Consider the following 41,483-nt stretch of genomic DNA (forward strand, 5'->3'; position numbering starts at 1 on the left):
GACGTTGTGGAAATGCGCCACCAGGAACAACGAGTTGTGGGTCACGAAGTCGGCCGGTGGGATCGCGAGCAGAACGCCGGTCAGGCCACCGATGGTGAAGGTGAAAATGAAACCCATCGACCACAGCATGGGCACTTCAAAGCGCACCCTCCCGCCATACATCGTGAAAATCCAGTTGTAGATCTTCACGCCGGTCCCAACGGCAATGATGCTCGACGAGATGCCGAAGAAGGTATTCACCGCCGCGCCCGCACCCATGGTGAAGAAGTGGTGCAGCCAGACCAGCATCGAGACGATGCAGATGAATAAGGTGGCCGCGACCATGGATCGATAGCCGAACAACGGCTTGCCCGAGAAGGTCGAGAAGACCTCGGAGAAGATGCCGAAGGCGGGCAGGACCAGGATGTAGACTTCCGGATGTCCCCAGGCCCAGACCAGGTTCACGAACATCATCGGATTGCCGCCCGCTGTGTTGGTGAAATAGTGCCAGCCGACGTACCGATCGAGCGTCAGCATGGCGAGGGTGGCGGTCAGGATAGGAAAGGCGGCGACGATCAGCAGGCAGGACGCCAACGCCGTCCAGCAGAACACGGGCATTTGCAAGTAACCCATGCCGGGGCATCGCATCTTCAGCACCGTGGTGACGATGTTGATCCCCGTGATCAGTGTGCCTACCCCGGAGATCTGCACGGCCCAAAGGTAGTAATCGACCCCGACGCCGGGCGTGTAAGTCGTTTCGCTCAACGGCGGGTAGGGCAGCCAGCCGGTGCGGGCGAACTCGCCGACGAAGAGCGAAACGTTGACGAGCAGGGCGCCACTCGCCGTTAGCCAGAAGCCGACCGAATTGAAGGTCGGAAAGGCTACGTCCCGGACACCAAGCTGCAGCGGCACCAGAAAGTTCATGAACCCCAGCACCAGCGGCATGGCGCCGAACAATATCATGATCGTGCCATGGGCGGTGAAGATCTGGTTGTAGTGCTCCGGCGGCAGATAGCCCGGCGCGTTGATGGCCACGGCCTGCTGGGTGCGCATCATGATCGCGTCGGCGAAGCCCCGGATCAGCATTACCACTCCCAGCAGGCAGTACATGACGCCAATCCGCTTGTGGTCGACGCTGGTGATCCACTCGCGCCAGAGATAGGGCCACCAGCCTTTCACGGTGATCAGGATCAGCACGCCGAGGATGATGAGGAGGACGACCCCTGAGGTGATCAGCGGTATCGGTTGGGACCATGGAATCGCTGAAAGGCTGAGCTTCCCGAACATCGTCAATCCTTTCCGCCTGACGAGATTTCACGACCGGCATGCTCGGGAGATTCGGGTTGCGGCCCTGGTCCCGGAGGGATCTTCTGGGTGGCCACGGCATGGAAGAGCTGCGGGTCGATCGCCCCAAAGGTCGAGGGCGGCACGCGCTGGGCCTGCTGCATCAGGCCGGCATAGGCGGCCTGGTCGAGCATGGGACCGGTGCCCCGCACGCCGGCCGCCCAGGTTCCGAATTCCGCCGCCGGCAGGCTCTTCACCTGGAACTGCATGTCTGAGAAGCCATCGCCGGAGAACTGGGCCGAAATCCCCCAGAGCTCATACGGCCGGTCGGCCTGCAGGTGGAGCTGCGACACCATGCCGGGCATGGCGTAGATCATCGAGCCCAGGCGCGGCACGAAGAAGGCGTTGAAAACGCTGGCGGATGTGATCGAGAAATGGACGGGTGTCCCGACCGGCATTACCAGCTGGTTGATCGTGGCGATCCCCTGCTGCGGGTAGATGAACAGCCATTTCCAGTCGAGCGATACGACCTGCACCTCGAGAGGCTGGTTCCTGGAGGGCAACGGCCTGAACGGGTCGAGCTGGTAGGAGCCGATCCAGATCAGGCCGCCGATGAACATGATGGTCAGGGTTGGGATCGACCAGACGACGGCTTCGATCCGTCCCGAATAGGACCAATAGGGCAGGTATTCCGCCCTGCGATTCGATGCGCGGTAGTGCCACGCCATCCAGAAGGCCAGCAGGATCGTCGGAATGACGATGGCCAGCATGATCGCTGTCGCGTTGATCAAGATTGTGGCATTGCCCTCGCCGACAGGACCAAGTGGATCCAACACGCCGCCCGAGCAGGAGGCGAGTCCGAGACAAAGCAGGCCCAGGATCGAGCTACGGCAAGCGAGAGCGGGCACGCCTTTCGACATCTGCAAGCTACCCATTCAGGGGCGTCCCTCGTCGTCGGGGGGCTAACCACCAGCAGCGCGACAATGTTCCTTGAAGATCGCCGGGTCCTGCCGCCCTGGTCTCGGTTCGGCAATCTCCAATAGTACAATAGCACCAGGAGCTTCCGCCGTCGCCTGACGCAGCGGAATGTGATAGCTTGTCCACCCCGTTCGCCGCGGGCGAGCGTGTGATCAGCACGACAAGTGCTGAGGGAGGAAACCATGACATATTGGTCGAGGAAACGCGCTTGCGGCGCGCTCGCTTGCGTGTTTGCGATATTGGCTGGAAGTACTTGGGCTGCGTCAGCTCAGGGAAAAAAGGTCGAGAAGGCTCAAACGCTCTATGGCAATATGGGCCTGGTCACCCAGGATATGATGAACAGGGCCGCTAGCGACGGCAACAATTTCCTGAATACGAACGTCAACTACGCTCAGACCCGCTACTACCCCAATCGTCAGATCAACACGGATAACGTCAAGAGTCTGCGGCCTGCCTGGATGTTCCAGACCGACGTCGTCGAGACGCTGGAAACAACGCCGATTGTCGTCAACGGCGTCATGTATGTGACGACGGCCTTTGACCATGTCTACGCGCTCAATGCGCGCACCGGCGAGCAGATTTGGCATTACACGCATCCGATGGGCCCGATCACGACGTTCTGTTGCGGCCCCAACAATCGCGGCGTAGCTGCCTATGGCGACAAGGTCTACCTGGGGACTCTCGATGGTCAGCTCGTGGCGCTCAATGCCGGCAACGGGACGGTCGCATGGAAGAAGGATGTCGCCGACCCATCGCTCGGCTATAGCGAGACGATGGCGCCGACCGCTGTGGACGGCAAGATTCTCATCGGCACCAATGGCGGAGAATTCGGCATCCGCGGTTTCGTGAAGGCATTCGATGCCAACACCGGCGACGTCCTTTGGACATTCAATACGATCCCGGAAAACACCGTTGGTGTCTGGGCCACGCACGATGCGACCGGCCGCGATTTGCATCGCGACATCGCAGAGGAAAAAGCCGCGCTCGCGAAAATGGGTGATCCGTACAAGACGCTGGGAGGTGGAGTGTGGCAGAACCCGGCGGTCGATCTGGACACACGGCGCATCTACTTCGTGGTCGGCAATCCGTCCCCAGATCTGGATGGCTCGCTCCGGCCCGGGGACAACCTCTATACCGACTCGCTCGTCTCCGTGGACCTCGATACCGGCAAGCTTCGGTGCTACTTCCAATACATACCCCACGACGTGTGGGACCTGGACTCGGTCAGCCCGCCGATCATCGCTCAGGTCAAGACCGATGGCGGCCAGACGGCGAAGGGCATCCTGCACGGCGGCAAGACCGGGCACGTTTACGTGAATAACGCGGACGACTGCAGTCTCATCCGCTTTTCCGAGGCCATGGTCCCGCAGGAGAACATGTGGACGCTGCCGACGGCCCAAGGCGCTCGGATGCTTCCCGGCGCCAATGGCGGCGTGGAATGGTCGCCGATGGCGATCGATGCCGACCGCTCGCTGGCCTACGCAATCAACCTGCATCAGCCGATGACGTATCAGGTGGAAAGCACACCCTATCCAGAGGGCAAGTTATGGCTCGGTGGCGCCTTCAAGGTCATTCCCACCGAAGAGCAGTGGGGCAATGTGACGGCGGTCGACTACGACACCGGCAAGATTCGATGGCAGGTGAAGACCGAACAGCCGATGATCGGCGGGGTGCTGGCCACCGCTGGTGGCCTGGTGTTCACAGGTGAAGGCAACGGCCTGTTCAAGGCCTATGACGCAGAGACCGGTGCCGAGTTGTGGAGCTTCCGTGCCGGTGCCGGCGTCAATGCGCCGCCGGCCTCCTACACGATAGATGGCGACCAGTACATCGTCGTGGCCGCCGGCGGCAACACGCAACTGGACTACAAGCGCGGGAATGCCATCATCGCATTCAAACTTGCTCGATAGGAAGTTCGCTTCCCGACAGGCGAAGCGCCTTTGCGCTTCGCCTTACTTGCACCTACCACGGAGCAGCAATGCGGGCCGCCCTTCTCCTTCAATGCATGCCCTTATTTGCTGCGGTCATCGCCCTCTCTGTTGGCCGACCCGCAAATGCGCAACAAGCAACAGCTCCTCCGCCGGAGATCGCGGACAAGGTGCAGCTATGCGCGAGTTGCCACGGCGCGGATGGAAAACCGGTCGTCGAAAAGGTGCCGATCATCTTCGGCCAGCATCTGTTCTATCTTCTCACCCAGCTCAGGGATTACCGGGCGAGTCGCCGCGCCAACGAGACCATGGCTCCGATCGCCGCCGCGCTTTCCGATAACGAGATGAAGGCGCTGGCGACCTATTTCTCGGCTCAGCCCTGGCCGAACTATTCGGAAGCCGCCAGCCCGGAAGACACCGCGCGCTCTCACAGCCTAGCGGTGGAGGGCCAGTGTACCCAGTGCCACCTCGGAGGAATGCTGGGCGACAGCCGCAACCCGCGGCTCAACCGCCAGAAGGCTGACTATCTGGCCCAGACACTAAGCGATTTTCGGGGTGGGATCCGCAAGAATGCCCCGCCCATGGCGGCAATCGTCAAGGGTTGGTCCGACGCGGACGTAGCTGCGATGAGCCACTATCTTGCCGGGCTCTGACCGGCTGACACCGTCTGAAGCACATTAAGGACGGCAGCATCGGTCGCAAGATCGGCTGCCGTTTTGCCTTGCCCGTCCTTCAGGGTTGCATCAGCGCCATGTGCGATCAGCCATCCGACCATTTCGGCATGGCCGCGCCCGGCCGCGATCATCAACGCCGAACGTCCGCGGTCGTCCACGGCATGGATGCTTGCGCCCCTCGCCAGAAGCAGCTCTGCCGTTGCAAGACCGTCGCGAGCGGGAACGGTATCCGGGTAGCCGGCGGTCCACATCAAGGCGGTCAGGCTATGCGCATATCGCCTGTTTGGGTCTGCCCCGGCATCGAGCAGCATCCGCACGATCGGAGTCAGGCCCTTTGCGGCAGAATAGACGAGTGGACCTTTGCCGGTTCCGTCCGGCTCATTCGGATCGGAGTGATGACTGAGAAGCACACGCACAAGCTGCTGGTCGCCCTCGAACGCAGCGGTGGCCAGCAAAGTCGATCCGCGCGGCGCCAGGCCGGCAGTCGAAGCTCCCCGTTCCAACAGAAGCGCCACCACGTCATGGCGCCGGCGCGCAATTGAAAGCCCCAAGGCAGTCGAGCCGTCCAGGTTGGCATGGTTGATATCGGCACCCTTGTCGAGCAGCAATGCGACCAGCTCCTTGTGGCCACTGCGCGCAGCGTAGAGCAGCGCCGTGTTGGAGCGTCCATCGCGCGCGAACACCGAAGCGCCGCGGTCCAGAAGTTCCAGCACGATCGTGCCGCAGCCATCATCGGCAGCCTGAAACAGGAAATCATTGAGGCGCGCAGGATTGAGTTGGCTCTCGGCCTGGGCAATGCGTCCTCGTAGCCAGTCGCAGACCAGCGGATTTTCGCTGCCGTGCTCTACGGCGGAAGCAATCTGGTTGAAAGCGAGCACGCACGCAGTTGCAAGAACTACACGGTCGCGCACAGAGCGCTCCATATGAACTTGTTGTGCCCCATTGAGCATAGACGAAGTTGGGTCGCTTGTCCGTGCTCATTTCGAGTTGGAATGGCCGCCGCGTGGCGGGCACAAGCAATCATTTCTGGAGATTGACCCAGGTTCGCCTTAGCCCATCATATTTTTGTTGAACTTCACGTAATGCGCGCTAAACGGGCAAGTTGAAGCAATCAAGGCGTGCACTCTTACATTTCACGAACACATGACCGGTACCTGCCGGCAGGCCGGCGGAAGACGGGAAGCGCGCGGATATCTGCAACAATCCCATGAAGCACTGGCTGGGAATATGAATGGCTGAAAACTGGGCCTTTCTATTCGAGAACAATGTCCCGATACAGCACTTCCACGGCAGGGGCAGGGCGGAATTTCCAGACGGACCCTTCGCCGGCTTTATGGAAGCAATACGCGTTCGCCCGGGGATCGACCTTTACCGCATCGACGGAAGAACGACGCACGGCTTTTCGCTCGCCCCCGACGCGCCGGCGCCGACGGGCGCGCTGGCCATGGGCTTCATGCTATCGGGACATGGGCGGGTCGTGGCGGAGGGCGCCGAAGAGCAGGTCTGGCGCGACGGCCAGAGCTTCTTCGCGCTCGCGCCCGACTATCCGGTCGCCTACCATGTGAGACCGGAGAAACAGTGGCAGATCGTGTCCTTCGTGGTGGAGCGTGAAGCACTGGCCGATCTCGCGAAGGACAATGAACTGCCATCCATGGCCCTCGCTTCGCTTTCTGGTCGCAGCGAGCCATTCTCGCACCTGCGCCCTCTCGGCAGGCAGCGGGCGGCGCTGATCGCGCGGGAGCTGTTGCAGCCCATCTATGTCGGCGGGCTGGAGGCGCTGCATCGGGAGGCGAAGGCGCTCGAGCTGCTGACACACCAACTCGAAATGCTGGGTGGGCTGATGCCCCGCTCGGGGCAGTTGTCGTTGCGCCAGCAGATGAGGGTGCGCGAGGCACGCGAGAGGCTGACGGCGGACCTGCGCGATCCACCCGGTCTTCGCGAGCTCGCCGACGCGGTCGGCCTCACGCCCCGCAAGCTGAACCAAGGTTTTCGCGATTTGTACGGCGTAACCGTCTTCGAATATCTGCGCGATGCGCGGCTCGATGCCGCTCACGGCATGGTTCTTCAAGAGGGCATGGCTGTGCCGCTCAAGCAGCTTGCCTGGCGAGTGGGCTATTCGCAGGCGACCAATTTCATCACCGCCTACCGCCGCCGCTTCGGCATTTCGCCCGGCCACCACCGCAAACTATACGGCGCTGAAGACTAGGCTCTTTGATATTGGGCCGCCCGTAAAGCCTGTACCTGCCACCGGCCGGCGATTATGCGCGAAGGAAAAGGCTATGCGCGCCGGTCCATGGCGTTGATCGTGCGCCGGCGCCGACATTACCCCACGGCCAGTGACAGCCGTCGTCCAAGACGAAACAGGCAAATTGGGGGTTAGATCAGCATGAAACCGCTCGTCCTTTTGGCCGTCTGCGCCGGGCTGGCCGCGTGCAGCCAGACGGCCGCCCCGTCGCAGACCGCCGCCGCAAACCCGGCGCCGGCCGCGAAGGCTCCAGGAAAGGGCTCGCTGTCTCAGCCGAAGACCGCTGCCACCCAAGCGGCGGCCTGCGAAGACGCGGTCAAGAAGCAGGCGAATACCGCGATGCTCGGCAGCGCTCTGGGGATGGCGGGAGGCCTCGTCGGTTTCGGTGGCGGTCGTGGTGGCGCGGTCGCTGCCCAACTCGCCTCCACCGCTGGCAGCGTCGTCACGCAGGCGCAGTCGTCCAGTGCGCAGTCTGCCGTGGAACGCGACTGCTATGCGCAGAATGGGGATATCTGGTGAAGCGCGCTCTTTTGGCTTTCGCCGCCATCCTTCTCTTCTTGCCGCCGACTGCTGCGCTCGAGAATGCGGAGGTGGAAGCCGTGGTCACGATCCTGGAGGCGCTGTCGCCGGAAAGGGGTGAGCAGGTCTACTACGACGAAGACGCTGCCGGCGATTGGTTCGATTTCGACGCTGAAACCGACGCCAGGATCCCTGCTGCCGGCTTTTCCAGGGAAAGCTGGCAAAGGGCCTATGACGAGACATTGAAGGGCCTAATGGCCACAATCCCGGACGCCGAGTTCGACGCCATATTTGCCGGCTCGGAAAGCCGGATCAATGCCTCGCCCGCGCTGGATGAAACCCAGAAGCGGCAAATGATCGAGGATTGGCGGGAAGAGCTGGGCAAGGCTCGCGCGCTACGCGCTTCGGGCAGCCAATTCAGGGAGGTCGTGAGTCCATTCGCATCGCGTCTGCAGCGACTGTCTCCTCGGCAGTGATTTGGATGCGGGGGCAGCATTGACCAAGGCAATCGCAATGCTTCTTTGTGCGCTTGCGGCTGGGTGCGTACCGCCTATGGCCGGCGGCCAATCCGTCAACCCGACTGCCGCCGCTCTTCTGGACGAGACGCCGTGAAGGCGGCCATGGGCGATGTTCCGTCCAACCCCGAGGAGGCGCGCCTCTACCGCGAAAGCCTGGCCCGCTTTGAGGCGTGCAAGAAGCACATCATGCAGGCCATGCGCGCCCGCCAGCAGGCTGCCATGGCCAGCAGCGTCGCCGGCATGGTCGGAGGCTTCGCGGGGCCGGCCGGCGATATCGCGCGCCAGGCCGTTCAGGCGGGTATCAGCCAATCCATGAAGCAGAACGTGTCCTGTTGACCGCCTTTCTGTACCGGCCTCGTAACCAAAGATATCAGACGTTCAACGTGTGCGGCTTCGCGCCGCGAACTGATCCATCGACGACCCTCGTCCACTCTTGCGCAAGTCGCCATTTGGAACCCGATGATGCGGCATCAATACGCAAGTTGATGCGTCACCGAGTGAGGAATTGTCGGAAACGTTCCGAACGGCTTGCGCTGAACACTTCCTCGGGCGACCCCTCCTCTTCGACAACTCCCTTGTGAAGGAAGACGACCTTGCTTGATACGTCGCGTGCGAAGCCCATCTCATGCGTGACCACGAGCATGGTCCGCCCTTCTTCTGCAAGCCCGCGCATCACTTTCAGGACCTCACCGACAAGCTCGGGATCGAGAGCGGACGTCGGTTCGTCGAACAGCATGACGCGAGGGCGCTGGCCAAGCGCTCGCGCGATCGCCGCTCGTTGTTGCTGGCCGCCGGAAAGATGCACCGGATAGTGATTGACCTTATCCGCGATTCCGACCTTGGCCAGAAGCTCCTTCGCCTCTTCGATGCATTCGGCGCGCGGGCGGCCCTGGACGTGGATCGGCGCTTCGATGACGTTCTCCAGCACCGTCTTGTGCGACCACAGGTTAAAGCTCTGAAAGACCATGCCGATACGAGCGCGCAGGCGGTCGACCTGTGTGCGATCGGCTGGCCGCGGTCCGGCCTTCGTAGATTTCATCCTGATGGTCTCCCCGCCAATCGAGACTTCGCCGGCAGTCGGAACTTCCAACATGTTGATACAGCGCAACATCGTGGATTTGCCCGAGCCGGAGGACCCAAGGATCGAGACGACATCCCCATCGTGGGCATCGAGCGAAACGCCTTTAAGCACGTCGAAGGCGCCGTAGGCCTTCCGCAGGTCGCGGATGCGAACGGCCGGAGACGGGCTGTCAGCGTGCTGTCTCTGCTGCGATTGCACGCTCATACTGTGTCCTCCCTCTCGACGACGGCCGGTGCCGGAACAGACCTGAGATGAGGCGTCAGCCATGATTCCACCATGTGGATGACGCGGGTGATGCCGTAATTGATGATTAGGTAGATGCCCCCCGCGATGACGAAGACTTCGACCGCGCGGTAGGTTTCGGAAATCAGCTTGGCCGCAAGGCCGGTGACTTCCATCATGGTGACCACCGAGGCCAGCGCCGTCGCCTTTACCATCAGGATGATCTCGTTGCCGTAGGCAGGCAGGGCCTGACGGATGGCGAGGGGCAAGATGATGCGTCGAAACACCAGGAAACGGCTCATGCCGCAGGCACGGGCGGCCTCTATCTGTCCTTCCGGTACGGATCGCAGGCCGCCCCGGATTATTTCGCTCCCATAGGCGGCCGTGTTAAGCGCAAGCGCGATGATGGCGCACCAGTAAGGCTGGCGCAGGATTGGCCACAGCACACTGTAGCGAATTGCCGGAAACTGGCCGAGACCGTAATAGATCAGAAAGATCTGAACCAGCAGCGGCGTCGAGCGGAACACGAAGATGTAGGCCCGTGCGACCCACTCGAGCGGACGGATGCCCGAAAGGCGCAGCAACGCAAGAACCAGAGCGAGGATCATTCCCAGGGTGACGGAGATGAATGCCAGTTGCAGGGTCAATGGAACGCCGGGCAGCAGGCGCAGCAAGGCGCTGAGAAGGAAGGCGAAATCCATCACCCTCTCCTGAGACCGCGGGTGAAGTGTTTTTCGGCGTGTTGCAGCGCCCATCCTGAGGCTGAAGAGATGAGCAGAAAGAGGATCGCCGCCGCAAGGAAGAAGGTGAAGGGCTGCCTGGTCGAACCCGCGCCTATCTGCGCCTGGCGTAGGATTTCGACCAGCCCCGTTACCGAGATCAGCGACGACTCCTTGAGGACGAGCTGCCAGATGTTCGCGAGGCCGGGCAAGGCGAAACGCAGCGTGAGCGGCGCGATGATGCGGCGGAAGGCAAGCGCGGGCGACATGCCCGTGGCGTAGGCCGCGTCGATCTCGCCGCGCGCAACGACCTGGTACGCGCCGCGGAAGACCTCCGTGTGATAGGCACCGGAGACGATGGCGATCGCCAGGGCGCCGGCGAAGAAGGCAGGCAGGCTCAGGAAGCCGTTGGCCCCGAAGAACCGCCCGATAGGTGTGAGGATGGCGCTGGAGCCGAAATAAAAGAGATATATGACAAGGAGGTCGGGGATTCCGCGAAGCACTGTCGTATATCCATCGGCGACCGTGCGGACGACGCGCCCCCCGGAAATCTTCGCCCATGCGCCGAAAGCACCTATTATCGCGCCAGCGATGAAGCCTGTCACAGCCACAGCGATCGTCATGACGGTTGCCGCGGACATGGCCGCGCCCCAGCCGCCGGGGCCAAAGCTGAAGACCGTCATCAGCCCGAAGTCATTCATGGACGGCCACCCGCGGCATCCAAAGACCGGGACCTCTCGTCATCGCGGCGTACCTGTGTTGCCAAGACAATCGCCCGGCTTGACGCTCAGCAGCGAGCGCTGGCTGATGACGATCCCAGGTGCTCGGGCGCGCACCTGTCGGGGGGGCTGGCCGAAGGCGCCGAAGGGATGGATGACGGCCACGAGATCGCCGGCCTCGATGCTCTGGCCCAGTCCGACACGATGTTCGAGCAATCCGCCGACGTCCGCCTCGAACATGTTCTGCGACTTCACGTCAAGGTGCCGCGATACCGTTCGCGCCTCGTCCGCCGCGCCGCGCAGAACACCAAACTGCCTCAGCCCGCTCTTCAATGCGCGGACGAAGACATTGGCGTTCTTTTGCTCCAGCAGCGTCGTGCCGCCGCCTTCGAGTTCGATGGCTGCGGTGCCGGCCTCGGCCGCCGCCCCGACCAATGTCGTGGAGATGCCGTCCTGATAGGTGATGTAGGGCAGCTGAAATCCTTCCATCGTCCTTAGGACGTCATCGTAAGGTACTCGGCATTCGGGCGTATGGAAGGCGAAGGAAATGGCCTCCCCCTTATATGTCGGCCCGCCGGAATGGACATCGATCACCATGTCCGCGTGAGGCAGCACATCGTGGAAAAGGAATGCCGCCAGCCGTTCCGTCGGGCTTCCGCCACGGTCGCCGGGGAAAGTCCGGTTCATGTTTGCTCCGTCCGACGGCGAGCAGCGGACACCCTGGCTGGAGGCAGGAAAATTCGCCTCGGGTATGATGATGATGCGGCCTCGCACGGCATCGGCGTCGATGTCGTCGACAAGATGGTGGAGCGCAAGCTGCGCCTCATACTCATCCCCATGGATGCCGGCGACAAGGAGCACGCGTGGGCCATCGCCATTGTTGATGACGCAGAGCTTTACCGCAGCAAGCGGGCCGCCCGCCGTGTCAATGACGATGTCGTGGACATTCTTGCCGGTCTTGTCGAAATCGATTGTGCTGGTCATGGGTGGGCGATCTTTGACTTTGCTGACGGTTAGTGCGCGGGCGAAGGCAGTTTGCCGTCGAGGGTGAAGCGGGTGGGGCTGAATGCTGCTATTGGGATTGCGCACTTGCCGTCGGCTACGAGATCGGCAATGACCGAGCCGACGATCGGGCCAAGCTGGAAACCGTGTCCAGAAAAGCCGAAAGCGTGCCAGAGATTGGGCGCGACCCGACTGGGGCCGATGACGGGAATGACGTCCGGCATCAGCGCTTCCAGGCCCGCCCAGCTTCGCACGATGGTGGCACGGCGCAGGATGGGGAAGAATTCGTAGACCGTCTGAGCGCTCACCACCATGCGATCGGCAACCGTGTCGGCCGTTTCGGCATCCAAATCCGGGTCACCGAGAATGCCGCCGCCGATGACGACCGTGCCTGCTTCGGTCTGTTTGAAGGATAGTACCCGGTCGATGCCGATCACCACGGGATCGATGAAGTGAGGCATGCGTGACGTGACCATCAGCGTCGAGGCGAAATGAGTCTTGGGGAAATGCTCGCCGACCATCGCAGCCACCTGCCAGGCCCAAGCGCCGCCGCAATTGACGACGACGTCCGCCTTGAAGGCACCGTTGTCGGTCGCCACCGTCCAGCCGCCGTCACCTTTCTCAAGCCCGGTCACCCGCGTCCGCTCCATGACGCGAACCCCAAGCTGTTCGGCGCGCGAGCGGAAGGACTGCGTTGTGCGGAACGGATTCGCATGACCATCCCGACGCGAGATGATGCCGCCGCGGCAGATATCGGCGGCCGCTGGAACGAGACGCCGGAGTTCGGCAGCGTCGATCACTTCCTCGAACTCGTAGCCGAGCGAGCGCATTTCGGCCACTCGCGCGCGGCACCATTCCATTTCGGCTTCGCTTTCGGCGATACCTATCTGCCCGACACCGCCAATGAATTCGCAGTTCTTTGCCAGTTCCGGGCCAAGCAGATCATCAAGGCGCTCCCATTTGTCCATCGCCGCAATGGACAAAGGCACTTCGGCTGTATGGCGCATCAGTTGCCGCACGCCGCCCGCGTTAACGCCCGAGGCATGACGGCCGACGGTGTTCTTCTCCAGCACGATTGGGCGCATACCCCGGAGCGCTAGATTGATTGCCGTGCAGCATCCGTGGATGCCACCCCCGATCACGATTGCGTCCGTCGCGGTCATTCTGCCTTTCCAATCGCTCTCGTCATCTCGGTGCCATCCTGGATCGCTCAAATGCGCTGGCTTGGGTCGCCCTCGACGACCTGGAGCGACGGCCTGGATCCACTGTCGGCGTTGCCGAGCTCAGCAAGCAGGGCGACTGGCAGCGGCTTAACCGGCAGGCGCAGCCGGTAGTAGCCGACTGACTCCATGTCCGTGGCCAGGCTTTCCGCCAATATGCCGGCGACCGTGCTTCCGCACATTCGGCCCTGGCATTGGCCCATGCCGCATCTGGAGAAAGACTTGAGCTGGTTGATGTCGGTGAAGCCCTCGCCCACGAGCGCGCGCAGTTCGCCAGCAGTCACCTCCTCGCAGCGGCAGACTACCGTGTCCTCAAGCGGTCGGCGTACGGCTTCGGCCGGGCGATAGATGCGATCGAGGAACGTGCGGAACGGGGCTTCCCTCTGAAGAGCCCGACGCTCAGGTCGCGCGCGCTCGTCGCGCTCTCCCCGGGAAATGCGACCCAGGCGGCAAGCCGCGTCGAGCGCCGCCAAGCGTCCGCGGTGCACAGCCGCCCTTGACCCGCCGATGCCAGCGCCGTCGCCCGCGACGGCGACCAGATCCAGGCTCGTCGCACCCCATTCGTCCGTGTGCGGACGCCATGCCATCTGCGCCATATCCCACACATGCTTGCAGCGCAGGCTTGCGGTGATCTGGTTGTTGGGAATCACGCCTTCATGCAAAAGGAGGATGGACGCCGGCAGCCTTTGCCGCCTTCCACCGCTTTCGAAGCTGACGGCCTCCACCCGCGAGACGCCTTCCGCTGCCAGCTTCCGCCCCTTGAGGATAGGGACGCGCATCTTCCTGAGCGCGGCGATCCAGGACAGCCCCTTGAACAAATCGCCTGCGAAACCGGACAGAAGCGGTATCGCGGCGAGACCAGCACCGAACACGCTCTTTTCCGATGTGTCGATGATGCCGTTGAGGGGCGTCCCTGCCTTCATAAGCTGGAACGCCACCAGATAGGCAAGAGGCCCCGAGCCGGCGACGATCGTCGGTCGGTCGGGAACTACGCCGGACGCCTTCATGAGTGTCTGTGCGGCTCCCGCACCCATGACGCCTGGAAGCGTCCATCCCGGAATCGGAAAAGGCCGCTCCATAGCGCCGGTCGCCAGGATGACTCTGCGAGCCTTCGTCAGATAGGCTTTGCCGTTCTGCGAGACGCCGAGCTTGCCGCCAGCCGAAACCTGCCAGACAGCGCTCAGAGGCTCGTAGACGGCACCGCTACTGCGAAAGTGCTCCGCGAGCGCAAGTCCCTTGGCGTAATCGGCGCCGAGAATATCCCGCAACGCATCGCGTGTGCGGCTGTTTGCTTCGATGTTGCGGTAAACCTGTCCGCCCGGCGTCGGCTGCTCGTCGAATAGCACCGTCTCCACACCCAGTTCGGCAGCGAGCGCAGCAGCCGCCATCCCCGCTGGCCCGCCACCTACGATCGCGAGTTCACAATTCGGGCGCGTTGCATCGGTCATATGGTATCGAACCTCCCGGTGCCCGACTGCGAGCGCACCTGCATTCCCTCGGCAACCGGCACAAGGCACGCCTGCCGGTCTGCTTGCCCGTCTATTTCAACCAGGCAATCGAAGCAGTTGCCGATCATGCAATAGGGTATGCGGGCAGCCCCGCTGACAGGCGTCGTGCGAAAGCGCTCGACGCCTGCCGCGAGCAATGCCGCGGCAACGCTGTCTCCCGGTCGGCACCGCACTGCCCGTCCGTCGAAGAAGATTGTGGTCGGCAAATCATCTGTCCAAAGCCGTCGAAACATGCTGGCCTTTGCTGAGCTGGCGGTTGGGTGCGGGGTCGTCAGAAGAACCTTGCGGGCCGGAAATCCTGAAGCGCCTCTTCGGGCCCGTCACCCGCCAACTCGGCGGCAACCACCCGGCCTAGCCAGGGTGCCAGCGTCGCCCCGCTATGGGTGATGGCGGCGTAGTAGCCGCTGATTTCCGGGACTGGGCCGACGGCCGACACGCCATCACCGGGGATGGCGCGATGCGATAGACGCATCGCCTCTGGCTTGACGCCGGCGAGGTCGGGGTAGAGCCTCGCTGCCCGCTCGATCATCACGGCGGCCACCGGAGATGTCTCATCGCGGCTGCTTTCGAGCGTGAAACGCTGCTCGTCGTACTCGCTGTGCAGCATGATTCGACCAGCGCCGTCGGGCCGGAAATTGACGCCGCTCGTCCGGATCACCCGCCGCACGCCCGATGCGGCGGGAGCCGTCACCACGAGAAGGCCGAGCGTAGGGGCCAGGGGGAAGGTCAGGCGCACGTCCTGCCCGAGATCGTTTGCCCAGCGGCCCGTGCAGTTGACGACCACGTCGGCACCGATCGCCTTGCCAAATGCGGTCCTGACACCCGTGACCTTGTCGGTCTTCAAGTCGATCCCGGTGACGGTCTCGCGGTGCAACTTCACCCCGAGGGAGCGCGCCTTGCCCAGGAAGAACTCGATATAGGGGCTGGGGTCCACCCAACCTTCGTCGGGGAAATAGGCGATCTTGGCATCGCCCGAGGCTCCTGGCCGAAGTGCGGGTTCCAGCCGACGCAGCCTGTCCTCCGAGATCCATTCGGCGGGATAGCCCCAGCTGGTCAGACGTTCGACGCGCTCATGGAGTTCCGATGCTTCATCCGCATTAGAGCGCCATTCAACCGCGCCGCCGCCATGATACCAGGGACAGGCGCCGAACTCGTTTTCGAGTTCCCTGTGTGCACGCATCCCGAGCGCGTTGATAAGATGGTAGCTGTAAGGCGTCTTTTCGTTCGAGTTGGTCCAGGCAAAGCTCGAACCGCTCGTGCCGGCGCCTGGATAGTCGCGCTCGACAAGCGTCACTGAGTGTCCCCGCTCGGCGAGCCTATACGCGATCGACGTGCCGAGAAGTCCGGCACCCACAACGACAAACTGGGTCATGCTATCAATTTTTCCGATGGGCAGGATGGCGGGCGTAAACGTGCGCCCGCCTCGCGATCTCAATCCTTGGGCGTGATATCGACCCCGAACCACTTCTCCGTAAGCGCGCGATTGAATCCGTCTTTGTTGACTTCGTCGATGGCTGCGTCGAACTTTGCCTTGAGCGCGGTGTCGTCCTTGCGCATGGCCACATTCGCAGTGCCGCTGCCGAGAACGCCTTCGATGAAAGTTGGACCGGCAAGCGTGGCGTTCGCAAGGTCTGGCTGCTTCATGGCAGCCATCAGCATGGTGATGTTGCCCATAACCAAATCGACGCGGCCGGCGGCGAGGTCGAGGTTGTGCTCTTCCGTGGTTTTGTACTCGCGGATTTCCACTTTGTCCTTAAGCTCGGCGGTGGCGAATATCGCTGCCGTCGAAGAGCCTTGAACGCCGAGGATCTTGCCTTTGAGCGCCGGGGCCATCGCCTCGATCGCTTTCTTGGCCCCCTCAGGATCCTTCTTCAGGCTGTAATCCACCCGGGCGCCCAATTCCGATGCAAGGGGATTATCCTTCATCATCATGAAGGCGTTAGGTGCCTTGGCGTAAGCTACGGAGAACGACGCAACTTTCTGCCGCTCGGGCGTGATGCCCATGGACGCGATAATGGCGTCGAACTTGCCGGCATTCAGCGCCGGCAGCATGCCATCCCAGTCCTGGGCAACAATCTCGCACTCCGCCTTCATGCGATTGCACAGTTCCTTGGCGAGATCGATTTCATAGCCAACGAGCTTGCCGTCCGGAGAAGTGTAGTTCCAAGGGGCATAGGCACCCTCGGTCGCGATGCGGATCTTCGACCATTGCCCGGCATCGTCCGCACGCACGGCACTCGTGAGGAAGATCAAGGCGCCGGCAGCAAGGCCCATCCACCGTACCAGTCCCATTTTCATTGTTACCCTCTGTGTTTGCTTGCGAGCGCCGACGGCGTCCTCGATCCGTCGATCGGGAGCGGTGACGCTATCGCGATTGTCTTTGCGCAGTGGTGATTTTCGGCGCCGTGATGGCCAGTCCCGGTGCCAATTGGCTGGAAGCTCCTTCCAGCAGGTGGGGAGTAAAGCGAAACCCCGGTCGATTGACAAATATGAAAAGCTTCATGCTCTATAGCTTTTTCCTATAGTGCACGTCAGGAACCCGGGACGATGAACTACAGGCAATTGCAGGCCTTTCGCGCGGTGATGGATGCGGGAACCGTGATCGGTGCCGCAAATCTCCTGCGCATTTCGCAGCCCTCCGTCAGCGCCCACATCGCCAACCTCGAACATGCGCTGAGGATCCAGCTGTTCGTGCGGCAAGGCGGCAGGCTGGCTCCGACCGCGGAAGCATTCCTGCTCCACGAGGAGGCCGATCATATCGTCAAGGGTATGGCGCGCCTGCGGCGGCTGGCGGCTGACATACAACAGCTGGAAGCGGGGCGGCTGATCATCGGCGCCTATCCTGCCCTGTCCAGCATCGTGCTGCCCCGCTTTATTGGTGCGTTCGCCCAACGCCATCCGAAGCTGCGGCTGGCGCTGATGCCGGAAGCTTCAGTGCGGATCGCCGAACTCGCCGCGAGCAAGCAACTTGATATCGGCCTCATGACGATGCCGGCGATCGATCCGGCAACGACCTGCGACCTTATCTTCGAGACGGCTTCCGTCTGCGTGCTGCCGGCGGGACACCCATTGAGCGAGAAGGAGACGATCGAAGCCTCCGACATACGCGACGAAAGCTTCATCGCGCTGGGGCGCGAGGATGGATCGCGTCAGGCCGTCGAGCGCAGTTTCGACGATGCGGGGATTCGCTTCGAGGCACGTTTCGAGGCCTTTTTCAGCGACTCTGCCTGTGCTCTTGTGGCCGAGGGGCTTGGCGTTTCCGTCGTCGATAAGTTCTCGGCGGAACGGTGGCGCGGAACGCTCCTCGTCAAGCCGTTCCTCCCGTACGTACCCTGCCATGTCTACCTGACACGCAGCCGTACGCATTTGTCTTCGCTGCTCCAGGAGCAGTTCGAGCGGGAGTTCCGCGTCTATCTCGAAGAACACTTTTCCTAGCGCGCCATCGGCGGTTTTCGGTAAGGCCAGAATTCGACCGTGATGTCGAATGACTCCTTTGCGCAAACCTGCCTGTGGCCGGCGGCGGCGATGTCCGCTTTCGGGATACGAACGAGACCGTTGCAATGTCCGACATTCGACGCAAAGCGGACAATGCACTTCACACCCGGACTACTGGGCGTTTAGCATACGCACTCAAATGTCGTCGATTTGGGTGCACCAAGTCCGCTACGTGATGTCGGACACTCGATGACGGAGCGATGTGATTAGGCATTGAATGGGCACAATGGCGTGCATGCGTCATAGCAGCTTGACGTTCGCCGCCTGGTTTCAGGCATGAAAACGACTGCGGCTGCCTTGCTCACCAGGCTTCGTTCCGTTTTGAGGGACTCGGGTTCCCATCGGGCCTGGGCTCTTGCCGCGAATGATGGCGTCATTGCAACCGCAGGCATATTGGAAGGATTTGCCGGGGCGGGCGCGGATGATGCGACGCTTGTCCTGGCAGGAATGGCCGCGACGGTAGCCGGAATGTTCACCGCCGGTGGCGCGAAATGGGCGGAAGTGGCGTCGGAACGCGAGGCGCAATTGGCCGCAATCGACGAAGAGAGGGCCGAGCTCAAGCTTCAGCCGAGCGTCGAGCTCTCCGACCTCACGGCCTATTACGAGAAGAAGGGGCTCAGCCACGCGTTGGCCCTCGAAGTCGCCGACCAGTTGATGAAGCGCTCTCCGCTCGAGGCGCAATTGGAGAGCGAGCACGGTATACTCAATGTGATTTCACGTGCTGATGTCATACAGGCAAGCCTGGGGTCGGCAATTGGATACGCTTTGGGGGCTGCGGTTCCGCTTTTCGTCACCGTTGCCGTGCCGATCCGCCTCGAGACATGGCTGGTCGTGGCGGCCGTGGCGGTGTCGCTCACATTCATATCGGTCGTGGGAGCGCGAGCGGGACATTTGGATGTGGCACGGACACTCAGGCGCACGCTCGTGATCGGCTTTGTTACTGTTGGAATAAGCTACCTTGTAGGAATGATTGTCTTCTGACGAACACGATGCAGGCCTACCGTCATGCCAAGGATGCCTGTGCTGCGGCGCCGCCACCTGAAGGCCTGCATCCGCGACGACATCACTTGAAATGATCCATCTACTCCGCCAGGAGTTCTCCCGTTCCGCCGAGCTCCGGCGGTAGATCGCGCTGCTTCGGTAAACCGTCCTTCATCGGCAGCACAGTTTCCTGATAATTCGCGTGCAGCATGGGCCTGAAGGGCAACGCGGGAATGATCGCCGCATAGACGTCGGTCACGCCCCATAGCGGATGCTCGGTGAGCACATGCCCCCCGCAAATGTTGCACCACTTGCGGACGCTCCTGTCGGTTTTTTGGTAGCTGGCAAGGTGATCAGCGCCCTTGGTGATGCTGACCGTATCAGTCGGCCAAAGAACAAAAGCGTTGACCGGTCCCGCCGACCACTCCCGGCAGGAGGTGCAGTGGCAATAGCCCATCGCCTCGGGCTCGCCGGTCACTTCGAGCTCGACCGCACCACAGAAACACCTGCCCCGATAGGGTTCATCGTTTGGCATCATTTCCTCCCTTCAGTTCGCCCTTCGGGCGCGCCAGGCCAGGATTCTGCGCCTCAAAGTTCAGAGCACGTCCTACCGGCAGCTGTCTGGCAAGGTGCGCTGCCCGACGGTTCGTGCGGGCGTGAGCCCGGTCGCGGCTGCACGCTCGGCGCCCGCCGACCCTGCCCGTTCGGCGTGGGCGGCTTCGGCAATCGTCAAGCCTTCCCTCACGTGCTCGACGTCGGCCTCGCTCGCATAGTGCAGAGTGGCAAGGAAGCTTTCCTTCGTCAGGTTGGGGTCGAGTTTCATGATCTGGCCGTAATGCGCGGCTGCCGCGGTCCGGTCTTTGAGCCAGGCGTAGGTTGCCCCAACAAAGGCATGCTGAGTGGCATCCATCTTGGAGATATGCATGAAGGCTTCGATGGCTTCGGCATATTCCCGGGCGACGAAATGGGCCTTGCCGAGATGGCTCCAGAACCGCTCGGGGTGATGCGGGTTGAGCCGCATCGCCTTGCGGATCCAATCTATACCTTCCTTCGGACGGCCGAGCCAGGTCAGGAGCTCGCCCTGCTGGACCACCACAAGGTCGTAGTTGGGATTGAGCGCCAAGGCCCGTTCCTGATGGTAGCGCGCCTTGTCGAGGTCGTTGCGGCTAATATTGATGGCCGCCAAAATACGGTGAACGTCGGCGTCATTGTCGTCCAATGTCTGGGCAATCTCCAGCTCGCGAGCGACCTCGTCGAAGACGGCGTCCTTGTCGGCGCACCAGCCATAGACCCAGGCCTGCCCAAGGATGCATCCGCGCCACGCATGGGCATGAGCATACTTCGGGTCGAGATCCACGGCCCGGGTGATCAGCTTCAGCGCCTCCTCGTTCTCCGAGCGGTCGCCTCTGTGGTGGCGGACCTTGGCTGCCAGCACGCACTCATATGCGGCGAGACTGGAAGGCGTCTTGCGCGAAAGCAGGTCTTGCTGTGCGGCCTCGACACGGCCAGGCAGCGTGGCAACGATGGCGGCGGTCAGCTCGTCCTGGATGGCGAAGACGTCGTCGAGCTTGCGATCGTAGCGTTCGGCCCAGATATGCGCGTCATTCGAGGTGTCGATCAACTGGGCGGTCACGCGCAGGTGCTCGCCCGATTTGCGGACGCTTCCCTCCACCAGATATTGCGCACCCAGCTTTTGCGCGACTTCGCGCAAGTTCACCGACTGCCCCTTGTAGACGAAGGTGGAGTTGCGCGAGATGACGAACAGCTCGTGCCTGCGTGATAGCTCGGTTATGATATCTTCGGTGAGACCGTCGACAAAATATTCCTGCTCGGGATCGCCGCTCATGTTTGCGAAAGGCATGACCGCGATAGAAGGCTTCACGACGGCGCGCCGCTCTGTCTCGGTTGTCGCTCCGGGTGTTGCCGAGCCGTCTTCGAGCACGGCGCGCCAAACACGTATCGCACGCGAAATGTTCTTGAGCGACTTCTCGCCCAAATCCTCGAATCTGACACCGACTCGATCGGAGACTTGGTCGTAGACGGCCTGCGTAACACAGATCCCGCCGATATCTGCGAGCTGCTCGAGGCGAGCGGCCACATTCACGCCGTCGCCATAGATGTCGTCCTCGTCGAAAATGATGTCGCCGAGATTGATGCCGATTCGGAACTCGATGCGCCTGCTTTCCGGCACATCGCTGTTGCGGCGGCGCATACGCACCTGCACCTCCGCCGCGCAGCGCACGGCGTCGGTCACGCTGCGGAATTCAACAAGCATGCCATCGCCGGTGGTCTTGATGATATGGCCCTGGTTCTTGGCGATGGCCGGGTCGATGAGCTCGATGCGGTGCGTTCGAAGCCGCGCGAGAGTTCCCGACTCGTCGGCTTCCATTAGCCGAGAGTATCCCGCCATGTCGGCTGCCAGAACAGCAGCAAGCCTGTGTTCCATGGTCCAGCCCTTGAGCGAAACGCTATTTTAGCACCATGAGGCAGGAATCAAAGGCAACTTCGAAAAGGGTTCGTCGAAATCGCACTCCGCGGCACAGGGTTGATGATTGGGCAGACCGCGTTCTTGATGCCTGCCGCAGCCTGCTGTGCGTCAGCAGCCAACACAGCCTGCCCAAATCATCGAGTGGTAACGGTCTTCCGCTGGCGGGTTACCCTTCAATGATGAGCCGAAACGCTCTTCACGTATTCGGACACGAGTTCGGTCGGCGCCGCCTGACCGACGTCACCCACACTGAGGATACCGATCATCCGCATGTTCTTGTTGATCACCGGTAACCTGCGGATTTTCAGCTCCTCCATGTGCCGTATGGCCTTTGCCAGGTCATCGTCTTCGCTGCAGCAGTGAATGCCAGTGGTCATCACATCGCGCGCCGTCGCGGTGCGAATGTCGAAATCATCCTCGGCCAATCCTTTGCAGACGATGTCGCGGTCAGTGACCATTCCGACCAGCCGGTCGTTCTGTCCGATGGGGATCGAACCGATGTCCCTGGCTCGCATCAATTTTGCCAGTTCCGTGACAGGGGTTTCGGGGCTGACCCAGTCGACACCCTTGTGCATTACGTCTTTGACTTTCATGGCGGACCTCCCTTGCCGGAGTTGGTTATCCCCGCCCTTTTGTTTTCATCTTACCGCGGACGTGATTTGGCTGCCATAGGTCGTCACAGGAACAATGTTCTTCCCAAAACAGGCCCTGAGCAAGGCTCCCCACCTCACCAGCTTCGTGCTGCAGACGGGCATGCCGGCGCGCCTTACGGACGAGCAGGGCATTTGTTCCAACTAATTCTTGAAACCCGGGCTGCTTTCGTTCGTGCTTTGACACCGGCAGTTAGGAGGCAAGATGCCATCACCGACTTCAGCCACATTGCCGAAGGCCGAGTTGCACATCCAGGTCGCGGGCTGCATTGAGGCCGATGAGGTCGTCAGCAACTGCGAGGCGGATCGAGGCCTCAGCTCGGTGCACTCAGCGCTTTTACATGAAATGCGCTGAGGTTATCGAATATCCGGAACATAGCCCAACCCCTTTCTCCCCATCGAGACGGTTCTCTCGGTGTTCAGCTAAATGAGGAGCCATGACGCAATTCGTCGTTCTTTCGTTCGCGGTTACCTATTTGGGAATGGCGCTGGGGCGCGTTCCGGGGCTGAGAGTCGATCGAGCCGGCATCGCGATGATCGTCGCGGTCGTGTTGGTCGCCGCGGGCGCAGTGCCTGTCGACGCTGTCGGCAACGCGATTCATTTCCCGACGCTGCTCCTGCTGGGAGGCCTGATGATCCTCTCCGCGCGGGTCGGCGCCAGCGGTTTCTACAATGCTGCAGCCGCATGGATTGCGGGCCAGGCGGGTCGGCCGTTGCGGCTGCTCGCCCTCACGGTCGCCATTGGCGGAATCCTCTCCGCGCTCCTCGTCAACGACATCGTCGTCTTCGCGATGACTCCGCTCCTTTGCGCTGGCCTGCAGGCTCGAAATCTCGATCCGCGGCCCTTCCTGTTCGGGCTCGCCGCGGCGAGCAATGCCGGCTCGGCTGCAACCTTGATCGGCAATCCGCAGAACATCCTCATTGGTCAGGCCGGGCAGATCGGGTTCTGGTCCTATATTCTGGATGCCGCCGTGCCGTCGCTGGCCGGACTTGTGGTGAGCTTCGCATGCATAGCATTCGTCTGGCGATCGAGCCTCACCGCACCGGCCGGCGACGCGCCGCTCACGAAGGTCGCATTCGATCGGCGTCAGGTCGGCTTCTGCGGCGTCGCCCTCGCCGTGCTCCTGGCGCTATTCGCGACTTCGCTGCCGCGCGAGGTGTCTGCGCTTCTGGTAGCTGCCTGCCTTATCGTCAGCCGTGTGCTGCCGACCAGGCAACTGCTCGACGAGATCGACCTGCCGCTGCTTATCCTGTTCGCGGCCCTGTTCGTCGTGAACGACGCGCTTGCGCGGACGGGCGTTCCGGAGGAGGCGGTGCGCGCGCTCGAGACCCATGGCCTCCTGCCTGATCGCGTTTCGCTGCTGGCGCCAATCGCGCTCGTCCTCAGCAACACGATCGGCAACGTTCCCGCCGTGGTCATGATCCTGAAGGTCTGGCAGGGCATCCCGCAGGGCACTCTTGTCGGCCTCGCCATCCTTTCGACGCTCGCCGGAAACCTGTTCCTCGTCGGAAGCCTGGCCAACCTGATCGTTGCCGAACGCGCCTCGGCGCAAGGTCTGCGCCTGACATTCCGTGATCATGCCAAGGCGGGCGTACCCATCACGCTGTTCTCAATGCTCCTTGCGGGCTTCTGGCTTTGGATGGGCGGGTACATGCCACTGTAGGCGGAGGAGCGCCGCGCGATCTCGTGAGGAACGCAGAGGCCTGTCAGAGGGCCTGGTCATGCGAATTTGTCACAGCAGATCGTCTGATCCGTCGTGGGATGGGCTCGCGGTATCTTCAATCGCGGTCTCATCGCTTTGTCGCAGCTTCGTAAGGGGCGGCAGCCTGAATCCACCTTTATGAGATTCCTATAAGAACGTCCCCGAACTCCTCTCGAAAACTTATGCGCCCAGCGTTATGTAGCGGATTGGCCTGATGAAATGCATTCGGGATCGCGTGATCCGAGAACGTTAGACCGGCGCGGGCCAACGAAAGGATGAGGTCTCCAACCCGCCATCAGCCCAGGCAAAAAGTCGAGACCAATCCGGAGCCGCCCCAGTACATCCCCACCGAGCCGGGGATCGGCTTCGCGCTCCAGATTGAGGTCGCCTCCGGCCTCGGTGAATCGCCGCCCGAGCAAGTGCGGTTACATCGCTGATCAGCAGGTCAAATCGGACGCGACCCGCTTCGCTGGGAGTTTTCGAATGGCCCTTGGCGCAAATGACAGTCGCGTTCTGGCGAACGAGCCTGCGGGAGGTGCCGAACCGGCCAAGGAAGGACATCCGGCCGGCACAAAGCTTCCGCTTCTGATGCTCGGCGCAATAGGCGTTGTTTATGGCGACATCGGCACGAGCCCGATCTACACAATCCGCGAGTCGCTGCGTGCCGCCACTGGCGCCGACGTTGCGCAGCCCGAGCAAGTGTTCGGCGTGTTGTCGCTCGTTTTTTGGGCGCTGACGGTCATCGTGACCGTAAAATACGTCGTTTTCGTCCTGCGGGCAGACAATCGCGGTGAGGGCGGCATCCTCTCATTGATGGCGCTGGCGCGCAGCAGTTACGGCACCTCACCTGCCTGGATTCTCCTTATTGGTATCGCGGGCTCGGCGCTCTTCTTTGGCGACGCAATCATCACGCCGGCGATCTCCGTGCTGTCCGCGGTCGAGGGCCTGGGCGTCGTCACACCGACTTTCGACGCTTACGTGGTTCCGCTGACTCTGTTGATCCTAGCTGCGCTCTTCTCCGTGCAGCGTTTAGGAACTGGCAAGGTTTCGGTGGTGTTCGGGCCGGTCACGCTGGCCTGGTTCATTGCTATCGCCGCCACCGGTATCTCTCATATTCTCGACAACCCAGCTGTCTTAGCGGCGATCAATCCGCTCTACATATTCGCCTTCCTTGCGCACTCTCCGGGTACTTCTTTTGTCACGATTGGCGCCGTGTTTCTCGCAGTCACCGGGACCGAGGCACTGTATGCCGATCTAGGCCACTTCGGACGCAAGCCAATCGCGTATGCCTGGCTATGGGTCGCATTTCCTTGCCTATTGCTGAGCTATTTCGGGCAGGGTGCATTTGTGCTCACGCGGGGTGGTCACATCGGTCATCCCTTCTTTGAAATGAACGAGGGCTGGGCGCTGCTCCCCATCGTGGGATTGGCGAGCGCGGCTACCATCATCGCGAGCCAAGCCGTGATCTCCGGCGCGTTTTCGCTGACCCGCCAGGCAGTGCAACTCAGCATCCTGCCTCGATTTGAAATCCAGCACACCTCGGAGAGGCAGGCGGGACAGATTTATCTGCCGCGTGTCAACGTGCTGCTCGCGCTGGCTGTCATGTGTTTAGTGGTCGGCTTCAGGGAATCGGGAGCCCTGGCCTCGGCCTACGGAATTTCGGTCACCGGCAACATGCTGGTGACGACGTTCCTTCTGGCGATCGTCATGTACCGGGTCTGGAAATGGGAGTTGCGGAGTGTGCTGGCGGTTAGCGCAATCTTTGCCTTCATCGATTTCGGCTTCTTCTCTGCCAATGTCATCAAGGTGCGGGAAGGCGGCTGGGCCTCCATTCTGGTTGCGGCCGTCCTCTTCGTTATCATGGCCACCTGGGTGCGTGGCACGCGCTACCTCTTTGACAAGACACGCAGGAGCGAGATCCCGTTCGAGTTCCTGGCGGAGCAGATGGCGAAAAAGCCGCCCAAGCTTGTCCCCGGCACGGCGGTTTTTCTGACCAGCGATCCCCAGAGCGCGCCGACCGCACTGATGCACAGCCTCAAGCACTACAAGGTGCTGCACGAGCAGAACGTCCTCCTCTCGGTCGTAACCGCACAGCAACCGCGCGTGTTGGACAGCGAGCGTGTCAGCATGGAGAAGCTCAACGAGCTATTCATGCGCGTCACCCTCAGGTTCGGGTACATGGAGCAGCCCAACATCCCGAAGGCCTTGGCGGTCTGCCGCAAGCAGGGCTGGAAATTCGATATCATGTCAACATCCTTCTTCCTGTCGCGGCGCTCGCTCAAGCTATCCGCCACGTCCGGCATGCCGATCTGGCAGGACCGACTGTTCATCCAACTCGCTCGTACCGCTGCAGATGCGACGGAGTACTTCCAGATACCAACCGGTCGAGTGGTCGAGATCGGCACGCAGGTAACAGTCTGATCTCGCCGCCTAGCGACAGCAGCCTTACTTTCGGTCCGCGTTGCGGCGTCCCGCGAGGGTGAATCGACACTCCGCAGGAGTCCACCCGGGAAGGCGCTTGCAGTGAGCTCGTCACCTGGCCAAGAGCTTTGGCGTGGGACAGCTGCAAAAATAACAGAAACTGCCGATGTCAGCAGCCATGGCATCCCGGCTTGCCCCAAGGGTTATCGTGAAATCCCGAGAATGGCGCGGGCTTGTCGCGCTGTTGCGAGCGGCCGACCAGCCGTCCTGGCGATGCCTGCGATAACAGCGACGCGCTCGGCATTGTCGCGTGCGATCCGACCATCTGCGTTCCAAAGGGAGTTTTCGAAACCGACGCGGACATGGCCACCCAGCGCTAGCGCTGCAGCCAAAGCCGAAGTTTCGCTGCGGCCGAATGCGCAGACCGACCACACTGCGCTGAGCCGGTGGCGCTCGAGGCCTTCAAGGAAAACATCGAGGTGCTCGGGCCGGCTCTCCTGATCCGGCGCATAGCGGCCGAGCACGAAAAGGAGCCGTGGTTGCGCGATGCCTCCAAAGCTGCCGCGACCGTATAGCTCGGCGAATTTGTCTAGATCGGCGCTGTCGTAGAGGATATGCTGGACGGCAATGCGTTCGTCGGCTGCCCAAGCGAAGAAGGCCGATGCAGTTGCTTCCCCGTTACCGAGAATTTCGCGCAGCGCCACCGATACGGCGGCCGGGCGCAGAGTGCGCACAAGATCCATCTGCTCGGAAGGCGAATAGCGGCCGACTGCCTCGGTGGTGACCTGGACCAGCATCTGGCCGTCAGTGCGTTCCCGAATTGCGGCGATCGCTTCCATGTAGCGGGTCGCGTCGAGCACATGAGCACCAGCCTGGTCGCGCACATGGACGTGGATGGCGGCAGCGCCGCTCGCAAGACATGCTGCGGCGGTTTCCGCCAGTTCCGCGGCCGTCATCGGCAGCGCCGGGTGATCCTGCTTCGTGCGGCGAGCGCCGTTCGGCGCAATCATGATGAGCAAGGGATCTGTGGTCACGTTCTCCTCAACCTTTGTCTCCCAGGCGCATCCAATCTATGGTCTTTTGCAAAAGAGAGGGTGGGAGCACAGTGACTGATACAGCAGAGAAGCCATCGGCTTTTGCCACTGCAGCCGAGCTTGCTTCGGCGCTTGAGAAGGGCGGCACGACATCGACGGCCATTGTCCGGCGCGCGCTCGACCGGGTGGCAGCCCACGAGCAGACACTGCATGCCTTCGTGGAGATTTTCGGCGAAGCGGCGCTTGCGGCCGCCGAAGCCGCCGATGAACGCAGGGTCCGGGGTGCTACGCTCAGTCCTCTCGATGGCATTCCGTTCGCGGTGAAGGACCTCATGCACATGGAAGGCCATCCGACTTCGGCCGGATCGAAGGCTGTTGCCGGCAAACCTGCAACCACCACCGCGAACGCCGTGCGGCGTCTCAGCCAAGCAGGCATGATTCCGCTCGGCAAAGTCCATACCGTCGAATTCGCATTCGGCAGCTGGGGCACGAACCCGATCCTCGGCACGCCGCTCAACCCCCGCGATCGCGCTGTTGCGCGTGCCCCCGGTGGCTCCTCGAGCGGTTCGGGAGTTGCGGTAGCGGCAGGGCTCGTGCCTGCCGCGCTTGGCACCGATACGGGCGGATCGGTACGCAATCCTTCCGCCATGTGCGGCGTCGTCGGGCTGAAGACCTCCGTGGGCCTGGTAGGGCGGGGCGGGCTGCTTCCGCTCGCCACGTCCTTCGACAGCATCGGCCCGCTTACCCGGTCCGTCGAGGACGCGGCATTGCTGCTTTCCGTACTGCAAGGCCTGGATCCGGATGACCCTGCAACGTTCGGGATCACGGCGCCGGACCCGCTGCGCGATCTCGGCCAAGGCGTGGCCGGCTTGCAGCTGCGGGTCCCCTCCGAACGTGACCTCGAGATGGTCGAGGACGGAGTGCTCAGGCTCTTCAGGGCAGCTGTCCAGCAATTGTCGGCACTCGGCGCCGAGATCGACGAGAAGACGATGCCGCGGCGGCCCGAGGAGTACAAGGCCATCACCGGCGACCTCATGGCGGCCGAGGCCTGGCACAATCTGAGCGACTATGTGGAGTCGGAGTCCAGCATCGTCCATCCTGTCGTCAGGACGAGGATCCTGCAGGGCAGGACGATCGATGGAGCGCGCTTTCAAGAGCTTCTTGCGACAAGGCGAGCCGCGCAGATCGAATTCCACCGCTACCTCGAAGGCGCGGACGCGTTTCTCACGCCGACATCTCCGATCTTCGCGCCGCCGCTTACAGAGATCGACGAGACCAAAACCCCGCTCGGCACCTTCACGCGCATGGTGAACCTGATGGACATGGCAGCGCTCAGCGTGCCCGTCGGGCTTGCCGGCGGCTTGCCCGCTGCCCTGCAGATCGTGGTGCGCCGCTTCAACGATGCCCTTGCGCTCAGGATCGGGCGCGCATTCGAGGTCGCGCGCGGGGGGCTGTTCGAGCCACCGGCAGGTTATCAGGAGCCGCAGGCGGCTTACCGCGGCTGATGTACCGGCGACGATAAACTTGCACTGTTGGCGCTGCCCCTCACCGCCCTGCCGGGCACTTCTCCCCGTAAACGGGGAGAAGAACGCCGGCCTTTTTTGAAGGCGTTTGTTCTGCAACGTAGACGATTGGCGAAACCAAAGCGGCAGTCGTGCCTCTCCCCGTTCACGGGGAGAGGATGCCGGCAGGCAGGTGAGGGGCGGCGCCCAACGCTCAAAATCCTGAAGCTGGTGGTCTAATCCTCTTCCCGGCGCAAATCGCCTTGCGGGATGAAGACCTGCGTCAAACCGATCCACAACGATCAGCTGTCATTCGCCGCTTGCGTACAGCTAGCGCGCGACCAGCGCGTCGGTGTCGCTGCCAAAATCCTCGCGCGCGCCTTCGGAGAAGACCGTTCCGGTCTTCACCACATAGACGTAGTCGGTGATGGCGAGCGCGGCGCGGATGTCTTGGTCGACCAAAAGCACGGCCTTGCCGAGGTCGTGGGCGAGGTCGCGCACGATTTCATAGATGATCTCGCTCGTCTGGGGATCCACGCCGGCCGTTGGTTCGTCTATCAGGTAGACGGAAGTGTCGGTCATCAGGCTGCGGGCGATCTCGACCTGCCGCTGCTGGCCGCCCGAAAGCTGACCCGCCTGCTGGTTGCGCTTCTCGCGGACGACAGGGAAGCGCTCATAGGCTCGCTCCAGCCTTTCGGCCAGGACAGCCTTCTTCGGGCGCGCGTGCCAGAGACCGAGCCTCAGATTGGATTCGACGGTCAGGTACGGAAAGAGGCTCGGTCGCTGGGGAAGGTAGGCAAGGCCGAGGCCGAGCATGCGGAAAGGCGGGCTTGCGGTGATCTCGCTGCCGTTCATGAGCACGCGGCCGGCACGCGGCTTCAGGAAGCCGAACAAGGCCTTGAGCAGAGTGGACTTGCCCGTCCCGTTCGGCCCGACGACGCAGGAGATGCGTCCCGCCCAGGCTTTGGCGGAGATGTCGCGCAGGATGTCGATGTCGCGCGTGTAACCGGCAACGAGGTTCTCGCAGGCAAGCAGCGCCGAAGCATCGTTCCAGCGCGGAGCGGGGAGGGGACTGGACGCTTCCGTCATCGTGGCGCTCATCGGTTGGCCCGCGTACCGGTATAGGCACGCACGACGTCGGGGTTGCGCAGTACCTCGGCGACGCCTCCGTCGGCGATCTTGCGGCCGCGCGCCATGACCATGACGCGGGTCACCACGGATTGGATGGCCTCCAGATTGTGATCGACCACGACGATGGTGTGGCCGTCGCGGTTGAGGCTTTTGATGTGATCGATGATCTGTTCCAGGAGGCGCGGGTGGACGCCGGCGAAGGGCTCGTCGAGGAGCAGCAGCTGCGGCCTCAGCATCAGTGCACGGCCGAGCTCCAGCAGCTTCTGCTGCCCGCCCGAGAGTGCTCGCGCATACTGGCCTGAGAGATGGCCGAGCTTCAGAAACTGGAGCACGCCGTGCGCCCGCTCCTCTGCCGATCCGCGCCGCTCGCCATAGTCGGAAAGCGCCGGCACGATCAGGTTCTCCATGACCGGCATGCGGCGGAACAGTCGCGGCACCTGGAACGTCCTTGCGACGCCGCGCTGGGCGAAACGATGCGCCGGCGCACCAGCCATGTCGTGGTCTTCGACCAGGATGGCGCCGCTGTTCGGCTTGAGCGCTCCCGTCACCATGTTGATGGTCGTCGTCTTGCCAGAGCCGTTCGGCCCGATCAGGCCGACGATCTCACCCCGCGCGAGCCCGAAGGAGAGATCCTCGACCGCGTGCACTCCGCCGAAATGCTTTGAGAGTGCGTCGACGGAGAAGAAGGGCGCGCTGTCCTTAGCCACCGCGAGGTTCCTCCATTGCCGATACTGCCGGGAGCGGTTCCTTCCTGCGGTGGCCCAGCTGCTCCAGCATCGGGAAGAGCCCGTTCTGGGCGAAACGCTGGACCAGGATCAGCACCAGCCCCATCAGCACAAATCGCCATTCGCCATACGAGCGCAGCGATTCGGAGAGCAGGAAGACCACCACGGCGCCGATCACGGAGCCCGGCAGGCTCTCGATCCCGCCGATGACGGCCATGGCGATGACCAGCCCCATCTCCGGCAGGATGGCCATGTTCGGGGTGAGTATGCCGATGAAATGGCCGTAGTAGATCCCGGCGATGGCGGCGATGACGCTGGTGACGACGAAGACGAGGATCTTGTATCGCGTCGTATCGACGCCGCTGGCGCGAGCCGCACCTTCGTCTTCGCGGATCGCGCGCAGGAAAAGCCCGACGCGCGTGGCGAGCAGGCCATTCATTGCGCCGACCGCCAAGACCACGAGGCCGAGGCCGAGATAATAGTACGGCACGTCCGAGTTGCCGGAAAACAGGCTCGGCACCGACAGGCCCTGCATGCCGCGGGTTATATCTTCCTCGGCCACCAACACGAGCCTGAAGATCTCGGAGATCGCGAGGGTGAACAGGGCGAGGTAGGGGCCCGAAAGCCTGAGCACGAGAGCGCCGATAAGGGCGCCGACAACGGCGGCAAGCAGGACGGCGGTGAGGATGGCGAGCGGAAGCGGAAATGCGAGCAGCTCGATGCAGAGCGCCGAGGCATAGCCGCCGAGCGCGGCGAAGGCGACGTGGGCGAAGGAGAATTGCCCGGCATAGCCAGCAAGCAAAGCCCAGCTTGCGGCCAGAAGCGCGTAGTACCAGGCGATGGCGCCGACATGGATCCAGTAGGGGCCGGAAACGAGCGGGAGAAGCAAGGCAAGCGCGAGGAGCAGACCCTGGGTCCACTGCGCGACGGAGGGGCGCATCATCTATCGCCTCCTATTCCAGCCGCAGATGCGATCGCCCGAACAGGCCGGTCGGCCGGACGAGCAGCGTGACGACGAGAAGCAGCGCGCCGAAGGCCTGGGTATAGGCGAGCGCTCGGTTCGGGTCGGGCAGGTAGCCGACGCCGAGCCCCTGCACGAGGCCGAGAAGGATGCCGCCGGCGATGCTGCCGCCGACGGAGCCCATACCGCCGAGCACGATGATGATGAAGGCCTGGACCGCCGGCAGGTCTCCCATCGACGGCGACTGCGCGAAGATCGGCGCGATCAGCGCGCCGGCGCCGCCGGCCAGCGCCGAGCCGAGGCCGAATGCGACGGTGTACATGCGGCGCGGGTCGATGCCGATGACGGCTGCGGATTCCCGGCTCTGGCTGACGGCATCGAGCGCCTGTCCGAGCGCGGTGCGCTTGAGAAACACGGTGAGGCCGACGAGCAGGACGACGGCGACTATTGCCGCGATGAGCCGGTCATAAGGAAGGATCAACGGCCCGAGGATCAACGCACCGGTCATGAAGGAAGGCGGCGACTTGGCGAAGGGCCCGAAGACCACCAGGCCGAGATTTGTGAGCAGGATGGTCAGCCCGAAAGTGACGATAATGGCGTATTCGTCCTTGCGCTCCACCTTGTCTGTGTACATCGGCGCGATGACCAGCCGCTCGAAGACGACGCCGAAGACGAAGAGGGCGATCATAGCTCCCGCCACTCCCACGAGGGAGGGCAGGCCAAGCGCCGTGATGAGATAGTAGGACGCGTAACCGCCCAGCATGTAGAGCGATCCGTGGCCGAAATTGACGACCTTCAACACGGAGAAGACCAGCGTCAGCCCCGACGCGACGAGGGCGAAGATGAGGCCGATGACCAAGCCGTTTATGGCAAGAAGAAGGAAATAGCTCATGATCCGGTCGCAGCAGCCGCAGATCGATTGGACTGATCAGACGAAATGATGGCCGGCAGCCTTGGGCTGCCGGCCTCTGCCATCACTTGGCGATCTTGTCCGTGGTGGCCCACTTCTTCGGATAGACGATGGCCGCGTCCTCCGGCGATTGGTTCTCGGCTGTGTACTGGATGATCGTGAAGGGGACATCCTTGAACTGGTGGAATGCCCAGTCCGGCGTCTTGTCGGTCGGGAACGTGTAGGTGGCGTTCACGCCTTCGTGCTTGATCTCTTCCATCGCCTTGATGATGGCGGCGCGGTCGGCGGAGCCGGCCTTCTTGATGGCCTCGATGACCACGCCGAGCGTGTCGTAGGCTTCCAGGGCGACGCCCGTGGGCGCCCGGTTGTACCGCTCGGTGAAGGCTTTGACGAAGTCCTTCGCCTTGTCGTTCCACTGCGACTTCGGCTGGGCGACATTGACGATCAAAAGGTTCTTTGCGCAGGGGCCATCGACCTCCCAGACTTCCTTTTGCAGCAGGCCGGACGAACCGATCAGGGCCGTCTCGGCGGTTGGCGCCAGGCCAAGCTGGCACGCCTGCTTGACAAGCTGGTACTGCGCCTGACCGGCTATGACCATCTGGATCGCGTCGGGCCGCGGGCTCTGGTTCATGAGGCGCAGCAGAGCCGGCGTGAAGTCCTGCTGGTTGAGGTCGACCGTCGCCATCGTATAGGGCACGTTCTTGGCCTTGAGCTCGTCGGCGATGACCTTGGCTCCGCCCTGTCCGAAATCAGTGTTCTCGGCAACGATGGCGATGTTCTTGTAGCCTTGTTCGACCGTCCAGTCGGCCGCCTTGACGTAGACGAGCGAATTTGCGGGCGCGAGGCGGAAGACTTCCGGATATTGCTTGGCCGTTATGGCGTCGGCCCAGACGTCCGTGCCGACCCACGGCACGCCATATTTGTGCGCTTCCTCGATCTCGGCGAGAGCGACCGAGGAGTGGAACTCGCCAATAATCGCCGACACGTTGTCCTTGGTGATCAGCCGCACGGCTGCCGCGCTGCCTTCCGCCGGCTGGCCCTTGGTATCCTCGTAGGTGACATTGATCTGGCGGCCGAGCACGCCGCCGGCCTTGTTGATCTGGTCGACTCCAAGCTGGACGGCCCATTGCATTTCCTGGCCGCCGGAATAGTTGCCGGGCGGTGACAGTGGTCCGACCCAGCCGATGGCGATCGAATCTTCGGCCATCGCGGGCAAAGTGGCGAACGGCAGCGTGGCCAGCGCCAACGCGGCACCGAGATGAAGATGCAGATTACGTTTCATTGTGCTCCTCCCTGCCTTTTTGGCTTATGTGATATGAAACAGTACACTCATTTTTCAGGTTTTGAAACACCTATTGCAGCAACAAAACGACGGGCGTAGATTCAGGACCATGTTGGAACCCGCCTTCCGTTCGCGCCTCCTGGAGGCTTACCAGGCGATGCCGCGCCAGCTTCGTGCGGCAGCGCAATGGGTGCTCGACAATCCGCGCGAGGTGGCGTTGCTGACGATGCGGGAGCAGGCGCGTCGGGCCGGCGTCAGTCAGGCATCGATGACGCGGCTGGCGCAGCGCATGGGTCTCGACGGCTATGAGGACCTGCGCAGTCTCTATGCCGAAATGTTGCGCCGGGGGGAGACGGAATTCTCCGAAAAGGCCGGGGCCCTCGTCGAGCGCCGTCGCCAAGAGGGCGACGGGGCTTTGGCTTTCGACCTCATCGAAACGCTGAAGCGTCACCTGGAGGCGCTCTGCCGGCCGACAGCGCTAGAAGAGGTCACCAAGGCTGCTGCCGTGCTTGCCGCCGCGGGGCGCGTCCATGCGCTCGGCTATCGCTCGAGCTATACGGTCGCCTACCATTTTGCCTATGTCTACGGGCTTGCCGGCGGCGCCGTTCACCTGCTTGACGGTCCGGGCGGAACAGGTCCGGACGCCTTGCGGGAAGCAAGGCGAGGTGATGCGCTTCTTGCCGTCAGCGTGAAGCCATATACCCGCGCGGCCGTCGAGCTCGTGGACTACGCGCTGACGCGGGGGCTTGATGTCGTCGCTATAACGGACAGCGTGGTTTCGCCGCTCGTGGCGCGTGCGCGCGCAACGATCATTGTGCCAACCGAAAGCCCCTCATTTTTCCACACGATGGCGCCGGCTTTCGCGGTCGCCGAGGCCCTGGCGGCGATCCTTGCGGCAACCGCCGGCGACAGGGCTCTCGCCGCCGTGCGCGCGATGGAACGCCAGTTCAAGAGCCTTTCCACTCACATCTGAGATCGGCCGACCTATGACCCACATTCTCCACAGGTCCATCAGAGGTAAACTTCCCGTGGCCGTGGGCGGCAAGGGCATCGAGCTCTTCGACAGCGAAGGGCGAAGCTACATCGACGCGTCCGGCGGCGCGGCTGTCTCCTGCCTCGGGCACAGCCATCCGGACGTGCTTGCCGCGCTGCATGCGCAGCTCGACAAAATAGCCTACGCTCACACGAGCTTCTTCACGACCGATGTGGCCGAGCTACTTGCGGACCGGCTGGTCGCCGATGCTCCGAAGGGCATCGACCATGTCTATTTCGTCAGCGGCGGCTCCGAGGCTGTCGAGGCCGCGCTGAAGATGGCGCGCCAATACTTCGTGGAGAAGGGCGAGCCGCAGCGGCGCCACATCATCGCACGCAGACAGAGCTATCACGGCAACACGCTCGGCGCGCTTGCCGCCGGCGGCAATGAGTGGCGGCGCAGCCAGTTCAGGCCGCTTCTCATCGAGACGCACCACGTCGACCCGTGCTTTGCCTACCGGTTCCAGAAGCCCGGCGAATCCGATGCCGACTATGCGGCGAGAGCCGCGCAGGCGCTCGAAGACAAGATACTGGAGCTCGGCAAGGATGAGGTCATCGCCTTCGTTGCGGAGACGGTGGTGGGCGCCACCGCCGGCGCCGTCGCGCCGGTTGCGGACTACCTGAAGCGTATCCGCGCCATCTGCGACCGTTACGGCGTCCTCCTCATTCTCGACGAGGTGATGTGCGGCATGGGACGCACGGGCACGCTCCACGCCTGCGAGCAGGACGACGTTTCCCCTGACCTGATGGCGATCGCCAAGGGACTTGGCGGCGGATATCAGCCTATCGGAGCGGTGCTTCTGTCACGCAAGATATTCGATGCCTTCGCGAACGGCTCGGGCTTCTTCCAGCACGGTCATACCTATATGGGCCACCCGATGGCGGCTGCCGCCGGCCTTGCCGTGCAGGAGGTCATCCGCCGCGACAACCTGCTCGAGAATGTCAGGCAGATGGGAGAGCATCTGGCGCGGCGGTTGAACCAGCGCTTCGGCAACCACCATCATGTCGGCGACGTTCGCGGCCGCGGTCTGTTCCAGGCGATCGAGTTCGTCGCGGACCGCAGCACCAAGGAGCCATTCGATCCGGATGTGAGGCTCCATGCGCGCGTGAAACAGGCGGCGATGGCCAATGGCCTCATGGTGTATCCCATGGGTGGAACGATCGACGGCAGGCGTGGCGACCATGTGCTGATCGCGCCGCCCTTCATTTCAACGTCCCAGGATATAGACATGATCGTGGAACGGCTCGGCAATGCCGTCGATGCGGCAATTCAAGGCACGAACGTCGCGTGAAGAGCGGCGATAATCGGAGCCGGACCGGATGGCGATCTCGCCGATTGCCAGCGGGCCTTCGACCAATGGCGCCCGCGCTATAACCACGAACGTCCGTCAGTCGGTCGTGACGGCGCAGGATCGCAGTGATCGTGCTCGCCGCCGGGACCCCGAGCTCACTACGCCGGGGATCACACCGAGCGCGTGATACCGCCGTCTATCTTGATGTTCTGGCCGGTGATGTAGGCAGCGCCGTCCGAGGCCAGGAAAGCGATTGTTGCGGCGACTTCCACGCTGGTGCCGTAGCGTTTCATCGGCACGCTTTCCCGACGCTCCTCCGTCGCCGGCAGGCTGTCGATCCAACCCGGCAGAACGTTGTTCATCCGGATGTTATCGCCGGCATAGGTGTCGGCAAAGATCTTCGTAAAGGACGCCAGGCCGGCGCGGGCAACGGCCGAGGTTGGAAACATCGCGCTCGGCTCGAATGTCCAAGCTGTCGAGATGTTGATGATTGCGCCGCCCTTCTGCTTTTGCATCACCGGCGTTACCAGCCGGGTCGGGCGCACGACGTTGAGAAAATAGGTGTCGATGCCCTTGTGCCAGTCCTCGTCCGTGATCTCCAGGATCGGGGCACGCGGACCGTGGCCAGCGCTATTGACCAGAACATCGATGCGTCCCCAGCGCGCCAGGGTGTTATCGACCAGGCGCTTCAGATCGTCGTTCGACTGGTTCGAACCGGTAACACCGATACCATCGAGCTCTTTCGCCAGAGCCTCGCCTTTGCCTGAGGAGGAGAGGATCGCGACCTTGAAGCCGTCGCTCGCCAGCCGGCGCGCGGCTTCTGCGCCCATGCCGCTGCCGCCTGCCGTGATGATCGCCACTTTGTCTACTGTCATCGCATTGCCCTTTCAGCCTTCTGCACATGATAGCCACACCCAGCAGCCATCACGAATCCGAATCCGGATCACGTGAGGATAGAAAACTTCCTCGTCAGCTGCTTTGGGCCTGGAGCACTTGGTGTCAGCTACCAAGGCCACCTGGCTTGCCCACGAAGCCCTATGCGTTACATTTTCCGCCAGCATGGCGCTTTCTGAAATCGCATGCCCCGACTGGCCGGGAAATTCGTGGTCAAACACACGAATTCCCAATCCAAGCTTCCAAGGAACGGAAAATGTCTCTGTCCAGAACCATTTTTGCCGCCGCAATCGCGCTCACGGCATCCGTCGGCGCGGCAAGCGCGCAGGTCGTGGTTTCCTCCAAGATCGACACGGAAGGCGGCGTGCTCGGCAATATCATCCAGCTCGTGCTCAACGCCAACAACATCAAGACTACCGACCGCATCCAGCTTGGCGGCACTCCGGTCGTGCGCAAGGCGATCACAGCCGGCGAGATCGACATCTATCCTGAGTATACGGGCAATGCCGCCTATTTCTTCGAGAAGGCCGACGACCCAGTCTGGAAGGATGCGGCCAAGGGCTATGAGCTGGCCAAGAAGCTGGACTATGACGCCAACAAGATCGTCTGGCTCACGCCGTCGCCCGCCAACAACACCTGGGCGATCGCGTTGCGCAAGGATGTGGCAGAACCCAACAAGCTCGTGACGCTGTCGGACTTCGGCAAATATGTGAAGGATGGCGGCCAGGTCGTGCTGGCGGCTTCAGCCGAGTTCGTCAATTCGGCGGCGGCGCTTCCCGCTTTCCAGACCACCTATGGCTTTCAGCTCAAGCCGGACCAGTTGATCACGCTGTCGGGCGGCGACACCGCAGCCACGATCGCGGCTGCGGCAAACCAGACCAATGGCGCCAACGCAGCGATGGTCTACGGCACCGACGGCGGCATTCAGCCGTCCGGCCTCGTCGTGCTCGAGGACGACAAAGCCGTGCAGCCGGTCTACCAACCCACGCCGATCATCCGCGAGGCGGTGCTGAAAGAGCATCCGGAGATCGAGGCGCTGTTGAAGCCCGTCTTCGAGAAGCTCGATCTCGTAACGCTGCAGGAGCTCAACGGGCGCGTGCAGGTGGGCGGCGAGCCGGCGAAGTCGGTAGCTGAGGATTTCCTCAAAAAGAACGGATTCCTGAAATAGCGTGTCAGGCTTGAGAGGGGCGGGCGAGGTCGTCGGTGGGACAATTTCGACCTCGCCCAACCATGCCGACATGACGGCGGCAGAGCATTCGGAACAGGTGCCGCGGAAAGAGCGCTCTCTCCGGCTCGGCCTCGACAAGCTCGGCGTGGCAATCGCGCTGATCGTCGCTTATGCGGTGCTGGTGTCGCCGTTTACGACCTTCCGAGCAAACCGCATCGTGCCGGGAGCGCCGGAGACGATTATCAACTCGTTGCCCGGCTGGGCCGGGGCAGTGCTTCTTGGAGTCATCGCGGTCGCAAGCCTGATCGCGCTGGTCAAAGGCCCGGCACTCTCTCGGCTCGCCGCGGGTTTTGTCGTGCTTGCTGCGCTCGCAATCCTGATCGGCATCTCCGCCGCTCACCTGACGCCGCCCGGCAACAACTATGCACGTGTCTCGCCTGCTTCCGGATTCTGGCTCCTCGTCTTCGCCTTCGGCCTCCTGGTGGCCGACGCCTTTGCACGGCTCGAACTTGCGCCGCTCGCCCGCATCATCGTGCTCCTCGTGACCGCAGCGGCTATCGGGCTGCTGCTTGGCTCAGGCGCCTGGGACGGGTTGTCGATCATGAAGGAATATGCCAGCCGCGCCGACACGTTCTGGGCCGAGGCCGGCAAGCATGTCACGCTGGCGCTCGGGTCGCTTGCCGCGGCAGTGCTCGTCGGCATCCCGCTCGGCGTCACCTGCCACCGCGTGCCGGCGCTCAAGGCAGCGGTGCTCAACGTGCTCAACATCATCCAGACCATTCCCTCGATCGCGCTGTTCGGCATATTGATCGCGCCGCTCAGCTGGCTCGCTGCTCATGTCCCGGCTGCGGCGGCGATCGGCATCCGTGGCATCGGCACGACGCCCGCCTTCGTTGCGCTCTTCCTCTATTCGCTGCTGCCGGTCGTGGCTAACACTGTGGTCGGGCTTGCTGGTGTGCCGCGCGAGGCGAACGATGCCGCCCGCGGCGTCGGCATGACCGAGCGCCAGCGCCTGTTCGGCGTCGAATTTCCGCTGGCCCTGCCGGTCATCCTTACGGGCATCCGCATCGTGCTCGTCCAGAACATCGGCCTTGCGACCATCGCCGCGCTGATCGGCGGCGGCGGCTTCGGCGTGTTCGTGTTCCAGGGCATCGGCCAGACGGCAATGGACCTGGTGCTGCTCGGCGCGGTGCCGACCGTGGCGATGGCGTTTGCCGCTGCCGTCATCCTTGACGCCATTGTCGAGCTCAGCGCCAGAAGGGGGAGGGCAGCATGATCGAGATCGAAAGCATCACCAAGCACTATAACGGGACCGCCGTCGTCGACGATGTCTCGCTGGTCGTCGAGCCGCGTACGATCGCTGCGGTGGTGGGCACGTCGGGCTCCGGCAAGACGACGCTGTTGCGCATGATCAACCGGCTGGTCGAGCCGACCTCCGGTGCGATCCGGCTCGACGGCGAGGACAATCGATCGCTGCCCGGCTACGAGCTGCGCCGCCGCATCGGCTATGTGATCCAGGGGTATGGCCTCTTCCCGCACCGCACCGTAGCCGCCAATATCGCGACCGTCCCGATGCTGCTCGGCTGGGACAAGGCGCGCATCGACGCGCGCGTTGCCGAGCTGCTGACGCTGTTCCAGCTCGATGCTGCCACCTTCGGGCCGCGCTACCCGCACGAGCTTTCGGGCGGCCAGCAGCAGCGCGTCGGCGTCGCCCGAGCACTGGCGGCGGAGCCCAACGTGCTCCTGATGGACGAGCCATTCGGAGCGCTCGATCCGGTCATCCGCACAAAGGCGCAGGACGATTTGCTGGCCATCCAGAAGCGCTTTGGCACGACGATCATCCTCGTCACCCATGACATGGAGGAGGCGATCCATCTCGGCGACAAGATCGCGGTGATGGAGTCCGGGAAAGTGGAGCAATATGCGACGCCGGCCGAGATACTCGCCAAGCCGGCGAACCATTTCGTCGAGGCGCTGATCGGCACAGGCGACCGACCGTTCCGACTGCTGTCGCTGAGCGAGGTAGGCGCGATCGCCGAGCCTGGCCCGGCGGAAGGCAAAGCTCTTCCCGCGACAGCCACGCAGCGCGATGCGCTCGCTGAGCTGTTGTGGTCCGGGCGCCGGGCGCTGCCGATCACGGCCGCGGACGGATCGCTCGTCGGCCGCGTCACTTTCGAGCAGTTGGTGAAGCGGGCAGCGAGGCCGGCCGCATGAGACCGACGCTGCCGACGTTGCTCAGGCTCGCCGCACTCGTCATCCTTGTCGCCTTCGTCGCGTGGCCGGAATGGTTTGCGCCGGTGTTCAGGCCGCTCACCCAGAACAACGCCCCGGCGATTTATAACCAGGGCAGCCTGCTCACCCTGACACTCACCCACCTGCGCACCGTGCTGATCGCGACGGTTGCCGCGACAATCGTCGCCGTGGGGCTCGCTATCCTCGTCACGCGGCCGATCGGGGTCGAGTTTCTGCCGCTGTCGCGGAGCCTTGTGAATATCGGTCAGACCTTTCCGCCGGTCGCCGTGCTGGCGCTCGCAGTGCCTGCGGTCGGTTTCGGCGAGAAGCCGACGCTGATCGCGCTTTTCCTCTACGGACTGCTTCCGATCTTCGAGAACGCGCTGACCGGCCTCACGACGCTGCCGCAGCCGGTGACCGAGGCAGCGCGCGGCGTTGGCATGACGGGGTGGCAACGGCTGATCAAGGTCGAGCTGCCGCTTGCCCTGCCGGTCATACTCGCCGGCATCCGGCTTTCCGTCGTGATCAGCCTGGCAACCGCCACGATCGGCTCGACCGTCGCGGCCAAGACGCTTGGCGAGGTGATTATCGCCGGGCTGCTGTCCAACAATCTCGCCTTCGTGCTGCAGGGCGGACTGATTGTCGGCATCCTTGCCGTGCTGACCTATGACGGCCTTTCGGCTCTCGAGGCACTCGTTGCCAGGCGGGCAGGGGTGAGTACGGCAGTAGGAGAGTAGGGAAGGGGATGTGCTGGCGGGCGCGTTCCGCACTTGGAATGGGGCTGCCGAGCCCTTACCCTACGAAAGGGGAAGAGGGCGCCGACGGCGTGCCTGTTGATAACTTCGACGGCGAATTTTATCTTCAAATCGCTGTTGACATGGAAAGTGGGTGCCGCCTATATACGCCCCACAACGAGGGCGGCGCGCCGCTGGCGACCAGAAAGTTCGCCCTTGTGAAATCCAAGAGAGCCGCGTGAGCGACACTCTGCG

The 41,483-nt window shown here is 62.7% G+C and carries 39 protein-coding genes (1 of these 39 running past the window's edge); 17 read left to right on the top strand and 22 right to left on the bottom strand.

Annotated elements, in window-relative coordinates; genetic code table 11:
* Positions 1 to 1,266 carry the 5' portion of a cbb3-type cytochrome c oxidase subunit I gene (locus SAZ10_RS12765; protein ID WP_318609590.1) on the bottom strand. Its footprint begins 747 nt before the window's first position, so the window shows 1,266 of its 2,013 coding nt (coding positions 1-1,266); its start codon is at positions 1,264 to 1,266; the stop codon falls past the left edge of the window.
* A 2-nt stretch (positions 1,267 to 1,268) separates the two neighbouring features.
* Entirely contained in the window at positions 1,269 to 2,198 is a 930-nt protein-coding gene (cyoA, locus tag SAZ10_RS12770) for a ubiquinol oxidase subunit II (protein WP_318609591.1), read from the bottom strand.
* Positions 2,199 to 2,552: 354 nt separating this feature from the next.
* On the opposite strand from cyoA, the gene SAZ10_RS12775 reads away from it, so the two are divergent.
* Both SAZ10_RS12775 and SAZ10_RS12780 read left to right on the top strand, forming a co-directional pair.
* Positions 2,553 to 4,148, top strand: a complete 1,596-nt coding sequence (locus SAZ10_RS12775) for a pyrroloquinoline quinone-dependent dehydrogenase (RefSeq protein WP_318609592.1) — start codon at positions 2,553 to 2,555, stop codon at positions 4,146 to 4,148.
* A 188-nt stretch (positions 4,149 to 4,336) separates the two neighbouring features.
* Entirely contained in the window at positions 4,337 to 4,819 is a 483-nt protein-coding gene (locus SAZ10_RS12780) for a c-type cytochrome (protein ID WP_318609593.1), read from the top strand.
* Here SAZ10_RS12780 and SAZ10_RS12785 read toward each other — a convergent pair.
* The gene (locus tag SAZ10_RS12785) at positions 4,801 to 5,751 is read right to left on the bottom strand and encodes an ankyrin repeat domain-containing protein (protein ID WP_318609594.1); all 951 of its coding nucleotides are present in this window, start codon (positions 5,749 to 5,751) and stop codon (positions 4,801 to 4,803) included. The genes SAZ10_RS12780 and SAZ10_RS12785 overlap by 19 nt on opposite strands.
* A gap of 320 nt (positions 5,752 to 6,071) precedes the next feature.
* Here SAZ10_RS12785 and SAZ10_RS12790 point away from each other — a divergent pair, with 320 nt between their 5' ends.
* From SAZ10_RS12790 to SAZ10_RS12805, 4 genes are all read left to right on the top strand, one after another.
* Positions 6,072 to 7,046: an AraC family transcriptional regulator gene (locus SAZ10_RS12790; protein ID WP_318609595.1), complete on the top strand. Its 975-nt coding sequence runs from the start codon at positions 6,072 to 6,074 to the stop codon at positions 7,044 to 7,046.
* A gap of 180 nt (positions 7,047 to 7,226) precedes the next feature.
* Positions 7,227 to 7,604 (top strand): hypothetical protein, encoded by a 378-nt coding sequence (locus SAZ10_RS12795; protein ID WP_318609596.1) that lies wholly within the window; start codon positions 7,227 to 7,229, stop codon positions 7,602 to 7,604.
* Positions 7,601 to 8,080, top strand: a complete 480-nt coding sequence (locus SAZ10_RS12800) for a hypothetical protein (RefSeq protein ID WP_318609597.1) — start codon at positions 7,601 to 7,603, stop codon at positions 8,078 to 8,080. Before SAZ10_RS12795 ends, SAZ10_RS12800 begins: the two co-directional genes overlap by 4 nt.
* A gap of 132 nt (positions 8,081 to 8,212) precedes the next feature.
* On the top strand, positions 8,213 to 8,458 hold the full coding sequence (locus SAZ10_RS12805; protein ID WP_318609598.1) for a hypothetical protein: 246 nt from the start codon (positions 8,213 to 8,215) through the stop codon (positions 8,456 to 8,458).
* A 154-nt stretch (positions 8,459 to 8,612) separates the two neighbouring features.
* On the opposite strand, the gene SAZ10_RS12810 is transcribed toward SAZ10_RS12805, so the two are convergent.
* Genes SAZ10_RS12810 through SAZ10_RS12850 form a run of 9 tightly spaced genes read right to left on the bottom strand, consistent with a single transcriptional unit; the run spans position 8,613 to position 17,080 of the window.
* Entirely contained in the window at positions 8,613 to 9,407 is a 795-nt protein-coding gene (locus tag SAZ10_RS12810; RefSeq protein WP_318609599.1) for an ABC transporter ATP-binding protein, read from the bottom strand.
* Entirely contained in the window at positions 9,404 to 10,126 is a 723-nt protein-coding gene (locus SAZ10_RS12815) for an ABC transporter permease (RefSeq protein WP_318609600.1), read from the bottom strand. Before SAZ10_RS12815 ends, SAZ10_RS12810 begins: the two co-directional genes overlap by 4 nt.
* A complete protein-coding gene (locus SAZ10_RS12820) occupies positions 10,126 to 10,845 on the bottom strand; it encodes an ABC transporter permease subunit (protein WP_318609601.1) in 720 nt (239 codons plus the stop codon). Before SAZ10_RS12820 ends, SAZ10_RS12815 begins: the two co-directional genes overlap by 1 nt.
* Before the next feature lie 39 nt (positions 10,846 to 10,884).
* A complete protein-coding gene (locus SAZ10_RS12825) occupies positions 10,885 to 11,847 on the bottom strand; it encodes a succinylglutamate desuccinylase/aspartoacylase family protein (RefSeq protein WP_318609602.1) in 963 nt (320 codons plus the stop codon).
* Positions 11,848 to 11,876: 29 nt separating this feature from the next.
* Complete coding sequence (locus tag SAZ10_RS12830; RefSeq protein WP_318609603.1) at positions 11,877 to 13,028, bottom strand: FAD-binding oxidoreductase; 1,152 nt, start codon at positions 13,026 to 13,028, stop codon at positions 11,877 to 11,879.
* 47 nt (positions 13,029 to 13,075) lie between these two features.
* Complete coding sequence (locus SAZ10_RS12835; protein ID WP_318609604.1) at positions 13,076 to 14,533, bottom strand: NAD(P)/FAD-dependent oxidoreductase; 1,458 nt, start codon at positions 14,531 to 14,533, stop codon at positions 13,076 to 13,078.
* On the bottom strand, positions 14,530 to 14,826 hold the full coding sequence (locus SAZ10_RS12840; protein WP_318609605.1) for a (2Fe-2S)-binding protein: 297 nt from the start codon (positions 14,824 to 14,826) through the stop codon (positions 14,530 to 14,532). The genes SAZ10_RS12835 and SAZ10_RS12840 overlap by 4 nt, the downstream gene beginning before the upstream one ends.
* A gap of 38 nt (positions 14,827 to 14,864) precedes the next feature.
* The gene (locus SAZ10_RS12845) at positions 14,865 to 15,965 is read right to left on the bottom strand and encodes an FAD-binding oxidoreductase (protein WP_318609606.1); all 1,101 of its coding nucleotides are present in this window, start codon (positions 15,963 to 15,965) and stop codon (positions 14,865 to 14,867) included.
* Between the two features lie 59 nt (positions 15,966 to 16,024).
* Complete coding sequence (locus SAZ10_RS12850; RefSeq protein ID WP_318609607.1) at positions 16,025 to 17,080, bottom strand: transporter substrate-binding domain-containing protein; 1,056 nt, start codon at positions 17,078 to 17,080, stop codon at positions 16,025 to 16,027.
* 60 nt (positions 17,081 to 17,140) lie between these two features.
* Between SAZ10_RS12850 and SAZ10_RS12855 the strand changes: the two genes are divergently transcribed.
* A complete protein-coding gene (locus tag SAZ10_RS12855) occupies positions 17,141 to 18,028 on the top strand; it encodes a LysR substrate-binding domain-containing protein (RefSeq protein ID WP_318609608.1) in 888 nt (295 codons plus the stop codon).
* A 336-nt stretch (positions 18,029 to 18,364) separates the two neighbouring features.
* Complete coding sequence (locus tag SAZ10_RS12860) at positions 18,365 to 19,069, top strand: VIT1/CCC1 transporter family protein (protein ID WP_318609609.1); 705 nt, start codon at positions 18,365 to 18,367, stop codon at positions 19,067 to 19,069.
* Between the two features lie 100 nt (positions 19,070 to 19,169).
* Here the strand turns inward: SAZ10_RS12860 and SAZ10_RS12865 are convergent, their stop codons facing one another.
* From SAZ10_RS12865 to SAZ10_RS12875, 3 genes are all read right to left on the bottom strand, one after another.
* A complete protein-coding gene (locus tag SAZ10_RS12865; protein ID WP_318609655.1) occupies positions 19,170 to 19,604 on the bottom strand; it encodes a GFA family protein in 435 nt (144 codons plus the stop codon).
* Positions 19,605 to 19,676: 72 nt separating this feature from the next.
* Entirely contained in the window at positions 19,677 to 21,515 is a 1,839-nt protein-coding gene (locus SAZ10_RS12870; protein ID WP_318609610.1) for an adenylate/guanylate cyclase domain-containing protein, read from the bottom strand.
* Positions 21,516 to 21,730: 215 nt separating this feature from the next.
* The gene (locus SAZ10_RS12875; protein WP_318609611.1) at positions 21,731 to 22,150 is read right to left on the bottom strand and encodes a CBS domain-containing protein; all 420 of its coding nucleotides are present in this window, start codon (positions 22,148 to 22,150) and stop codon (positions 21,731 to 21,733) included.
* A 494-nt stretch (positions 22,151 to 22,644) separates the two neighbouring features.
* Between SAZ10_RS12875 and SAZ10_RS12880 the strand changes: the two genes are divergently transcribed.
* Together SAZ10_RS12880 and SAZ10_RS12885 are read left to right on the top strand one after the other, a co-directional pair.
* On the top strand, positions 22,645 to 23,871 hold the full coding sequence (locus SAZ10_RS12880; protein WP_318609612.1) for an SLC13 family permease: 1,227 nt from the start codon (positions 22,645 to 22,647) through the stop codon (positions 23,869 to 23,871).
* A gap of 522 nt (positions 23,872 to 24,393) precedes the next feature.
* Positions 24,394 to 26,331, top strand: coding sequence for a potassium transporter Kup (locus SAZ10_RS12885; RefSeq protein WP_412535205.1), 1,938 nt, complete (start codon positions 24,394 to 24,396; stop codon positions 26,329 to 26,331).
* Positions 26,332 to 26,534: 203 nt separating this feature from the next.
* Here SAZ10_RS12885 and SAZ10_RS12890 read toward each other — a convergent pair whose 3' ends face one another.
* The gene (locus tag SAZ10_RS12890; protein WP_412535211.1) at positions 26,535 to 27,341 is read right to left on the bottom strand and encodes a 3-keto-5-aminohexanoate cleavage protein; all 807 of its coding nucleotides are present in this window, start codon (positions 27,339 to 27,341) and stop codon (positions 26,535 to 26,537) included.
* Positions 27,342 to 27,436: 95 nt separating this feature from the next.
* On the opposite strand from SAZ10_RS12890, the gene SAZ10_RS12895 reads away from it, so the two are divergent.
* Positions 27,437 to 28,870, top strand: a complete 1,434-nt coding sequence (locus SAZ10_RS12895) for an amidase (protein ID WP_318609614.1) — start codon at positions 27,437 to 27,439, stop codon at positions 28,868 to 28,870.
* A gap of 327 nt (positions 28,871 to 29,197) precedes the next feature.
* Here SAZ10_RS12895 and SAZ10_RS12900 read toward each other — a convergent pair whose 3' ends face one another.
* The 5 genes from SAZ10_RS12900 to SAZ10_RS12920 form a co-directional block, all read right to left on the bottom strand.
* Positions 29,198 to 29,956: an ABC transporter ATP-binding protein gene (locus SAZ10_RS12900; RefSeq protein WP_318609615.1), complete on the bottom strand. Its 759-nt coding sequence runs from the start codon at positions 29,954 to 29,956 to the stop codon at positions 29,198 to 29,200.
* A gap of 8 nt (positions 29,957 to 29,964) precedes the next feature.
* Positions 29,965 to 30,705 (bottom strand): ABC transporter ATP-binding protein, encoded by a 741-nt coding sequence (locus SAZ10_RS12905; protein ID WP_318609616.1) that lies wholly within the window; start codon positions 30,703 to 30,705, stop codon positions 29,965 to 29,967.
* The gene (locus SAZ10_RS12910) at positions 30,698 to 31,666 is read right to left on the bottom strand and encodes a branched-chain amino acid ABC transporter permease (protein ID WP_318609617.1); all 969 of its coding nucleotides are present in this window, start codon (positions 31,664 to 31,666) and stop codon (positions 30,698 to 30,700) included. Before SAZ10_RS12910 ends, SAZ10_RS12905 begins: the two co-directional genes overlap by 8 nt.
* A 10-nt stretch (positions 31,667 to 31,676) precedes the next feature.
* The gene (locus tag SAZ10_RS12915; RefSeq protein WP_318609618.1) at positions 31,677 to 32,576 is read right to left on the bottom strand and encodes a branched-chain amino acid ABC transporter permease; all 900 of its coding nucleotides are present in this window, start codon (positions 32,574 to 32,576) and stop codon (positions 31,677 to 31,679) included.
* 82 nt (positions 32,577 to 32,658) lie between these two features.
* Positions 32,659 to 33,876 carry an ABC transporter substrate-binding protein gene (locus tag SAZ10_RS12920; RefSeq protein ID WP_318609619.1) on the bottom strand — a complete coding sequence of 406 codons (1,218 nt, stop codon included), beginning with the start codon at positions 33,874 to 33,876 and terminating at the stop codon, positions 32,659 to 32,661.
* A 109-nt stretch (positions 33,877 to 33,985) separates the two neighbouring features.
* Between SAZ10_RS12920 and SAZ10_RS12925 the strand changes: the two genes are divergently transcribed.
* Both SAZ10_RS12925 and SAZ10_RS12930 read left to right on the top strand, forming a co-directional pair.
* Complete coding sequence (locus tag SAZ10_RS12925; protein ID WP_318609620.1) at positions 33,986 to 34,849, top strand: MurR/RpiR family transcriptional regulator; 864 nt, start codon at positions 33,986 to 33,988, stop codon at positions 34,847 to 34,849.
* A 13-nt stretch (positions 34,850 to 34,862) separates the two neighbouring features.
* The gene (locus SAZ10_RS12930; RefSeq protein WP_318609621.1) at positions 34,863 to 36,200 is read left to right on the top strand and encodes an aspartate aminotransferase family protein; all 1,338 of its coding nucleotides are present in this window, start codon (positions 34,863 to 34,865) and stop codon (positions 36,198 to 36,200) included.
* A gap of 170 nt (positions 36,201 to 36,370) precedes the next feature.
* On the opposite strand, the gene SAZ10_RS12935 is transcribed toward SAZ10_RS12930, so the two are convergent.
* A complete protein-coding gene (locus tag SAZ10_RS12935; protein ID WP_318609622.1) occupies positions 36,371 to 37,075 on the bottom strand; it encodes an SDR family oxidoreductase in 705 nt (234 codons plus the stop codon).
* 275 nt (positions 37,076 to 37,350) lie between these two features.
* Here SAZ10_RS12935 and SAZ10_RS12940 point away from each other — a divergent pair, with 275 nt between their 5' ends.
* The 4 genes from SAZ10_RS12940 (at position 37,351) to SAZ10_RS12955 (ending at position 41,231) form a co-directional block, all read left to right on the top strand.
* A complete protein-coding gene (locus tag SAZ10_RS12940) occupies positions 37,351 to 38,262 on the top strand; it encodes an ABC transporter substrate-binding protein (protein ID WP_318609623.1) in 912 nt (303 codons plus the stop codon).
* A 70-nt stretch (positions 38,263 to 38,332) separates the two neighbouring features.
* Positions 38,333 to 39,538 (top strand): ABC transporter permease, encoded by a 1,206-nt coding sequence (locus SAZ10_RS12945; protein WP_318609657.1) that lies wholly within the window; start codon positions 38,333 to 38,335, stop codon positions 39,536 to 39,538.
* Complete coding sequence (locus SAZ10_RS12950; protein ID WP_318609624.1) at positions 39,535 to 40,476, top strand: ABC transporter ATP-binding protein; 942 nt, start codon at positions 39,535 to 39,537, stop codon at positions 40,474 to 40,476. The genes SAZ10_RS12945 and SAZ10_RS12950 overlap by 4 nt, the downstream gene beginning before the upstream one ends.
* Entirely contained in the window at positions 40,473 to 41,231 is a 759-nt protein-coding gene (locus SAZ10_RS12955; protein ID WP_318609625.1) for an ABC transporter permease, read from the top strand. Before SAZ10_RS12950 ends, SAZ10_RS12955 begins: the two co-directional genes overlap by 4 nt.
* Positions 41,232 to 41,483: the final 252 nt, after the last annotated feature.

Source organism: Mesorhizobium sp. BAC0120 (assembly GCF_033542235.1).
Classification (GTDB): Bacteria; Pseudomonadota; Alphaproteobacteria; order Rhizobiales; family Rhizobiaceae; genus JAWRCU01.

Coding starts and splice junctions, on each gene's coding strand:
- SAZ10_RS12790 (WP_318609595.1), top strand. CDS start 6,072: ATGGCTGAAAACTGGGCCTTTCTATTCGAGAACAATGTCCCGATACAG.
- SAZ10_RS12865 (WP_318609655.1), bottom strand. CDS start 19,604: ATGCCAAACGATGAACCCTATCGGGGCAGGTGTTTCTGTGGTGCGGTC.
- SAZ10_RS12885 (WP_412535205.1), top strand. CDS start 24,394: ATGGCCCTTGGCGCAAATGACAGTCGCGTTCTGGCGAACGAGCCTGCG.
- SAZ10_RS12775 (WP_318609592.1), top strand. CDS start 2,553: ATGGGCCTGGTCACCCAGGATATGATGAACAGGGCCGCTAGCGACGGC.
- SAZ10_RS12860 (WP_318609609.1), top strand. CDS start 18,365: ATGAAAACGACTGCGGCTGCCTTGCTCACCAGGCTTCGTTCCGTTTTG.
- SAZ10_RS12815 (WP_318609600.1), bottom strand. CDS start 10,126: ATGGATTTCGCCTTCCTTCTCAGCGCCTTGCTGCGCCTGCTGCCCGGC.
- SAZ10_RS12855 (WP_318609608.1), top strand. CDS start 17,141: ATGAACTACAGGCAATTGCAGGCCTTTCGCGCGGTGATGGATGCGGGA.
- SAZ10_RS12870 (WP_318609610.1), bottom strand. CDS start 21,515: ATGGAACACAGGCTTGCTGCTGTTCTGGCAGCCGACATGGCGGGATAC.
- SAZ10_RS12795 (WP_318609596.1), top strand. CDS start 7,227: ATGAAACCGCTCGTCCTTTTGGCCGTCTGCGCCGGGCTGGCCGCGTGC.
- SAZ10_RS12830 (WP_318609603.1), bottom strand. CDS start 13,028: ATGACCGCGACGGACGCAATCGTGATCGGGGGTGGCATCCACGGATGC.
- SAZ10_RS12920 (WP_318609619.1), bottom strand. CDS start 33,876: ATGAAACGTAATCTGCATCTTCATCTCGGTGCCGCGTTGGCGCTGGCC.
- cyoA (WP_318609591.1), bottom strand. CDS start 2,198: ATGGGTAGCTTGCAGATGTCGAAAGGCGTGCCCGCTCTCGCTTGCCGT.
- SAZ10_RS12930 (WP_318609621.1), top strand. CDS start 34,863: ATGACCCACATTCTCCACAGGTCCATCAGAGGTAAACTTCCCGTGGCC.
- SAZ10_RS12910 (WP_318609617.1), bottom strand. CDS start 31,666: ATGATGCGCCCCTCCGTCGCGCAGTGGACCCAGGGTCTGCTCCTCGCG.
- SAZ10_RS12945 (WP_318609657.1), top strand. CDS start 38,333: ATGACGGCGGCAGAGCATTCGGAACAGGTGCCGCGGAAAGAGCGCTCT.
- SAZ10_RS12875 (WP_318609611.1), bottom strand. CDS start 22,150: ATGAAAGTCAAAGACGTAATGCACAAGGGTGTCGACTGGGTCAGCCCC.
- SAZ10_RS12820 (WP_318609601.1), bottom strand. CDS start 10,845: ATGAATGACTTCGGGCTGATGACGGTCTTCAGCTTTGGCCCCGGCGGC.
- SAZ10_RS12880 (WP_318609612.1), top strand. CDS start 22,645: ATGACGCAATTCGTCGTTCTTTCGTTCGCGGTTACCTATTTGGGAATG.
- SAZ10_RS12845 (WP_318609606.1), bottom strand. CDS start 15,965: ATGACCCAGTTTGTCGTTGTGGGTGCCGGACTTCTCGGCACGTCGATC.
- SAZ10_RS12955 (WP_318609625.1), top strand. CDS start 40,473: ATGAGACCGACGCTGCCGACGTTGCTCAGGCTCGCCGCACTCGTCATC.
- SAZ10_RS12950 (WP_318609624.1), top strand. CDS start 39,535: ATGATCGAGATCGAAAGCATCACCAAGCACTATAACGGGACCGCCGTC.
- SAZ10_RS12935 (WP_318609622.1), bottom strand. CDS start 37,075: ATGACAGTAGACAAAGTGGCGATCATCACGGCAGGCGGCAGCGGCATG.
- SAZ10_RS12835 (WP_318609604.1), bottom strand. CDS start 14,533: ATGACCGATGCAACGCGCCCGAATTGTGAACTCGCGATCGTAGGTGGC.
- SAZ10_RS12840 (WP_318609605.1), bottom strand. CDS start 14,826: ATGTTTCGACGGCTTTGGACAGATGATTTGCCGACCACAATCTTCTTC.
- SAZ10_RS12900 (WP_318609615.1), bottom strand. CDS start 29,956: ATGACGGAAGCGTCCAGTCCCCTCCCCGCTCCGCGCTGGAACGATGCT.
- SAZ10_RS12810 (WP_318609599.1), bottom strand. CDS start 9,407: ATGAGCGTGCAATCGCAGCAGAGACAGCACGCTGACAGCCCGTCTCCG.
- SAZ10_RS12940 (WP_318609623.1), top strand. CDS start 37,351: ATGTCTCTGTCCAGAACCATTTTTGCCGCCGCAATCGCGCTCACGGCA.
- SAZ10_RS12925 (WP_318609620.1), top strand. CDS start 33,986: ATGTTGGAACCCGCCTTCCGTTCGCGCCTCCTGGAGGCTTACCAGGCG.
- SAZ10_RS12825 (WP_318609602.1), bottom strand. CDS start 11,847: ATGACCAGCACAATCGATTTCGACAAGACCGGCAAGAATGTCCACGAC.
- SAZ10_RS12915 (WP_318609618.1), bottom strand. CDS start 32,576: ATGAGCTATTTCCTTCTTCTTGCCATAAACGGCTTGGTCATCGGCCTC.
- SAZ10_RS12890 (WP_412535211.1), bottom strand. CDS start 27,341: ATGATTGCGCCGAACGGCGCTCGCCGCACGAAGCAGGATCACCCGGCG.